Here is a 55,138-nt window from a genome sequence, read left to right on the forward strand (position 1 = left end):
AAATGAGCCGCGACGCCGGGGTTGGGCGGACGACTTGCCCATGCCCGCCCTTCGAGGCTATTTCCGCAGCAGTGAAGGAGCCTGACCATGACCGCAGCTGAAATGCCCAATGATGTCCTGGCCGAGATGGCCCGGGTGCTGAATGTCGAGGCCGGGGCGCTGACCCTGATGGCCGAGACCCTGGGCGCCCCGCATCGCGCGGCGATCGACATCCTGCGCGCCGTGACGGGGCGGGTGATCGTCTCGGGGGTCGGCAAGTCGGGCCACGTGGGCCGCAAGATCGCCGCCACCTTCGCCTCGACCGGCACGCCGGCGCAGTTCGTCCATCCGACCGAGGCCAGCCATGGCGACCTCGGCATGATCACCGCCAGCGACGCCTGCCTGGCGATCTCGAATTCCGGTGAGACCACCGAGCTGGCCGACCTGGTCACCTATACCCGCCGCTTCTCGATCCCGCTGATTGCCATCACCCGCCGGGCGGAAAGCACCCTGGCGCGCGAGGCCGACGTGGTGCTGCTGCTGCCCGATGCCGACGAGGCCTGCCCCATGGGCATGGCGCCGACCACCTCGACCACCGCCAGCCTGGCGCTTGGCGATGCCCTGGCGGTGGCGCTGATGATGGGGCGTGGCTTCGGGCGCGACGATTTCCGCGTCTTCCACCCCGGCGGCAAGCTGGGGGCGCAGCTGCTGCGCGTCGAGGCGGTCATGGTGCCCGCCGCCGAGCTGCCGCTGGTCACCGGCGATCTGCCGATGCGCGAGGGGCTGGTCAGCATGTCCGGCAAGGGCTTCGGCGTGCTCGGGGTGACCGCGGACGGCACCCCCGCCAGCCGGCTGAGCGGCATCATCACCGACGGCGACCTGCGCCGCCACCTCGACCGGCTGTTCGATGCGACGGTGGCCGAGGTCGCCACCGCCACGCCCAAGGTCATCGCCCCCGATGCACTGGCCTCGGAAGCGCTGAAGGTGATGAACGAGAAGAAGATCACCGCGCTCTTCGTCGTCGATGCGGCGGGCCACCCGCTTGGCCTGATCCGCCTGCACGACTGCCTGCGCGCCGGCGTCGCGTAAGTCCCCGTCGCGTAACCCTGGCTCGCTCGACCTTGGATTGTCCGGGAGCGGGCCCTAGAGGTCCGGCCTGGCGCGCCGGAACCGGTGCCCGGACGGCACGGCGATCCGGGCGATCCGGCGCAGCGCCAAGGCCAGCAGGATCATCGCGCCGACCCCGGCAATGTCGCTGACCCAGTCGGCCAGGTCTCCGTCCCGGCCGACATGGTCCTGCAGGATCTCGATCAGCCCGCCGCCGGCGATGACCGCGGGGGCCGCGACGATCAGCCAGCGGGGCCGCACAAGGGCGATCGGCAGGATGATCGCACCGAAGCCCAAGGCGTGCTGGACCTTGTCGCCGCCAAGCGCCTTGCCCGGGACCAGGCTGGGGCCCAGGGTCAGCACGGTGACGATGGCGGCAAGGATCAGGGTGGCCGCCAGGGCGGCAAGGGATGCAGGTCTCATGGCGGCAGGGTAGACAGGACAGCGCCGCCCCCTGCCAGCGGAAAGTGGGCGCGACCCCGGCCGGGGCCGGGTTTCGGCGCCGCGACGCTCATCTTTCCGCCGGGGGGGCGGATGTGGCATACCCTTGTGATCGCCGGGGCTCCGAGAGTAGACCCGACCTGCCGGTGCCGCAGCCGGCCGCCAATTTTGCTGAGAGGTCCATGGATACCGTCATCCTGATCCCCGCCCGCTACGCCTCGACCCGCTATCCGGGCAAGCCGCTGGTCACGCTGACCGGCCCCGACGGCGCCAAGACGCTGATCCGGCGAAGCTGGGAGGCCGCCATGTCGGTGCCCGAGGCCGATGCCGTCTATGTGGCCACCGATGACGAGCGCATCGCCGAGGCCGCCCGCGGTTTCGGCGCCGAGGTCATCATGACCTCGGAGGACTGCCGCAACGGCACCGAGCGCTGCGCCGATGCCCTGGCCAAGGGCGGGCTCGACCCGCAGCTGGTGGTGAACCTGCAGGGCGATGCGCCGCTGACCCCGGCCTGGTTCCTGTCGGACCTGATCGCCGCCATGCGCGCGGACGAGAGCCTGGACGCCGCCACCCCGGTGCTGCGCTGCGACCCGGAAACCCTGTCGATGTTCCTGGATGACCGCAAGAACGACCGCGTCGGCGGCACCACCGCCGTCTTCGACGTGGACCGCAACGCGCTCTACTTCTCGAAGGAAGTCCTGCCCTATACCGGCGGCAGGACCTTCGCGGAAGGCGCCGTGCCGGTGTTCCACCATGTCGGCGTCTATGCCTATCGCCCGCGCGCCCTGGCGGCCTATGGCCAATGGCCCGAGGGCCCGCTGGAGCGGCTGGAGGGGCTGGAGCAGCTGCGCTTCCTCGAGAACGGCGCGAAACTGAAATGCGTCGAGGTCGACGCCAAGGGCCGCCTGTTCTGGGAGCTGAACAACCCCGAGGACATCGCCCGCATCGAGAAGGTCCTGAACGCATGAGCATCGCGAAGACTGTCGAGATCCGCGACCTGGTGGTTGCCAACGACCGCCCCTTCACCCTGCTGGCCGGCCCCTGCCAGCTGGAAAGCCTGGAGCATGCGCGCATGCTGGCAGGCAGCCTGGCCGAGACCTGCGCCGAGCTGGAGATCCCCTTCGTCTTCAAGGCCAGCTACGACAAGGCCAACCGCTCGTCGCTGTCGGGCGTGCGCGGCCTCGGCATCGAGAAGGGGCTCGAGATCCTGAATGCCATCCGCGAGGAATTCGGCTGCCCCGTGGTCACCGACGTGCATGACGTGCCCCAGGTGCAGCGCGCGGCCGAGGTGGTCGACATCCTGCAGATCCCGGCCTTCCTCTGCCGCCAGACCGACCTGCTGCTGGCCGCCGGCGAGACCGGAAAGGCGCTCAACATCAAGAAGGGCCAGTTCCTGGCGCCCTGGGACATGAAGAACGTCGCCGACAAGGTGGTCTCGACCGGCAACGAGAAGATCCTGCTCTGCGACCGGGGCACCAGCTTCGGCTACAACATGCTGGTGTCGGACTTCCGCGCGCTGCCGATCATGGCCGAGACCGGCTTCCCGGTGGTCTTCGACGCCACCCATTCGGTGCAGCTGCCCGGCGGGCTTGGCACCTCTACCGGCGGGCAGCGCGAATTCGTGCCGCCCCTGGCCCGCGCCGCCGTGGCCGTCGGCACCGCCGCGCTGTTCATGGAGACCCATGAAGACCCCGAGCGTTCGCCCTCGGACGGGCCCAACATGGTGCCGCTGGCGGAGATGAAGGCCGTGCTGACCCGGCTGAAGGCCATCGACCGGCTGATGAAGGCGGGCTGAAAAGGCCGGATTGCGGGGCCTGACCGGAAGGGCTGGGCCCCGCCGCGACGGCGGGGTCAGGCGGTCAGGAAGTCGATGCTGCCGGCCTGGACCAGGACGGCGGTGAGCCGGCCCGTGGCATAGGCGCCGGTATCGACGGGGATGCGGCCGGCCTCGGGGCGGGGATCCTCGGTGATGGTATGGCCATGGACGACCCAGGTGCCATCGCTGCGGGGGGTCTCCATGAAGGCCGGATGTCCCCAGAGCATGTGCTCCAGCTCCTGCGCGTCGAGGGGCAGGTCGGGATCGGCGGCGGCATGCAGCACGGCGACATTGCCGGTCTGCCACCAGTCGGGCAGGGCGGCGAGCCAGGTCAGCAGCTCGGGGCCCATGGCTGCGCGCAGCCGGTCGCGGGCCTCGGCCCATTTCTCGGGCGGGGCGGTTTCGGGCGGCGGGGCGATGCCGTAGCTGGCCATGGTCTGCAGCCCGCCGTAGCGCAGCCAGCGCGGCCCGTGCCGGTCGGGGGCGGCGAGGAAGCGTTCCAGCATCTGCTCATGGTTGCCGCGCAGGCAGATCACCCGGTCGGGATCGTTCTGCTGGTATCCGTGCAGCCGCGCCAGGGTCTGGGCGCTGGCCTCGCCGCGGTCGATGTAGTCGCCGACGAAAACGCGGCGAATGTCGGGAGAGATTTCGTCCAGACGTTGAATCATCCGGGCCAGCAAGTCGTCGCATCCATGCAGGTCGCCGATGGCGAAAAACGGCTCGTCCGGGGCGAGATGAGCGGAAAATGTGGGTTTTGGGGCACGGAAACGAGTGAACAACTGCATGATCTGCAAATAGGGCGTTTATTCCCCCCTGTCACCTCTGGCACACCTTGTTCCAAGGTATCTACGGGATGGAACCCGGTCGCAGCCGCCCCTATAGGCGGCTTTCCGCGACCCTTCGTCCCGAACTGATGTGGGGTCGGGAATGCGGATAGCAGGGCAGGGGGTGTCGAACTCCGGCGGAGACGATTGCGTCCCGTGCATTGCCCGTGGCCATTGCCGCGCCGAGACCTCCCTTTTTTCCTCCCCCATCCCGGTTTCCGGGCGGCGCAGCCAGAAGGTCCTTTCCACATGCGTATCCTGAACTGCCTGATCCCCTCGCTGGTTCTGGCCCTTTCCGGCTGTGGCGTCGTCTATCACAGCTCGACCGTGCCCGGCTCCTCGGAGAATGTCTCGGTGGTGCCGATGACCGCGACCTCGGTGCTGGAGGCCAATGCCTCTGCCTACGAGCCGAAGGCGCTGCCGGCGATCTTCACCCAGACCGGGGGCACCGGTTCGGGGCTGCGCGGTGCCGGGGCGATCCCGGACCCGGTGCTGGATCCGCGCCAGAAGCCCGGCGCCATGGCCACCCGCCTGCCGCCCGCGCCCGCGCCTGCGCCCTATACGATCGGCGTCGGCGACGTGGTGCTGCTGGCCACCCCGCAGGTGGGATCCACCGTCGAGCAGCTGACCGGCCTGCTGGCGGCGCAGAATTCGCGCCAGGGCTACACGGTGCAGGATGACGGCGCGATCGCCATTCCCAACGTCGGCCGGGTGCAGATTTCCGGCATGACCCTGGAAGAGGCCGAGGCCGAGCTGTTCCAGCGCCTGGTGGAAAACCAGATCGACCCCTCCTTCAGCCTCGAGATTGCCGAGTTCAACTCGAAGAAGGTCTCCATCGGCGGGGCCGTGGCCAGCCCGGCGGTGGTGCCGATCACCCTGACGCCGCTCTACCTGGACGCCGCCCTGGCGGCCACCGGCGGCATCACCGTGACCGACATGGACTACGCCTCGGTGCGGATCTACCGCGAAGGCACGCTCTACCAGGTGCCGCTGAACGACCTCTATACCGATGGCAGCCTGCCGAAGATCCAGCTGGTCGACGGCGACAGCGTCTTCGTCGATACCGCCTATGACCTCGAGCTGGCGCAGGCCTATTTCAGCGAGCAGATCCAGCTGGCCCAGTTCAAGCAGAACTCGCGCATCGCGGCGCTGGACGAACTGAATGCCGAAGTGGCCTTGCGCCGCGGCGAGCTGAGCGAGGCCCGGGCCAACTACCAGACCCAGCTGGAGCTGGAGGCGATCGACCGCGACTATGTCTACCTGACCGGCGAGGTCGGCAAGCAGAGCCGCTACGCGCTGCCCTTCGGCAATACCGCCTCGCTGGCGGATGCGCTGTTCTCGACCGGCGGGATCAAGAGCAGCACCGGCAACGTGCGCCAGATCTACGTGCTGCGCGGCAGCGAGGTGCCCGGCGACGCCCGCGTCACCGCCTGGCAGCTGAATGCCAAGGATGCCACCAACCTGCTGCTGGCCACCCGCTTCGAGATGCGGCCCAACGACATCGTCTTCGTCGCCGAACAGCCGGTGACCAAGTGGAACCGCGTGATCCAGCAGATCACCCCCTCGCTGGTGCTGAGCGCCGCCAACGCCGCGGCCGATTAAGGCCCCCACCCGATCCGAAGGCCCGCTTCCGGTGAAGCGGGCCTTTGCCTTTTCTGGCCCGAGGACTTTCTGAGGAGGTCTCCTCAAGGTTGAGTCGGGCAAGCTGACGGGGCGCTGATCTTCCGGCCCCTTAATCAATCTTATGTTAATATTTTGGGGAAACGGCCTCCCAGCTCTGTACTGAGCGGTTGGCGGGATTGCCCCGGGGGAAAGTCTGCCCAATTTTTCTGCGCGGCAGCAAAAATGCGCCGCTGCAGCAAGATCGCCGGCCCCCGAGTTGTCATCATCGGAGGTAACCCATTAATTAGCTGTTAATAAATGCTTTGGGTCGCAGTGAATGTGCCAGGCTTGATCAGCGGAAGAATGGCTTTCCCGTCCGGGACCGTTCAAGAAACCGTTGCATTGGCCATGCACAAGGGCGTTGCTCCGTGGTTTTCCGCGGCTGCATCTCGACAGGTTCCCGAGGATGTGGGAAGAATGCAGCTGTGTGTGGGGCGATATGTTAGCGCTGATTTTAGCCGGAAAATTTCAAACTCCGCTCTGCCAATATTTGGAGGTGACCGCGTGAAGGCGTTCGATATTTCCTCGACCGAAAATTCCTTTACTCCCGCATCGATTGAACCCGAGGCCGGGAAGGAGCGCCGCTCTCCACCGGCCTCTCTTTATGCCCGTGGCGGCAAGCGCCTGCTCGACCTGATCCTGGTCAGCCTGCTGCTGCCGCTCTTCCTGCCGCTGATTGCCCTGCTCTGGATCCTGACCCGTCTCGACGGCGGCCCGGGCTTCTATGGCCAGAAGCGGGTCGGCCTGGATGGCCGGACCTTCAACTGCTGGAAGATCCGCACCATGGTGATGAATGCCGAGAAGGTGCTGCAGGATCTTTGCGACAGCGATCCCGAGATCGCCCGCGAATGGCACGAGAACCAGAAGCTGGCCGTGGACCCGCGCATCACGCCGATCGGCGGCTTCCTGCGGGCCACCAGCCTGGATGAGCTGCCGCAGATCTGGAACGTGATCCGCGGCGAGATGAGCTTTGTCGGCCCCCGCCCCTTCATGACCTCGCAGGAGCCCCTCTACCGGGCCGCCGGCGGCACCGCCTACTACGACCTGCGTCCGGGCATCACCGGCTCCTGGCAGGTGGACGGCCGCGGCGTGACCACCTTCGTGGAGCGGGTTGCTTACGACGAGGACTACCTGGCCTCGCTGTCGCTGCGCGAGGACCTGCGGCTGGTCTGGCAGACCGTCGTTGTGCTGCTCAAGCGCACGGGTCACTGACACCGGCCCCTGGGCGCGAAAACTGAAAACGACCTGACTGCGACGGGTCTCGGAAACAAGAAGCCCCGCGACTTGCGTCGCCGGGGCTTTTTTGTGGTCGCTTTTCAGGGGATTTGTTTCACCCCCTTCCCTGCGCAGCGCAGAGGATCAGTTGTTGTAATACTTGCGCGCGTAGCCGTAGCTGGAATAGGCGCCGTAGCCATACTGGCCGTAGCGCCGCATCCCGCGGGGATTGATCTGGTTCAGGACGATACCGCTTACCGGCGCGTTCACGCTCTCGAACATGCGCAATGCCTCGGCGACATGGGGCCGAGGCGTTCGGTTCCATTTGACCACGAAGAGGACACTGTCGCAGTTCTGCGCCAGAACCCGCGCATCGGGCACCACCAGCGCTGGAGGGGTATCGATGACGATGTGGTCGTATTGTTGGCGCATGGCGGCGATAAAGGTGGCAAAGCGCGTCGAGGCGAAGAGGTCAGCGGCATTAATCGCGGTCTTCTCGCCGATCAGGACATCTGATCCGATGGGTGGCTGTTCCGGCATCACCACATCCGAGAACTCCGCCTCGCCGGCAATCACCGAGACCAGTCCCCTGGTCTGCTCAGCCCCCAGGTACTGACTGAAGATGCGGCGTCGGATGTCGCCCTCGATCAGCAGCACGCGCTTACCCATGCCCGAGAGGTTCTGGGCCAGGGCCAGCGATACTGTCGTCTTACCGTCCCCAGGATAGGAGGATGTGACCATGGTCACCTGTGGTGGGTGGTCGACATCGGAAAGCAGGAGCGAAGTCCGCAGATTGCGGATTGCCTCGGCCGAGACCGAGGTCGGGCGCTCGGCCAGGTAGGCGATAGCGTCGCGCCGGCGCCGGGCTGGCAGAACCGGGATCTGTCCCATCACCTGGTACTGGGTCTCGACCTCGATTTCTCGGGCGGTGCGGAATGTATTGTTGCGTGCCTCGAAGAGCAGCAGACCGGCGGTTCCGATCAGCAGCCCGAAGATGCCGCTGATCGCCAAGATGAAGGACTTGCGGGGCTCGGAGGGATTGATCGGGATCTGAGCCTGGGACAGGATTCGGCTATCCGCCTGCTGCACACCCTGCTGGGCGGCGGTTTCTTTCAGACGAGACAGAAAATACTCGTAGAGCAGCCTGCTGGCCTCGGCCTCGCGGGAGAGCTGTTGCAGTTCGATCAGGTCCGAGCTCTGGCGTTCGAACTGTGCCGAGAGCGTTGTCTCGGACTCTTGGAGCGCCTCGAGCTGGGTTTCGGCGCGCTGGAGTTCCTGACGCGCCTGGGTAAGGATCTGTTGGAAGCGCTGGTCGAAGGCGCGGGCGCCCTCGGGTGTGCCGATCTGGTCGAGAAGTTGGGAAAGCTGCATCCGCGCGGGCACGGCGGCGGCCTTCTCAGTCGGCGTTTCGGCGGCATTCAGCCTCTCCAGCCGTAGGCGGATCTCGTCTCGGGTCAGCAGCGTCGACTGGATGCGGTCGCGCAGGTCCTTGATCTGCCGGTCCAGCGCTGCCAGGGCGTCCTCGCTTACCAGATCGGTGCTGGAGTTGAAGGCCTTGACTCGGGACTCGGCGCTTTCCAACTCTCCCTGAAGTTCGCTAACCCGGTTGGTCAACCAGGCAGTGGCCTGTTCAGTCGCTTCGAACTTTGCGTCCAGCTGGTCCTGTATGTAGAAGCGGGCGATGGCATCGGCGATGGTGGCGGATTTTTCCGGCGACTGGGTAGTGACCGCGATCTCGAAGACTAGGCTCTGCGGCATGTTGCGAATTTGGCTCTTGCTGAGCAGCGTGTTGATCAGGCGGTCCTGGGTCCGCCGGGCTTCGCTGGCTTCGATGACAGCATTCCCTGCGACCGTCTTGGCCTGATCCTGATCCTCGCCGATCAGGTTGCCGAGGCGAGTGGAGAGCTTGCTACGCAGAGAGGGTTCGCGCAGAGCTGAGTTGAACTCGGGATCTTCTATCAAGTTTAGGGCGTTAACCACCTTTCCCAGAAGGTTGCGGCTGCGCAGCACCTCAACCTCGGAATAGATGGTCGTGGAATCGGTACCCAAGCCAGCCATGACGCTGTCTAGGTCCAGCACCTGAGCCTCGCGGTTCTCGAGCATGACCACGGCCTTGGCGGTATAGAGCGGTACCGCGATGCGATAGACGTAGAAGGCGCCTAGGAAGAAGGCAACCAGAGTAGCAACCAACAGTAGCCATTTCCCACGCCAGGCTATGCCGAACAGGGAGCTGAGATCGATGACGCGCTCGTCTTCGGCGGGCAGGCTACGGCCGGGAGTGCCGAAGTGCGGGTTGGACTGGTTCATCACTGAAGGCACCTCATGCTGAATATTCCAAAGGGCAAAGTCACAATAGTTCTGTCGGTGCCAGGATCCTGCAGAGCTTTGACTGGAGAAAGGCTTTCCTGAAAGTCGATATCTTTCCGGTCAGTTGGGAACAAGCGCGCATGCGGACTTTGGCGGCTAGAACAGCTCCTGTTTCCTGATAGCGGGTCGGACTGCCTTGCCGAAAGCAGAATTCCCCCAGGGTGGCCGTTTCTTGCCACCCTTCTGGGCCTCACTCCGCCGGGCTGGGTGCCCTATGGGACGGTGGGGAGATTCCCGAGGGCGGAGCCTTCCAGACCAGCCGGTTTCGGCGGGAGAACATCATGACGGCATAGGCCAAGAAGCCCGAGGCGAACATCGGTGCCACGCCGTTCAGCGCGCCGCGCATGATGATCAGGATGAAGCCGGCGAGGATCGCGTAGAGGAAGAAGGCTGACATCTCGGTGTCGCGGCGGCTCAGCCGGGCGCCACGCAGTTCGATGCGGTTGACAGCGTAGCCGAGGATACAGAACAGCACCAGCGGCCCGAGCAGCCCGAAGGCCATGAGGGCCTCGGCCGGCAGCGGACTGGACACATTGGTGTACCAAGCGTTCATGCCGGTCGAGACGATGTCGCCGGTATCGATCGGCTTGCTAGGCCAGAGCGCGCGGGGAATGAAGAACAGCACCACCCCCAGGAAGTTGTTGCCCCATCTCAGTCCGCCAATACCGCGGTCGAGGAACTCGATGGTCTGGGCGATCCAGACGAAGCCGTCGAAATCCACCCGCAGCATATAGGCGACGAGGATGGTACGGTCGAAGCGACCGGTGATGTTCTGCAGGATCTGCGACAGGGGAACGTTCTCGTCCGCCAAAGCCTTGATGGCCGGGAAGACCAGCAGCAGGACGGCGACCCCGGCGAGGAAGACCAGCGCCTTGGTGCGAGGGCGGGTGAGGTCTAGGTAGCAGCAGCCGATGGCGATGAGGATGCCGAAGAGCACGAAACGCGGTAGCGCAGGGAGGTAGTTGATGACCAGAAAAAAGGGCAGGAAGACTAGCGCCGCCCACAGGTTCTGCCGACGCAGGGCAGGGCTCTGGGCGAAGCGGCTGATATAGATCATCATCACGAGGGCCAGCAGGCTGGTCGAGCGGCTGATGAATGTGAACTGTTCCCTCATGCCGCCGAAGTTGCGCTCCCCAAAACGGCTGGTCAGCAGCGCCGAGGGGCCGGCGGCGAGGGCGATCAGGATGGCGGCCAGGGCAATGCCCCAGGCCCATCGGGAATAGAAGCGCACCTCGGGGATGTTGTGCAGCGACGGCAGGGTCTTGCCCGGCCGCGCCGGCAGGCCCCGGGCCTGCGACAGGCTGATGCCGAGCATGTAGAAGAACTGCGAGGCCGCGCAGAGCCCGTAGGCCATGGCGGTGTAGTTGGCGTTGAGCGGGATGAACCAAGGGTAGATCCCGATCGTGTACTGCAGTCGGGTCGGCACCGCCATGAAGACGAAGAAGAAGAAGCAGACCAGGAAGTCGACCCCGCCGCGGCGCGGGCTGGAGATCGCCGCCAGCATCGCCAGTCCGGCCGACAGCACGTAGAAGGACGAGACGAAATCCGTATAGGCGGAGGAGCGCAGAAAGACCGAGGCCACCATGATGATGGCGGCGCAGAGCATCGCGATGCCGTGGAAGACTCTGGGCAAGACTGCAGCCATGATGCGGCACTTTCTCCGATATCAGAGCCTGCCCGGCTCTGATCCGGAAACTAGTCTCTCCGCGTCCCGGGGTCGAGGCGCTTCTGACCCCGGCAGCTCAGGCCGGGGTGGTTGCCGCATAGATTGGCAGCCAGTCGGTGCCAGAGACATTGCCATTGCCCGTGATCGCCCGCCGCCAGCCGGTCAGCAGCCGGCCGCTGCCGTCCGGGCTCATGGCAGTGCCCGAGGAGTTGCGGACGAACATCCCCTTCAACCAGTAGCCGCCGGTCGGCACCGAGGGCATGCTCTGCGGGACGCTCCGAACCTGGCCCCACGTGGCGCTGCCGGTGTCGGCATCGCAGTCGATCAGTTGCCAGTTCTCGCTGGCGGGCATGGGCACACCGATGCCCCGGTTCTCGGTCGAGAAGCCATCCGAGACGCATTGTCCGTACTGGTAGTTCGCCTCGGCGCTCCAGCGCAGCGCGCCGCCGCTGTTCTCGATCCGGCTGACGTTCATCACGTGGCAGCCGGCGATGGAATAGCCGAGGCATCCCGGCAGGTTGAAGGCCGTCATGGCCGATTCCGAACTCCAGCTGCCGTCGTTCGCATGGGCGGCATTGGCGTAGAAGCGGTCGCCGTCCAGCACCAGGTTACGGAACTGCACATCGAGGATCCGGTTGCCGCCGCTGCCGCCCAGATCGAAGATCGAGCCACCGCCGGACCAGATGAAGTGACTGTCGCTGATCTTGCATTGCCGGAAGCCGGCATCGCTGCTGGCACGGAAGAAGAAGCGGAAGCCGCGGAAGCCCATCAGGATGTTGTTGGACCAGGACAGAGTGCGGGTGCCCGAATAGAAGCGCACGTAGGGCATCAGCGACAGCTCGGTGACCGCAGGGTCGTGATAGCCGGTGTCGTCGAATAACAACCCCTCCCCCCAGTCACTGTAGTTGGCGACCGCCTGGCGGGTGCGCAGGAACTGATTGTCTGAGATGTTCAACCCCCAGGCACCGGCCTTGGGGGCATCTGCACCGATACCGAAGACATTGCCAGCCAGGGGTACGATACCGCCGGAGGGATCCGGTTCGCCGGGATTGGCGGGCAGGTCCGGGCCACCGCTCGGGGCGGCGTTGTTGACGTGGATCCAGTAGTTGTTGTCACCGTCGTTGTTGATCATCCGCACGTTGAGGCAGTCGTTGATCACGTTGCCGGTCACCGACAGGCCGAGGACGGTGCCATTGCCCTCCTCGAAGCTGGAATCGTAGCCGCTGCGCACGAAGTGGGTGCGGATCCGTTCGCCCGTGTTCTTGCTTACCAGCAGGTTGCGCACTCCCAGGGCATTGATGCCCTGGCAGTCGACGAAGTGGTTGCCCTGCACGATGTGCTCGCGCGAAACCGAGGTCGCCGACTCCGTCGTGTGCAGCGAGATCGCATCGTCTCCGAGGTGTTCGAAGACATTGCCCTCGAAACGGGTCTGCTGGGTGCCTGAGATGTTCACCCCGCCGCGGGCGCATTCGTGGATCGTCGTGCCGATCATTCGGAACGAGCGCGCGTTGCCAAACTTCACCGCGCCCTTCTGGGAGGAGCCGATGCGGCAGTCCTGGATCTCGACATCGCCGGCCGACGGGATGTGCAGCAGCCAGCGATCCTGTTCAGACTGCATGTTGTTGTCTTCCCAGGCGCCGGTGATCTGCAAATTTCGTATGGTGATGTTGAGCGCCTCCCCCGGCGTGCCGCCGATCACCGAGATGTCGTCAATGCTGGTCTTCAGGCCTGCCGTATTGCCGCGACCAAGTAGGGCGAAATCTCCCAACCAGCCGTCGGTCGAGAGCGTCGAGCCGACATAGGCGGTGCCCGACCAGATCAGCGAGCCGCCTCCGGCTGACTGGATGGCCTCAAGCGCGAGGGTCAGCACCTCGGCGTCATCAGTCACCCCGTCCAGGGCTGGATTGAAGGCCTCCAGGGCGAACTGTGGGAATTCCGCGCCGAAGCCGTTGATCGGCTGGACATAGAGCTTCACGCCGCTTGCCGTTGTCAAATGATGATCAGCGGCCAACTGTGGCGCCTCCAGGTAGGAGAAGTCGCCAGCCCGCCACAGGGTACCCTCGCCGAAGGCCGGAACACTGCTGTTGACCATGGACTGAACGGATTGGAATTCGCACAGGAACGCCCCATCCAACATGCGGGTGGAGGGTAGGTATTTGGTAAACCCGGCGGCAGGCGGATAAATGATCGGCATGTTCTGGATGTCCTGGTGTGGAATGGGCTTCCGGTGCGAAGTAGGGCCCCTGTTGATCGACGTGAAACCATAGTTTCATTTCTGTTAAGAGCCGTTCTAGGCAGCGTGCGCTGGCCCGTCGCTGCCGCATGCACGCGCAGCCCGAGACCAATTCCGCACAAAACTGGCGACAGACAGGAGGGTGTCTTGACGCTCGTCGCGGCAGATGGCTCAACTGCGTCTGTCAGCATGCCCCCTGCTGGGCAGCGACGTGTATTTCGAGTAGATCAACCGTATTTCAATCAAGGAGATAGCGCCGCATGCGGCTTGCCTATTCCCCTGCCGATCTGGATGTCGGCATCGTCCATGACTGGATGCCCGTCGTCGCCGGCGCTGAGCGTGTCGTTGAACAGATGGCTGCCGTTTTTCCCAGGTCGCGAATCTACACCCTCTTCGATTTCCTGTCCGAGGATGAGCGGCGTGCCCTGGTCGGGAATCGCCCGGTCGAGGTCAGCCGGCTCAATAGGTTGCCCGGCGTGCAGCGCTATTATCGCTACCTGCTGCTGCAATGCACCCGCGCGATCGAGGAATTCGACGTGACCGGACATGACGTGGTGCTCTCCTCCTCGGCGGCCCTGGCAAAGGGGGTGATTACCTCTCCCGACCAGTTGCACGTGGCCTATGTCCACAGTCCGGCGCGCTACGCTTGGGACTTGACCCACGAGTACATCAACGAGCTGGACGGCTTCGCGGCCGGGCTGAAACGCCGCGCAGCGCGGGCGATGATGCACCGCTTCCGCATGTGGGACATGCGCACTGTCGCCCAGGTCGACCAGTACGTGGCCAATTCCGAGTTCATCGCCCGCCGGATCTGGAAGACCTGGCGCCGCGAGGCGCAGGTGATCTATCCGCCGGTCGACACCTCGGCCTTCGACCTTGGCACGGCGCCAAAGGAAGACTTCTACTTCACCGCCTCGCGGATGGTGCCCTACAAGCGCATCCCGCTGATCGTCGAGGCCTTCAGCCAGCGCCCGCACCTGCGCCTGGTGGTCTCGGGCGATGGTCCCGAGATGGAGAAGGTGAAGGCCGCCGCCGGGCCCAATGTTACCCTGCTGGGCCATGCACCCTTCGACGTGATGCGCGATCACATGCAGCGCGCCCGAGGTTTCGTCTTCGCCGCCCGCGAGGATTTCGGCATCGTTCCGGTCGAGGCCCAGGCCTGCGGCACCCCGGTGATCGCGCTTGGCCATGCCGGCACCGCCGAGACCGTGCGCGACCTGTCGATGGACGATCCCACCGGAGTCTGGTTCCATGACCAGACCGTCGAGGAGCTGGGCGCCGCCATCGACCGGATGGAGAACAACCTCGACGCCTTCACCCTCGAAGCCTGCCGCGCAAATGCGATGCGCTTCACCGTCGAACGCTTCCGCAAGGAGCTGGCCGAACATGTCGGTGCCAGCCTGAACGGGCAGCGCCAGTCGGCGGTGCCCGAGCGCAGCTGGTCCCTGCCCGCCTCCGTCCGCGCCTGAATGCGGACTTGGGTGCGCGCCCTCCCCTCTCTCTGGTCATCGGAAGAGATGTCATGAAAGTCAAAACTTCCCGCATCCTCAAGCGCCTCATGGGGATCGCGGGCATGCGCCTGCTGGCCTTCGCACTCGCCTTCGTGCAGGCCGTGGTCGTCGCCCGGGTCTTCGGGGCAGAGGTCTTCGGGATCTATTCCTTCGCCATCTCGGTGATCACCCTGATCGGGCTGGTGGTCAGCTTCGGGCTGGACCAGTACATCATGCGCGAACTGGCGGCCCGGGGGCTGGACGTGGCGGCCCGGGATGCCGGCTTCCGGCGCATCCTGCGCCTGGCCCTGTCGCTGGTGGTGCCGCTCAGCCTGGCGACCACCCTGCTCGGCATCGCCGCCTTCTGGCTGCGCGGCGCGGGCGGGCTCTACAGCATCCCGCTCGGCATGGTCACGGCCACCTTCGGACTGCTGATGCTGCGCAAGTTCCTCGAGGCCCTGGCCCTGGGGTTGAAACAGCCGGTGCTGTCCTTCGTCGGCAGCAAGATCGTCTTTCCGCTGGCCATGATCGCCGGGGCCGGGCTGGTCTGGCTCACCGGCGGCGCGCGCAGCGATCTGGCAATCTCGCTGGTCTACGGCGCGGCGATGCTGTTGTCGCTCTGTGCCATCGCCCTGGTGCTGCGCCGCCCACTGGCGGCCCTGCTGCGCGGTGGCGACCCGGTGCCGCCCTCGCCCTTCGACCGCCGTGCCACCCTGGTGGCGGGCTATCACCTGGTGCTGGTGCTTTCGGGGACGATGATCGCCAACCACATGGATGCGATCATGATCGCCACCATGTCGACACCGGTCGAGGCCGCCTATGCCCGGATCGCCTGGCGCTTGGCCGAGGGGGTCACCACACTGCAGCTCATCGCCATGCTGCAATACAAGCCCCTGATCGCCGAGGCCCATGGCACCGGCGACCGCGACGCCCTGGGCCAGCACATCCGCACCCTGACCTGGATCCTCAGCCTGTCGGGCATCGCCCTTTTCATCTTCGTCGAGCTTACGGCGGACTGGCTGGTGCTGCTCTTCGGCAGCGATTTCGCCGGTGCGGCGATGACCCTGCGCGCCTATGCCGTCGGATGCCTGGCGGTGATGCTCTCGGGATCGGGGGTGGTGCTGCTGACCATGACCGGGAACGAGCGCGCGGCCTCGCGGATCCTGTGGATCTCGCTGGTGCTCAACATCGTGCTCAACCTGGCGCTGATTCCCTTCCTCGGCGCTCTCGGCGCGGGGATCGCCACCGCCCTCAGCCAGTGTCTGCTTGCTATTTTGACAACACGGGCCTGTCGCCGGTCCATCGGATTTGATCCCAGCTTTCTGACCTTGCTGCGCCAGAGGCGCAGTGGGACAAGCTGAGAGACGGTCTTTGTGCGCAATTCATAGAAAGAGAAACCATGTTCAAGAACGCCTCCAAGCCCAAGATGCGCAAGCCGATTCCGGCCTACAAGGCCCTGGCAGGCTACCTGAAGGGGGCCAGCTTCTCTGAGCTGGCCCATGTCGGCGCCAATGTGATCACCGGCAGCCTGGGCATGAAGAAGCCCAAGATATTCGCCGTCGGCATGAACAAGGCCGGCACCAGCTCACTGCACGAGATCTTCGTCGACAACGGCTATCTCAGCTATCACGGCATCCGCTGGCGCTCGGGACGCAACAAGATGCTGCTGAACGGGTTCGACTGCTTCAGCGACGGCCCGCCAGTGGACTTCAAGGCCCTCGACCGCGGCTTTCCCGGCTCGCGCTTCATCCTCAACGTGCGCGAGTTCGACGCCTGGGTGCTGAGCCGGCTGAAGCACATCACCCGCGACAAGAAGAAGCGCGTCGGCGAGATCTTCCCCCATGACTGGGACACCACCGAGGAGTCCATCGAGATCTGGCTGCAGGAGCGCGACCGCCACCATGCCGAGGTGATGACCTATTTCAAGGACCGTCCCGACGACCTGCTGATCGTCAATTTCATCCGTGACCCCGATGCCGCCCGCAAGGTGGCCCGCTTCCTGGGCAAGCCCGAGCCGGACAGCAAACCCTGGGCCAACCCCGCCTCGGGGCGGGGCGGCGCGCCGGAACACCAAATCATGCTGGATGCGGTGCTGCAGCGCAACGGCCTGGATGCCCGGGATGCCAAGCGCGACCTGATCATGCTGCGCAGTGACGCCAATGCCGGGCTGCCGATGGACACTTCGGAATTGGACGGGGCCCCCATCGTGGAGGATCCCGTGCCGGCGGCCCCGGCCAGCGCCTGACACGTCCGGCCGCCGGCCCCGGGCCTAGCCCCAGGTGATCACCTCGGGCGGGACGCAGCCGGCCAGCAGCTCGCGGTCCTCGTCGTAGATCTTCTGCAGCCGGGCGCGCAGCGCCGGGTCCAGGGTTTCGCGCTTCTGGCCCCGCCGCCGGGCCAGTTCCTCGGCGCCGCGGGTGATCGCCCCGCCGACCAGGCGCAGCGGCAGGGCCCGCGGGGCGCGGCGCAGGGTGCCGGGGATCCGCGCCGTCTTCAGCAGGCTGCCGATGCGGGCGATCTTCAGCATGTCGGGATCGTAGAGGCCGACATTGCTGCGCACCATGCCGGTCTCGGCATCGGTGGCGGGCATCCGCGCCGGGTCGAGGTCGAGATGGGCGGCGCAGAGCTCCAGCGCCCGCGCCGGCTGCTGCGCCACGAGGTCCTGCGACATCACCAGGAAGCGGTCGCGGCCATAGGCCTGTTGCCAGCGTTGCAGGTACTGCCCGTAAAGGCCGAAGCGGATCACCTGTTCGGCGCGGCTGCCGGTATCGCCCCGCTCATGGGCGGCCAGGCAGGCTTCCAGCCCCGGGTTCAGGGGAAGGGCCGGAAGATGGGCGTGGCGGACCATGTAGACATAGCTCGAGACCGCCCGGCTGACCGGCTCGCGCAGGACGACGATGAAGCGGGCCTTCGGCAGGGCGGCCGAGATCCGCGCGATGGCCTCGTCGGAACAGAGGTAATCCGGGCGCTTGATGCCGCGCAGCCGCACATCCTGGTCGGCGGCGAAATCTTCCCAGGGGCGGCGGGCATAATCGGGGGCCTCGAAAAAGGCGCTTTCGCCCGCCGGCATGTAGACATCCGGGTGATGGCGCAGGGTTTCCAGCAGCGCCGAGGTGGCGGCCTTCTGGGCGCCGATGATGAGGAAGTCGATCATGAATGCGGCCCTCCCGCAGCCTGCTCGATCACCGTTTGCCAGCTGGCACGGACCCGGGGAATGGCATAGTCGGCGGCCACCGGCACCTGGATGTCGCGCAGCTCGGCCAGGGCGGCGCGGTCGCCGGCCAGCCGGGTGATCTGCGCCGCGATCCCCGCGTGGTCGTCCTGGTCGAACAGCCCCGCCCCGCCGACCGGCGCCAGGATGCCGCGCGGGCCGACATGGGTGGTGGCCAGCACCGCCAGCCCGGCGGCCAGCGCCTCGACCACGACGATGCCGAACAGCTCTTCCCAGGTTTCGGTGCGCTGCGACAGCAGCACCAGCATGTCGTGCTCGGCCATGATCCCGGCCAGCTTTTCGCGGTCGCGCACCGGGCCGAGGAAGGCCACCGCCCCCCCGGTTGTCGCCGCCTCGACCTCGCCGCTCAGCGGGCCATTGCCGACCACGGTCAGGGAAACCCCCTGCCCCGCCAGGACCGGCATCATCTGCAGCAGCAGCCTCAGGCCCTTCTTCTCGGAGAGCTCACCGACATAGAGCAGCCGCAGCGGGCCCTCCCGCCCGGCCCGGCCCGCAGCAGAGGCGGTCCCGGCGGCAAAGAAGACATCGGGCACCGCATGGGGGATGACGGTGGCGCCGACCCCGGCCTCGGCCTGGACGGCCTCGGCCACAACCGGCGTCACGGCAACGGTGCTGACATTGGGATGGGCCAGGAACGAGAGCCAGCGGTCGCGCAGCCAGCGTTTGAAGGCGGCGGGCTTGGGTTGGCGCGGCGTGCGCTCCAGCCCCCAGTCATGCCAGGAGGTGTGGTAGATCACCCGGTTTCGCCGCGCCAGCCCGCGATAGATCAGGAGGCGCGGGTCCCAGGGGGCAAAGCCCATCACCACCACCTCGCCGCGCACCACGGGCAGCTTCAGGCGGAAGGCCAGGTCGCCGGCGGCATTGCTCAGCCGCTCGGCCAGCGGGGTGCGGTCGCGCAGGGCGGCGCGCAGGAATTCCTTGGCGACCGAGTAGCGATGCGCCCCGACCAGCTGCACCTGCCCAGCATCGGCCAGTTCGAAGAGCGCGGGGAAATACTTGCGCGGGTTGGTCTCATGCAGGATGCGCAGGCGGATCATCGCGCCGCCTCGCAGAGCGCCAGAAGCCCCTCGGCCTGGGCGCGCCAGCTGTAGGTGGCGGCCTGCGCGCGGCTGGCCTCGGATTTCGCCTCCCAGAGGCCGGGCTCGTCCATCAGCTGGCGGATCGCGGCCTGCACGCTCTCGGGATCGCCCGCCTCGCAGTAAAGCGCCGCCTCCCCGCAGCGTTCCTTCAGCGACGGGATGGTCGAGGAGATCACCGGGCAGCCGAAGGTCATCGCCTCGATCGGCGGCAGCGGCGAGGCCTCGTAGAACGACGGGAACAGCAGGAAGCGCGCGCCCGCGAAGGCCTCGTAAATCTTCTGCGCCTCGTTGATCTGGCCGCGGAACTCCAGCCGGTCTTTCACATCGTCGGGGATCTCGACCTCGACCCCGCCGAAGCTGGCCCCCGTAGAGCCGATGACCACGAAGCGCATCTTGGGATAGGCCTTGAGGAAGGCCACGGCGCCCTTCAGCACCCCTTCGGCGTTCTTCCGTTTGGTCAGCGAGCCGACGTAGATGCCATACCCCCGCGCCTCTTTCCCCGGACAGGGGGCGGCGAAGGCGGCCTGGGCCGCCGCATCGGGGATGCCACCGTTCTGCAGGAAGCTGAGCCGCACGCTGCCCTCAAGGAAGGGGTAGTGCTTGGCGATCGACAGCTCTTCGGCATGCGACACCGTCACCACCCGTTCCGAGCGTTTCAGGATGCGCGGCATCAGCGCGCCGTAGAAGGCGCGGAACTTCCAGTCATAGGCGGCGGGGAAATACTTGTAGGAGAGGTCATGCACCATGGTGACGACCGGACGCCCGCGCTGCATCAGCCGCGTGAGCGGCGCGGTATTGCCAAGACAGAGCAACGGCTCGGTGCCGCAATGGGCCGGCAGCTCCAGCTGTTCCCAGGCGTGACCGGTGCGCGTGCCGACGACCTCGGGGCGGATCGCCTGCAGATCGGGCGGCGCGACCAGCTCGCCCGCGGGCAGCAGCAAGCGGGGGGTGGGGATCTCTCCGGCGGCGGCCATCTGATCGAAGACCATCAGCGCCTCGCGGGCGACCCGCTGCACGCCGGTCACCGATTGCACCAGGAAGCGCCCATTCAGGGTGAAGGGGATATCGGCCATGCCTCAGTCCGCCCCGAAGAGATCGCGGGTAAAGACCTTCTCCGCCACGTCCTCAAGCTCCGCCGTGCGCCGGTTGGCGACGATCACGTCGGCCTCGGCCTTGAAGGCGTCAAGGTCGCGGATGACGCGCGAGTTGAAGAAGGTCTCCTCGGCCAGGGCGGGCTCGTAGACCACGACCTCGATCCCCTTGGCCTTGATCCGCTTCATGATCCCCTGGATCGAGGACTGGCGGAAATTGTCGCTGCCCGCCTTCATCACCAGCCGGTGGATGCCGACGACCTTGGGCTGCAGGGCGACGATGCGCTCGGCGATGAAATCCTTGCGGGTGGTATTGGCATCGACGATGGCGCGGATCAGGTTCTGCGGCACCTCAGAATAGTTCGCCAAGAGCTGCTTGGTATCCTTGGGCAGGCAATAGCCGCCGTAGCCGAAGCTGGGGTTGTTGTAGTGGCTGCCGATGCGGGGGTCATGGCCGATGCCCTCGACGATGGCGCGGGTGTCCATGCCGAAGGCCATGGCATAGCTGTCGAGTTCATTGAAATAGGCCACCCTCAGGGCAAGGTAGGTATTGGCGAAGAGCTTGATCGCCTCGGCCTCGTCGGAACCGCAGAAGATGACCGGGATGTCGTCCTTGATCGCCCCCTCGGCCAGCAGCCCGGCAAAGACCCGGGCGCGCTCGCTCTCTTCGCCGACCACGATCCGCGAGGGATGCAGGTTGTCGTAAAGCGCCTTCCCCTCGCGCAGGAACTCGGGGCTGAAGATCACGCTGGCGACCCCGAAGCGGCGGTTCACATCCGCCGTGTAGCCGACCGGGATGGTCGACTTGATGACGATCGTCGCGCCCGGATTGATGCGCAGCACATCGGCGATCACCGCCTCGACGCTCCGGGTGTCGAAATGGTTGGTGACCGGATCGTAGTTCGTCGGCGTCGAGACGATGACGTACTCGGCGCCCGCATAGGCGACCTCGGGATCGGTGGTGGCGGAAAGGCTCAGCGGCTTTTCGGCCAGGTAGGCCTCGATCTCGGCATCGACGATGGGGCTGCGGCGCTCATTGACCAGCGCCACCCGGGTCGCGTCCAGGTCCAGCGCCACGACATCATGGTTCTGGGCCAGCAGCACGGCATTGCTGAGGCCTACGTAACCGATACCGGCAACGGCAATTTTCTTTCGCATCATTGAAGCCTTAAACATGGGTTTCTTCAGGAAGGATTGCTGGAAAACACTCTGTTTGAGCACTCAAAACATCTGGTTCAAATTGAACCCGTTCACCAGGATGCGCGCCCCGGTTGTACTGATATGAGACATGTTGAAATACAGCACCTTGTCGTCATCATTCACGATGGGGCAAATCTGCTCCTTGCAGAGCAGGGGCACAGGGTCGAGCAGGTCCACTCCCTGTTCCGCAGCGATGCGATCCAGGGCGCCATTCCAAGCCGCAGAGGCGGAGAGAACCTCCTGCACATCACGCCCGATCTGTCCTGGCGGCACGTTGGAGGCGAAGGCATAGCCAGCGATCGACGGGGCATCCATGTTGATGTTGGGGATCTGCTTCACCAGAACGACGCGCTTGCCCGCCCCGACCAGCCGCGTCACCAGCGCCTCGTAGCTCGCCACCATGCGCTCGAACGGCAGGCTGGTCAGATAGTGCTCGGCATTGACCAAGAGGATGACGCTCCCAATGTCCGGATCTTGGACCACCTTCTCGAGCATCTGTGCGTTGATGGTGGCGCAGTTCCGGCGCCCCGGCATCTCGATGTCCAGCACCGGCGGGCAGGCACTGGCGGTGAGCACACGCAGAGACTGCCCCTGTTCCGCCAGGCTCTGCCCGAGGGAGAAGGCAAGTTCGGCGCCATGGCTGTCGCCCCAGACAAGCAGGTCGGGGCGGGCGCTGTCATCGCCCAGGACGCAGGTCTTCTCGTAAGGCAGCTGCTGTCCTGCATCCCGGTGACAGCGGCTGCGCACGGGGCTGTAGGCCTCCGCTGCCGCGAAGGCTTCCAGCGCCGGCGGCGAAAACCTCTGCGGCATCCCACCGGCATTCCAGATCAGGAGTGCGGCGAGGCTGACGATAGCCATCCCCCCGGCCCCCATCCTCAGGAGAGGGACCCGTCCGGGGTCCAGGGTCATGAAGCGGCGTTCGACGAGGTGGTAGCTGGCGATCGCCAGCAGGACCGACACCGCCATGGATGCAAGGTAGAGGCCCACCCCAACCTCCGGCTGCTGCCAGATGCGCAGGTAGGCCAGGACAGGCCAGTGCCAGAGGTAGAGCGAATAGGAGATATCGCCAATAAAGCGGAGCGGCCCGAGATCGAGTACCCGCGCCGCAGGCACGGGTCCCTCGCGACCCGCATAGAGGATCAGGCCGGCCCCGAGCGTCGGCCAGAGCGCCATCAGTCCCGGAAAGCGGTGGGTTTCCTGCAGCAAGGCGAAGGATCCGATGATCAGCACCAGCCCGCAAACGACCAGGAGATTGCGCGCGGTCATGCTCCGCAGCCTGAAGGGCAGCAGGGCGCAGAGACTGCCCAGGAGGAGCTCAAAGGCCCGGAAGGGCGACAGGAAGTAGGCCCCCAGGGGGCTCTTGGTGATGGCCCATTCCGACAGGCCGAGGCTCAGTGCGAAGGTGATCGCGAGAAGCCAGATCAACGCGCCGGGCAGGAAGCGCATGACCAAGAACATGAACAGCGGGAACACGATGTAGAACTGCTCTTCCACCGAAAGCGACCAGGTATGCAGTAGCGGCCTGAGGGTGGCGGCTTGGTCGAAATAGCCGCTGCTGAAGTAGAAGTTCACGTTCGAGACAAAGAAGACCGAAGACAGCGTGTTCTGCGCCACCTCGACCAGACCGGCGGGCGAGAGCAGAACCACTCCCACGGCCAGGGTCGCCAGCAGCACGACCATCAGGGCCGGGAAGATGCGCCGGACCCGCTTGCGGTAGAAATCGGCGAACGAGAACCGCCCCAGGGACATGTCGCGATACAGGATCCCCGTGATCAGGAAGCCGGAGATGACGAAGAAGATGTCGACGCCGACGAAGCCTCCGGGCAAGGCATGGGGAAAGGTGTGAAACAGGACCACGGAACCGACCGCTAGGGCGCGGAGCCCTTGGATATCGGTTCGCAGTCTGTGGTGTTTTCCCTCTGTCGACATCGAGATCAGGTCCCTGCAATAAGGTCTTGGCGAAATAAATTGTGGGTGTGGTGGCGCGCGACCACGGGGCTCATCCCCGCGGCGCCGCGGCGCCACCTTCGAAAAGACTGCCCTGCCAGAACGGCAGCATCGACATGACCGTCGTCCGGCTGAGATGATTGTCGTCGACATAGAGCGACAGCCCGCCGTCCCGCGTCGCCGGGCAGATGTCGGGACCGCAGAGCTGTTCCCCGACATCGACCACCGACAGCCTTGGATACTCGGCCGCTAGCCGGTCCAGCACGACGCGGGTATAGGCCTGGCGCTGCTCGAACTGGGCCCGGCTCACGCCGAAGTCGCGCTCGCGGTGCATCAGGGCGTTCACGCCGGTGGCCCGGGGGATGTTGGTTTCCTGCTCGGGGACATAGGCGACGACATGGATCCGTTTGTCCTGCAGACTGTCCAGCATACGGCGCAGGCCAGCCTCGGCGACGATGCGGTTGGTCTCGACCGACGGATCGGAATGGTCGGCGTCGGTCAGGAAGATGCTGCCCCGGTTGAGCCCGAAGCGGGAGGCCTCAAAGGCGCTGCTCCATCGGGCCACGAGGAAGACATCACGCACCTCCTCCCGGGAGGCGATCTGCTCGGCTGCGGCGGCGAAGAAATCGGCGCATACCCGTTCGCCCTGGGTCACCCCCAGGAGGGGATAGCAGCCGCCATAGGTCAGCACGTAGCCCGCCCTTCCGGCCGCGGCACCGGCGGCGGTGATCCCCGGCGCCATGGCATCGCCGAAGCTGTCGCCGATGATGGCGAAATCCGGGGGCACGCCCTCGGCGCCCTCGACGCAGTAGTCGCCGCCCCGGATGCGCTCGGGCGAGAGCCCGTTGCAGGCCCGGCGGCGCGGGTTGATGTCCAGCGCCACGTTGCTCAGCTCGGCCACCCGGTCGGGCAGGCGCGAGGGAATGCCGTCATAGACCCGCCCGGAGGCGCCGAAGAGGAAGGCCAGGCAGCAGATCGCGACGCCCCCCACCAGCACGCTGCGCTGCGTCAGGAAGCCCTTGCGACGGAACGGCTGCTCGATGAAATGGTAGGAGAGGACGGCCATCCCGATCGCACCTGCGACGGCGGTGATCTCCAGCCAGAGCGCAGGTTCGCCCTCGGAGAGGTAGCGCATGAAGACCAGCGGCGGCCAGTGCCAGAGGTAGAGCGAGTAGGAGATCCTGCCCACGTAGACCACCGGGCGCAGTCCCAGCAGGCCGGCGGCCAGGGTCTCTTCGCCGCCCTCGCCCAGCTTGATCAGCAGCGCCGCCCCCAGCACCGGGAACAGCGCGGCGAGCCCCGGGAAGGGCGTGTCTTCGCTGTAGAGCAGCACCGGCAGCAGGATCAGCCCCAGGCCGAGCACCGACAGCGCCTGGCGCAGCGGGGCGGCCAGAGCCGTCGCGCCGCCCCGCAGGGACAGGGCGATGAGACTGCCGCTCAATAGCTCCCAAGCGCGCAGCCAGGGCATGTAGAAGGCGCTTTGCATATCCGTCGCCACCCCCTGCACCGCGCCGGCGAAGGACAACAGCCAGAGCAGGACGAAGACCGGCAACGCGTGGCGGATCAGGCGCAGCCGGGCCATCAGCACCAGCAGCAGCGGGAACACAATGTAGAACTGCTCTTCGACGCCAAGCGACCAGGTGTGCAGCAGCGGGCGGAATTCCGAACTGGTGTCGAAATAGCCGCTCTTCATGTCGAAGTAGAAGTTCGACAGGAACAGCGCCACCGCGGCCAGGCTTTCGCCGAATTCCTTGAAGTCCACCGGCAGGAACAGCAGCCAGCAGGCCACCGAGACGACCAGCGCCATGGCATAGAGCGCCGGGAAGATCCGCCGCACCCGGCGCTCGTAAAAGGCGAAGATCGAGAACCGCCCCTCCTCGACCTCGCGCAGCAGAATGCCGGTGATCAAGTAGCCGGAGATGACGAAGAAGACATCCACCCCGACGAAGCCGCCAGAGAACAGCGCGATCTTGGCATGGGCAAGGAAGACCGAGACGACAGCCACGGCCCTCAGCCCGTCGATGTCGCGCCGGTAGCCTCCCCTGGAATGTGTCGATCCGGACATGCTCTTTCCCTTCCCGAAAGCGCGCCACCGGCCGGAGCTGATGGCGCGGGACCCGGCCCTCAGCTGCGGGCGTAGACGTCTTCGTAGCGCACGATATCGTCCTCGCCGACATAGGCACCGGTCTGCACCTCGATCAGCACCATGGGGATTTTCCCCGGGTTCTCCATCCGGTGGACGCAGCCGAGCGGCAGGTAGATCGACTGGTTCTCGGTGACCAGGCGGACCTCGTCGTCACAGGTGACCCGCGCCGTGCCCTCGACCACGATCCAGTGCTCGGAGCGGTGGAAGTGGCTCTGCAAGGAAAGCGAGCCGCCCGGATGCACCATGATCCGCTTCACCTGGAAGCGGTTGCCCACCACCAGGCTTTCGAACCAGCCCCAGGGGCGGTGATCCTTGGGGAAATGCGTCGCCTGGGCGGCGCCCTTCTTCTTCAGCGCCTCGACCGCCTTCTTGACGTCCTGGGCGCGCGACATGTCGGCGACCAGCACCGCGTCGTTCATCGCCACCGCCATGATGTTGTCGAGGCCAATGCCCACCACTTCCAGGTTCTCGCTCTCCGAGCGCAGAAGCGAGTTGGTGCAGTCGATGGCCGTGGCCGCGCCGCTGGTGGCAACGCCGTTGGCGTCGGGACCAGTCTCGCGCCAGACGGCGTCCCAGCCGCCAAGGTCGGACCAGCCGGCGGTGAAGGGCACCACGGAAAGGTTCGCCGCCTTCTCCATCACCGCGTAGTCGATCGAGATATCCTCGGCCCCCGCCCAGGCCTCGGGCGCCAGGCGCAGGAAGCCGAGATCGGGCTTGGCGTCTGACAGCGCGGCCTTCACCGGCGCCATCAGCTGCGGCGCGAAGCTTTCGAAGGCGGCAAGGATATCCTTGGCCTTGAACAGGAAGATCCCGGCGTTCCACAGGAAGTTGCCGGCGGCGAGCATCTCGGTCGCCTTGGCCTCGTCGGGCTTCTCGACGAAGCGCGACAGCTTCACCGGCTCGCCGGAGGTGGCGGCGGAGAGTTCCAGGTAGCCATAGCCGGTTTCCGGATGGGTCGGCGTGATGCCGAAGGTCACCAGGTCACCGGCCTCGATGGCGGCAAGGCCCTTCTCGACGGCGGCATGGAAGGCCTGTGCATCGGGCACCACGTGATCCGAGGGGGCGACGAGCATCACCGCCTCGGGGTCATTGTCGGCCAGCGCCAGGGCGGCGGCAAGGATCGCCGGGGCGGTATTGCGCCCCTCAGGTTCGATCAGAATGGCGCCCGGGTCGATGCCCACGCCCTGCAGCTGCTCGGTGACGATGAAGCGGAAATCGGAGTTGGTCAGCACCATGGGGGCGGCGAAGCGCAGCGCGGCGGTCTCGCCTGACAACCGCTTCGCCGAGGCCTGGAACAGAGTCTCTTCACCGACCAGCGGCACGAACTGTTTGGGATAGCTCTTGCGGGAAAGGGGCCAGAGGCGCGTCCCGGATCCGCCACAGAGCAGGACCGGGGTAATGGAGGTGAATGCCATCCTGTGGAAACCCAATTTTGGAAATGTCTGTCGCAACTGTTATCAGGCTTTCGGGGGGGCTCAACCCCCATGCCCGCCACTCCGCGTGACTTTGCCAAACTGTCACGGGACGGCCTGCCGCGACGCAGCATTATCAGGCAGACCCGGGCGCGCCTGCTACCCTTGCTTGGCCTTGCGGGCAACGAAGCCCAGAAAGGCGCGGTCGGCCGAGCGCAGGCGCGGCCGGCCCGAGATGGCCCAGAAGGCGCGCCATTCGGCCTCCAGCGCGTAGACGTCGGCGCCCGGCAGCATGTCGCGGGCCTGCTCCAGCGCCTCTGCCGAGAGCGGCGGCGCGGCGGGGCCCTCCTCGATCACCTGGGCGCGGCGGGAAAAGCGGATCAGGTCGCCCTCTTCCTCGGCCAGGTGGTAATCGGGCAGGTGGTCGCTTTCGATCATGTCGCGGATCATCTTGCGGAAGACCCGGCGGGGGCTGGCGCTGCCGGACTTCTTCAGCAGCACCTCGACCGAGACCCGCCATTCGGGCTGCTTGCCGCAATGCTTGCGGGCCAATTCGTAGATGCGCCGCTCCAGCGGTTTGCGCAGGCGGAAGTAATCGCGGCTGAGCGTCAGCACCGATTTCGACAGCACGGCGCGAAACAGCCAATCGCTGAGCGTCACGGTCACGCTGACCATGCGCCCGCCGCGGGTCTTCTTCACGATCTCCCATTTCTCGATCAGCCCGAAGCCGGTGGTCACCTCTTCCTCGCCGGTCACTATATTGGTGGTGATCCTTGTGCCGGCCAGCCGCTCGAAGGCCTCCTTCAGGCGGCGGTAGGCATCGCCGGAGGTCTCGCGGTTGGTCGCCACCAGCAGGTCATGGGCGCGCAGGGTCAGCGTGCGCCCGACGGCGCGACCGGCGTTGATCGCCGCCATCAGCTGGGAGATGCAGAAGATCAGGATATCTTTATCGTGGATCGTCGCCAGCCCCTTCACCGAGGGGATGACCTCGATCTGCGCGCCACGATGTTCGTAGGACAGGATGCGCCGGTCAGGCCGGGTCGAGAGGGTGAAGACCGGGTGCTCCATCGTCGCCATGTCATCCTTGGGGATGGCATCGAGGATGTCGCAGATGAAGAAGTCGATCTGCGGATGCCGCTCGGGCAGCAGGGCGCCCCCCTGGGTGCGGATCGCTGTCGTGGCCATGGCTGCCCATTCCTCTGCCGAGAACGCCACGCGGCCCCGGTCGGTTTCGCCCCTGCACGGAGATCCCGCGCCTGCTCGTTCGAACCTGGTCGGTGCCCCCGGCGGCAGCCATTCGCGGGAACCCGGCCTTTCGTGGTTTCATTGACGCTCACCCTAGGGATGTGCCCCCCCATGGTCCAGCCCTTCCTTCGGGGGTTCGGAGTCGCTTCAACGGGGGTTCGGAATCGCCCTATCGGGGGTTCAGAGTCGCCCTGCCCTTTTCCGTGGCAAGATTCTGATTTTTTTTCAGATGCTTAGCGCCCAGCTCCGGATCCCGTAACACTATAAATAACACATATCTAACAAGAGGCGGATTTTCGCAGGACCTCCGGGCTGCCGGTTTTCCAGACGGAAAAGTCCCGTATTTTCAAAGAAAAGGAGAATCGGGTACCGGTTTTCCTTACATGTGCGCAGTTTCGTGGTATCTTGATGGAAACGCGGCACATGAGGCGAGCATGACCAGCGACCAGCCCCCCTATTTCAACATCGACCCGGACCGGGCGCTGCGCGATCTCGGCGCGCCCTTTTCCACTACGCGCTTCCGTGAGGTAGCCGAGGCCTGTGCCCGCGGGCGCAGCGATCTCGCCTCTCGCGGGATGGACGCAGAGGGCCGCAAGTCGCTGCGGCTCTTCTCCACCTGGGAGATTACGCGCTACCTGATCCCGGTGGCCACCCCGCATTTCCGCCGCGTGCTGAAGGCCAATCCAGAGCTGCCGCAGGGGCGCTCGGAAAGCGATGGCGGGGCCAAGTGGTTCACCCTGGACGAGGTGCTGCGCCTGCGGGCCCATTTCGCCGCCGAAGGATCGAAGGCGAAGGAATACCTGCCCTACCGGCCCAAGGGCCAGCCCGCCAAGATGGTCGCCGTGGCCAACTTCAAGGGCGGCGTCGGCAAGACCTCGACCGCAGCGCACCTGGCGATGTCGGCGGCGCTGGATGGCTACAAGGTGCTGGTGGTGGACCTGGATTCCCAGGGGTCCATGACCTCGATCTTCGGCGGCCGCGTCGAGGATGAATGGCAGACCGTCTTCCCCCTGCTCGCCCGCCACTACGCCCGCCACCTGCGCGCCGACAACCAGCTGCGGCTGGATCGCGGCGAGGCCCCCCTGCCCCTCGACGACACGCTCTCGGAGGCGCTGGAGGTCAAGGCCGGAGACCTCGTCCAGAAGACCCACTGGCCCAATATCGACCTGATCGGCGCCCAGCTGAACCTCTACTGGTCCGAGTTCCAGGTTCCGGTCTGGCGGATCCAGTCGAGGGGCTGGAAGCTCTGGGATGCGCTGACCGAAAGCCTGGAGGCTGACGGGGTGCTGGACCAGTATGACGTGATCTTCCTCGATACCCCCCCTGCCCTCGGCTACCTGACGATCAACGGCCTGGCCGCGGCAGACATCCTGCTGGTCCCCCTCGGCGCCTCGTTCCTCGAGTTCGACTCCACGGGCCGCTTCTTCGACATGCTGCATTCCACCTTCGCCTCGATCGAAGAGGGAGAGAACATGGCCGCCCGCGCCCTTGGCCGCGAAGGCCTGGCCTTTGAGTGGGACGCCGTGCGCGCGGTGATCACCCGCTACGACGGCGCCCAGCAAGGCGAGCTGGCCTCGCTGATGCAGGCCTACCTCGGCCCGGTCCTGTCGCCCGAACGGCAGGATTTCACCGCCCTCATCGGCCAGGCTGGCGAACAGGTGAACGGCATCTACGAGGCCGACTACCGCGACTTCAACCGCGAGACCTATGTCCGCGGCCGCGCCACCTTCGACGAGACCTATGCCGGGTTCAAACGCCTGCTGCTGGCCACCTGGCGCCGCGACGAGCTGGCCGACCAGGAGGCGGCGGAGTGATCCGCCCGGCGCAGATGTTTCGCGCGCGAAACGCAGGTTGCAGGGGGGCTCTGCCCCCCTCTCCTTCGGAGAGTCCCCCGCAGTATTTTCAGCCGTCGGATGGAACAAGGACCTCTTGCTCCTATCCGATGGCCATAAATACTGCCGCCGGAGGCCATCGCCCGGCAGGGCGATATCTGCCTGACCGTTTCGCACGCGAAACAAATGCTCAGTGTTTCGCGCGCGAAACATTTGCCGGGCGCCCCGGCGCGAACCCCTTAACCTCTGCCGCCCAGGCTGCGGCGACATCCGTCCTGTGAAGGAGGCACCATGGCCAAGCGCAAACGTCTGACCCCCGCCAATCCCGACTTCCTCGGCGGCCCCGAGGAGAGGTCCCTGCCGAAGACCGGCCTGGCCGGCGGGCTGAGCCCGGACGAGGCCGAGGCCCTGCGCCGTCCCCGCGCCCCGATTGCCGAGGTGGCGGGCGAGGCCTCGGCGGCGGCGGCGCTGAAGGAGCTCTCGGATGAGATGACTCGGGCCCGCGACGAGGGGCGGCTGATCCAGTCGCTGGCGCTCGTCGAGATCGACACCGGCCACCTGGTGCGCGACCGCATGTTCACCGAAGAGGAAGACCTGGTCGCGCTGATCGAGAGCCTGCGCCGCCGTGGCCAGCAGACGCCGATTGAGGTGGTGGATCGGGGGCAGGGTGCCGCGCCGCGCTATGGTCTGATCTCGGGCTGGCGGCGGCTGGCGGCGCTGAGCCGCCTGGCCGCCGAGGACCCGAAGTTCGCCCGGGTTCTGGCGCTGGTGCGTCAGCCTGCCAGTTCCTCCGAGGCCTATGTGGCCATGGTCGAGGAGAACGAGATCCGCGTCGGGCTCAGCTACTACGAACGCGCCCGGGTTACGCTGAAGGCGGTGGAGGAGGGGGTCTACCCCGACCTCAAGACCGCGCTGAACACGCTCTTTGCAAATGTTTCGCGCGCGAAACGTTCGAAGATCAAGAGCTTCACCCGGCTGGTCGAGGCGCTGGACGGGGCGCTCTCCTTCCCGACCCAGATCGGCGAACGGCTGGGGCTTGAGCTGGCGAAGCGGCTGGACGAGGAGCCGGGCCTGGAAGACCGCCTGCGCGGGCGGCTGGCCGAGGCCGGTCCGGCCAATGCTCAGGAAGAGCAGGAGGTGCTGGCGCCCGTGGCGGCGGCCTCCTCTGCCGGTCGCGCCCCTGCTGCGGAGCCGGCACAGCCCGTTGCCCGCCGTGGCGCGGGGGTCGAGGTCAGCTATGACCCGGGCCGGGCACGGCTGGTGCTGAACGGGGTGGATGCCGATCTCTACGGCGCCCTGGTGGCCTGGCTGGGCAAGCACTGATCCGAGCAAATGTTTCGCGCGCGAAACGTCTGGATGCATCTCGGCTTTGCCTTGTCTGCTGCAGATCTGGACGGACATGGTGGCTCGGATACCCTTGCTGCAAAGGCTTCTGAGCGTGCGCTTTAGGACCTTCCCTCGGTGCTGGGAATGAGCTCAGCGCTATAGAGAACACTGTGATGACACACAGTAACTCAGAGGAAATCATGCCTAAGAAACCCTTCCAGAAAAGCCGCCTTGCAGACTTCGTGACTACGCGGGTCCTGGAGTTGAGGACCCGCAAGACGCAGGCTGAAATCGCCGCGGAAGCTGGCTTCACGAACCCCAACGTGATCTCGATGCTCAAGTCTGGTGCGACCAAGCTTGCGCTTGATCGGGTGCCGAGCCTGGCTCAGGCCCTCGACTGCGATCCGGCTTACCTGCTGCTGCTGGCGCTGGAGCAGGCTGAAGGCAATACCGCCGCGGTCGCGCTGATGGAGATCATGGGCACGCCGGTCACCGCCAACGAGCTTGGCTGGCTCAAGGAGATCCGGGATGCCTCGGAGAACACCGATCCCAGGCTGACGGGGCGCAGCCGGACTGCGCTTCGGGCCATCTTCGGCAAGTGAGCGATTGCCATGTGGCATGAGCTCTAGGCCTGTGCCTTTCGGGAAGGTGGCGTTCAGCCCCTTCCCACTCCGTGCTTGCGTGTTGTCCGTGGGGATGTCGCATGCTCTTGGATGGCGCGAGGCGTCAAGAGGCCGAGAGTGTAGTTCAAGACCTCAGAAGAGAAGTGGAATTCGCGTATTTGCCTCTTGTCCGCTCACCTGGGTATCGTGAGAGAGCAGCTTCACAGGAGGCCCAGCTTCTCCGCCCTCTCCAGCAGCATCTTTACCGAGGAGGGCTGCCAGCGCGTGCGCCCGCGAGGGGTGCGCTCGCGCATGGCTTCCAGCCGGTCGCAGATCGCTTGCAGGGTCATGTCTGGATCCGCGCCCCTGAGTGCGGCCACGATGGCCGGCAGGCGGTCATCTGTTTCGCGCCGCGCCGCCCGGCCCAGCACCTCGTCCGGCAGGAACCCGTCGCGGACATAGGCTTTCACCGCGCGCAGCAGGCGGCTTTGCGTCCAGTGACGGTCGCGGGGCAGGGGGGCGTTGATGATCCGCAGCACGTCTTCCCAGGCCATGTCGGGGCGCAGGCGGCGGACATGGGGCACCCAGTCCGGTGCCATCCTGTTCAGCCGCTCCATGTAGCCGTCCTGCTGCGCCAGCCGTAGCTTGCGCAGTGCAGCCGGATCGCGGGCCCTGAGGCCGGGGTTGCCGCCGATCCGCCCCTTGTCGCGCGCGCTGGCCAGCCCGGCCTTCGTGCGCTCGCGGATCAGCGCACGCTCGAATTCCGCCGCCGCGCCCAGGACCTGAAGGGTGAACTTGCCCTGCGGAGAGGCGGTGTCGATGGGATCCTGAAGAGAGCGGAAGAAGGCCCCCTTGGCCTCGAGCTGTTCTATCACGTCCAGCAGGTGCGACAGGGATCGCGCCAGCCGGTCGATCCGCACCACAACCAATGTGTCCCCTCTCTGCACGCGCTCCAACACAAGGGTGAGCTTGGGCCGCGCGCGGTCACCGCCCGAGGCGTGTTCTTCGAATATCTCGGTGCATCCCGCCGTGCGCAGGGCCTCGGACTGGGGCAGGGGGGTCTGTTCCTCCGTGGAGACGCGGGCATAGCCGATGAGGCGCATGGGACCTAGGATTTTCAATTTAATTTACCGTAAATAAATGATCGTTTGAAAACGATTGCAAGCCGGCTTCCGCTGTCGCGCTGAGCAGCAATAATCAACCTCGCAAGGGGCTGAGCACGGTCACAGAGTTGCTGTGCTGCGTCCCCTGCTGCTTTCTGTGCGACTTTTGAAGAGTGACGGGATAGATCTCCTTCAGTTGTGTGCATAACTTGCCTATTATGCACAGATGAGTGGTAAACGTACTGTTTCTGAAGATGATTTCGATCACCCGACCTTCGGCATGGAAGGGGCGGAGGCTATCGCAGAAGAGGAGCTTTGGTTCCTACCTGGACCTGCCGAGGCAGAGCCGGACTTTCTAGTCCCCGGTCCGCATGCGGAGCCCTCCGAAACCGAGGTGGTTCGCAACCGGGTCAGCGATTGGGTCGAGGCCGAGCGCGATCATGCCGCGCGTCTTGCGCGAGTGGCCGGACGCCTAGGGGCGCTTGACGACAGGCTTTGGCGTGGCCCCGCCGGCTGGCGACACCGGCTCGCGCTGATCGAGGCCGCCGACCTCAGCTGGTTCGCTGGGGACCGTGTTGGTCCGGATCGGCTGGCGCTCTGGCTGGCCATGCGGCTATCGGGGGTTCAGATGGATCAGGCGGCGCTGATACGTGTCGGCTGGGCCTTCCGGCGGCTGTCTGGTGGTCCTGGGCCGAGGGCAGATCTACCTGCCTTCCTTGACCGGCGCGACCCGGACCGCATCGCGCCAGATGCCGAACGGTTCGAGGATCGTTCTGCAAGCTGGCTGGCGATGATCCAGGCGGGCGCTGACCTGCATCCGATCACCTGCGCCTGCATGGGATATCATCTGTGGGCGATGGCTGGGCTGGGCGAACCAGGCGGCGGGCAGATCGACGCGGCAGTCACGGCGGCACGGGTCGCCACCGGCGAGGCGTGTGGTATGGTCTTCGCGCCGCTGGCCATGGGCGGGGCCGGGGGGATGCGCGTCGCCGGTACGCCCTCGGAGCGTCTTGGTCGTTGGCTGGACGGGATGACCAGCGCCATCATGACCGCGACACGCCACCTCGACGAAGTCGAAACCTGGGAGCACCGTGCCATCGACCAGATGGCCCGACTGTCCGGCCGCACTCCCGCAGCATTGCGCCGGGTGCTGACCGAATGGCCCCTGATCTCGGCCCCCATGGCCGAGGCCCTGACGGGCGCCAGCCGCGCCGCAGTCCAGCGCAACCTGCTGTGGATGCAGGATCGAGGCCTGATTCATGAGGTCACAGGCCAGGGACGCTACAGGATGTGGCGGATAGCAGGGTCGTCGGCTGCCTCCATGTCACAGTAGCCCCTACTGAAGCGCTCAAACCCGACTTGCAATTCGTCATTCGACAGCGCTGTCCATGGCCTCGTCCGGGTTGCTGCCTCTGAGGAGGAACGCCGTCCCGCCCTTGCGTGCGGCCTGTCCCGGGGCACCGGCTGACGCCATTCCGACTGGACTATGGGTACAGGGAATGTACTGATGCCGACGCTTGGGTCGGGAGGTCTGGCCAAGGCACAGAGATCACTACCCCGTGGGAGGAAACATGGATCGTCGTTCTTTCATTCGCCGTGGCGCCCTGGCCGGTGCCGGCGCCGGTGCAGCCGCCCTGGCCAGCCCCGCCGTCGCCCAGGACCGCATCACCTGGCGCATGGTCACCACCTGGCCGAAGAATTTCCCCGGCCTCGGTGTCGGCGCGCAGCGCCTGGCTGACCGGATCACCGCCGCCTCGGGCGGCCGGCTGACCGTGCAGGTCTATGCCGCCGGCGAGATGGTGCCGCCGCTGCAGTCGCTGGACGCCGTGATCGACGGCACCGCCGAGATGAGCCATGGCGCCGCCTACTACTGGCAGAACAAGTCCACCGCCCTGTCCTATTTCACCGGCGTGCCCTACGGCATGACCGCCGGCGAACTGGCGGCCTGGGTGCAGCACCTGGGCGGCCAGCAGCTCTGGGACGAGGTCTATGACCAGTTCGGCGTGCAGGGCTTCCTGTCGGGCAACACCGGCACCCAGGCGGGCGGCTGGTTCCGCGACGAGCTGACCGGGCTGGACAGCCTGAAGGGCCTGCGCTTCCGCACCCCCGGCCTGGGCGGCCGCGTGTGGGAGAAGCTGGGCGCCACCGTGACCAACATGGCGGCAGGCGAGATCTTCCAGGCGCTGCAGTCGGGCGCGCTGGACGCGGCCGAATTCGTCGGCCCCTACAACGACCTGGCGCTCGGCTTCTACCAGGTGGCGAAGAATTACTACTTCCCCTCCTTCGTGGAACCCGGCCTGGCGACCGAACTGGTGGTCGACAAGGCCAAGTACCAGGCCCTGCCCGACGACCTGCAGGCGATCGTGCGCGATGTCTGCCAGGCCGAGTACGACACCGTCTCGGCGGATTTCGTCGCCAACGACCCGCGCGCGCTCAAGACCCTGGTCGAAGAGCATGGCGTGCAGGTGCGCCAGTTCCCGGAAGAGATCCTGGAAGCCGGTGCCAAGGCCTCGATGGAGATCATCGCCGAGCTGCGTGACAGCAGCGACGAGATGACCCGCAAGGTCACCGAGCACTTCATCGAGTCGCTGAACCTGATGCGCTCGCGCACCGAGGGCAACGACATGAACTTCATCGAAGCGCGGGCCAAGTATTTCACGCTTTGATTTTCTTTTCTGAAAATCAAAAGGCCCGGACGCAAGTCCGGGCCTTTTTTGTTTCGCGCGCGAAACACTGAGCACCGGTTCGGGCGAAGCCCGACAAAAGGTCCGGGGGGCCTTTTGAGGTGCGAAGGGGCGGAGCCCGACCGGTTCAGGCCGGAGCCCCCGACAGGGGCAGTGCGCCTCAGCCGGCGATCACCGAGGGCAGCCAGGTGACCAGCTGCGGGAAGGCAAACAGCAGCGCGATGGCGAGGATCTGCAGCAGCACGAAGGGCAGGATGCCGCGGTAGATCGCCGAGGTCGGCAGGCTGTCCGGCGCCACGCCGCGCAGGTAGAACAGCGCGAAGCCGAAGGGCGGCGTCAGGAAGGAGGTCTGCAGGTTGACCCCCACCATGACCCCCAGCCAGACCGGGCTGATGTCCATGGCCAGCAGGATCGGCGCGGTGATCGGGATCACGATGAAGATGATCTCGAAGGTGTCCAGGATGAAGCCCAGCACGAACATGATCGCCATGACCACCGCGACCGCCATCAGCGGGCCGCCGGGCAGGCCGGTCAGGAACTCATGCACAAGGGCGTCGCCGCCCATCATGCGGAACACCACCGAGAAGACCGCGGCGCCGAACAGGATGATGAAGACCATGCTGGTGATGGTGGCGGTCTGCACCGCCGTCTCATGCAGGATCCGGCCCGACAGCTTCCAGCGGAAGGCGGCCAGCAGGGTGGCACCGACGGCGCCCACCGAGGCGGCCTCGGTGGGGGTGGCGATGCCGCCCAAGATCGAGCCGAGCACGGCCAGGATCAGCAGCAGCGGCGGCAGCAGCGCGGTCAGGATCTCGCGCTTCAGATGGGCCTTTTCCTCGGGCGGGACGGGGGTGGCGGGGCAGCTCTCGGGATCGGTGATCGCCTTGAAGATCACCCAGCCGATATAGAGCAGCACCAGCAGCACGCCGGGCAGCATGGCACCGGCAAACAGGTCGCCGACCGAGACCGGGGTGGGGGCGAAGTTGCCCTTGGCCATCTGCACCTGGGCGTTGATGCCCGAGAGCATGTCGCCCATGAAGATCAGCACCGTCGAGGGCGGGATGATCTGGCCGAGCGTTCCGCTGGCGCAGATCACGCCGGTGGCCAGGGTCGGCTTGTAGCCCGCCCGCATCATCGCCGGCAGCGAGATCAGCCCCATGGTGACCACCGTGGCGCCGACGACGCCGGTCGAGGCCGCCAGCATGGCCCCCACGATGACGACCGAGATCGCCAGGCCGCCGCGCATGTTGCCAAACAGCTTGCCCATGGTCAGCAGCAGCTGCTCGGCGATCTGCGAGCGTTCCAGCATCACCCCCATGAAGACGAAGAGCGGCACGGCCACCAGCACCTCGTTGGTCATGTAGCCGATGTAGCGGTTCGGCAGCGACCCGAAGTTCGAGGGATCGAAGACGCCGAAGTACATGCCGAGCGCGCCGAAGAGCAGCGAGGTGCCGGCCAGGGTGAAGGCCACCGGGAAGCCGAGCAGCAGGAAGCCGATGATGCCGAAGAACATCAGGCCGGAGAGGATTTCTCCGATGAGGACGGGATCCATCAGACGGCCTCCGTGGGATGGGTGGGATCTTCGGCGCGGCTGTAGCGCAGGCGCTCGGGCACCAGGTCTTCGCGCCCCGCCAGCATCAGGACCGAGCGCAGCACCATGGCCAGCCCCTGCAGGGCGATCAGCAGGGCGAAGGCCAGGATGAAGGTCTTCAGCACGTAGAGGGCGGGCATGCCGCCGACATTGGCCGAGCCCTCGCCGTAGCGCCAGGAGCGCTGCACGAAGGGCAGGGCATAGGCCCAGACCACGTACATCGAGGGCATCAGGAACAGCAGCACGCCCACCAGGTCGATCACCGCCTTCTTCCGCGGCGTGGCCGGGCGGTAGAAGATGTCGACGCGGACGTGGTTGTCGCGCAGCAGGGCAAAGCCCGCGACGCCGGTGAACATGGCCCCGTTGAGCCAGATATACAGATCCTGCATCCAGACATGGCTGACGGCGAAGACATAGCGCTGTACCACCACGGTGAAGCAGACGAGCACGATGCCGATCGAGAGCCAGGACAGGACTGTCCCGAGCACGGCGTTGATCGTGCAGATGACGGCGGCGAGCCGCCCGAGGATCTTCATGATGCTTCCTCCCTCTGCGGGCCGCTCCCGGCCCTGCGATTCCGTGTTCTATGCCTGCACTGGGCCGGGAGGAAAAGCATTACGGGGGCGGGATGCGCAGGAAACGCATGAAAAGAGGCGCATGGGGGCCGGGGAGAACGGTCGCAAGACTGGTGTCGCATGCGCGAAACAGGAGCGGACCTGCGCAGATGTCTCCTGGGCGGCTCTCTTCTCAACCACTTTCGCCTCTTTATCTTATTCGGGCACCCCGCGAAGTTGAGAAACTTCCAGCGGTATTTTTAGAATGGCCGCGTCGGGCTCTCCCAGGATAGCGCGTCCTTCCCGGCATGTGTCACATTGATTGAAGGGGATGCTCTCCGGCTGGGGGGCGTAGCCTGGCAATTTTGATCGTGGCTGGTTGCGACTTTCGAGCGAGACGGCCAGCTTTTCACACGCGAGATATGCGGAGGATCTCGGCTGAGAGGAAAAGAGGGCCGTTCCGCTCTGATGGGCTCGGAGACAGCGCAGATGTTGTCTGCGGCTTCACTGGATGTGGGGGTGAACATCTTAAAAGGGCGTGGCCTTGGAGTGTTTACCCCTAATGGTAGTTGCCCAGTGATCCTACTAGAGTGTGTACCCCTTGATCCAAGCAGGTATGGAAAATGGGGAGGCGCCGCGCGGCCCCGGCAGGTCCCGTCGTGTGGCTAGATGGCTAGGTAGCTCCTGAGAGCGCTAAGAGGCCGCCGCGGTGAGGATGTCGCCTTCCGACAGCATTTTTGAGTCGCTCAGCGCAATGAGGCCGCCAAACCGCTATATGGTAAGCGTCTACTTATTCTTAGGAGGGTGTCTAGCCTCATGACTACGGCAGAAGCTCAGACAGGCCAGAGTGGGATCGCTACTAAGGGCCCAGAAACGCGCAAGCGTCGTGCTATTGGCTATCTTCGTGTCTCGACCAGCAACCAAGCGGCTTCGGAACTTGGCTTCGAAGCGCAACAGATAGAAATCCAGGCGTGGGCAGATCGGGAGGGCGTAGAGATCATTCGGTTCGTGCGTGAGCAAGCCAGTGCACGCGGAGAACGAAATTTCGCGAAACGTCGTAAGCTGAGAGAAATTTTGCGTATTGCACAGGGTCTTCGTGTGCCCATTGTCGTGGCGACACCTTCTAGGGTTACGCGTCACGTTCGGGATTACGCGAAGATCACTGCTATTCTGCCCGGTGATCAGATCATTATCGCTCGTTCCAACCGGACGCTTGATGAGAGCTACCCTGAGCTGGTCAGAGCTGCACATGAGGGGGATGCGATAGCGCAGCGCAGTCGTGAGGGCACACAGAAGAAGAAGCGGGCCGGTCAAACGTTCGGATCTCCGGACCCTCAGGCGCTTCAGGAGGCGGGCCGTGCCGCGCGTATTGCAAAACGCGATGAGCGTGTTGAGTGGGTGCGGAAGGTGCTCGAAGATATTGGGGTGGAAGCGACCGCGCAGGAGGTCGCGGACGAACTGAACCGCAAGGGGTACGCGACTGCGCAAGGCAACGACTGGACCAAGGTGCGGATAAGACGCCTCCTCCGGAGAGCTCGAGAGCAATTGAATGCGCAACTCGACCAATCTTGTGATGAGCAGGGTACCCCGGAGGAGATTTACAAGGACAACGCTCTTTTTGGGCTCTTCTGAGATCAGGACAGTCTTCTGTGGCGGTTGAAGCTTGGGGAGCTGCTCGGTTGAGCGGAGCTTCAAGCTTCAAACGCTTCCGGTCGTGTCGATGACGATGATGCGCTGGCCGTGCTCAGGGCAGATCGCGACTATGGGTTGGAGACGCTCATCATGTTTGGGTTGTGATAGCTTGGCCCCTGTCGCTGTTCGCGATCCAAAACCTGATGGATGTGCCGTGACATGCTCATGCTTCGATCAGGATTCGAACCTTTTCTGGGTCGGTGCCGAGAGATTTGGCCAAGCGCCGTTTCGCCTCTGCGATAGTCAGTGGAGCATCATTTGCCAGATCTTCTGGATCGCCCTGTGGGGCAGAGGTCAACGGTTCTCGGCTGAGCGCGGTCCCTCTGCCAACAGTTGAGGAAGTGGTGGGGTCTTCTTCGACAAGCGTGGACACCCGGACGTCTCGATCGGTCCGGCCTGTGTGACCTGCATCGAGGCGTGCACGTTCAGTGCGACCTAACCACCGGCCCACACCGCTCATCTGCCACCCGTGGTGCTGAAACTGGAGTACGGCAAAGGCAATGCCTCCGATTGCCAGTGCCGCGAGGCCAAATTCGATTGCAGGATCCACCGGTCTCATCCTCCCTTCATGGTTTCTACGCATCGTGCACCAGATGGCCATTCTTGTCACCTCCGGCCCATGTCATCGGACGGGCGAGATGCGCCCAGGGAAGCTTACAAGTGCCTCGAGCCTCTCGTTGTCGATCGAAACCCCGGCCTCATCGCCACCTCCCGCAAAGCCCCTCGTCGATGAGCACACGGCCCAGGTTCCGTCCGTCAGCCAGGGAGCAGGTCCCCACTTCCCGGTCATAGGGTTGCCGGCCGCTCAGGCGCGCCATCTGCGCATCGCTCAGCCAGAAGAGATCAGACACATCACCGCTCAGTTTTCACACGGTGAAACACGCCTTTCTGCTGAAATCAGTGGGGCCAGACCCTAGGCTTTGGCTTCCTGCGCTCTGCAATTGTCGGATCAGGAGCTGAAGCTGCCGAAGTGTCAGTGAGAACACAGCTCAACGGTAAGGAGGGTGACCGAAGAGTTTCCCCGTGCGGAATGTAGTCCGTACAAGTACGGCAGCGTCCAGCGAAGATTCATTTCTTCAACCGAAATGTAATTATGAGGAGAGGTTACAGATGCGCGTCATTCTTAAAGGTGTTGCAGCCGGCTCGTTGCTTGCAGGTTTTGCCAGCATGTCCCATGCAGAAGTGAGCTATTCGGGCGGCCTGACGCTTGGCTATGCTTCGGCGGAGGGCAAGGGCAATCTTAGCGGCGCCCCTGATATCTCGGCGACCAGCTTTGATGCTGGCGGTTCTCTGGACTTCGGCAATGGCTTCAAGCTCGATCTCGGTTTGGGCCTGAGCCGGCTGGAAATCGATGGCGTGCCCATGGATCTGGACCTGAGCTATGCTACCGTGAAACCGACTTACGCGTTCGGCAACGGCTTCTTCGGCGGTCTATACCTCGAGCGCGGTCGTCTGGATTTGGGTGGCGGGGACGTCTCGCTGACTTCCTATGGCTTGATCGGCGGCTACGAACTGGGCGATCTGACCGTGACTGCCTACTACGGCAGCTCCGAAACCGATCCCGACCTGCCGAGCGGCGTCGATGTTACTGACTTCGGCATCGGTGCGACCTACATGGCCTCGGCCGATCTGAAGATTGGTGGCGGTCTGTCCCGCACTCGTATCGAGATGGGCGGATCGGACGCCGACCTGGATACTGTCAAGCTGGCAGCCGCTTATTCCATCAATGACGCGTTCACCGTCTTCGGCGGCGGCCTGTTTGGCTCGGTCGACAATATGATGGATGTGAACATCGTTGGCATTGGTGCCAGCTACGACTTCTCGACCATGTCGTCGGTACCGGTCATCGCCAGCATCGAATACGCCTCGGATGTGATTGAGGTCTCCGGCTCCGACGGAGGTCTCGACATCTGGAAGTTCGGCGTGACCATTCCGCTGGGCACTTCGTCCGGCCCGTCGGTCCCGTACAATAGTGTTGCCTCGAGCGTCTTCGCACCGAAAGCCAATGTGCTGACCGAGACCCTGCTGGGCCTCTACTGATCCGTCTCGAACCGGCAGTGCATGAGATATGAGAATGGCCCGCGTCTCGGCGCGGGCCATTCGGCGTTCTGCACCTAGGCTCCGGGACGCTGTTGGAAGGGGGACGCGCGCCATTTGCCGAGGATTTACAAATGGCCCCTGGGGTCTGGGGCGACAACTCAACTGAGAAGACAGATCGATCCTGACCAGTCCGTTTGCCGTTTCTTGTATGAGCGGGGTAGGAGCGCGCACTCTCGAGTTATGAGTGTGGAGGAAGGAACTGAGCTCATCCGGGACTAGGAATGGCTACTGTCTTCGCAAGGTGAAGTCCTAGGGGGAGGCGCAGAGTGGCCGGGGATGCCTTTTGGCGCGGCAGCAGTTTGGGGGCTTAAGGCTCCCATACCCTGTTGAGCGGCTGCTCTGATGCAACACGGCATGGGCGCTACCCTGAGAGGCAATCGTTTCTGCGGTATGAAGGCAGTTCGTGTGTTTGCCCCTGAGACCTTAGGACCCCCCTGGGTCAAACACCCGGCAACAGATCCGCCCCGCTGCAGGATGTGCTGGCCTGGGCCCCGGCACCGCAAGATCCGACGCATTGCCATGATAACGCTTGAGAAAATTCTAGCTGAAGAGGAACATCTCCGATGTGCTTCCTGATTGATGCGGTGATCCTGGCCACGCTGCGCCGTCACGCCGCTGCAGGGGCCGGGATGTGAGGCGGGCAACTGGCCAGACCTGACGACGGCTCAGGTGGGCATGGCGGCCGGGTCAGGGCCGGCGCAGCAGGTTGGGAACACCCCGAGGCCTCGACGGTGCCCCGAACGGCGCGGCAGTCCGATCCCGCGCCGTCAGGACGACGCGCCCGAGCCGTCATCCTTCGCGCCTTCCATCTGGGTATGATCGACCGTCTCGATCCGCGGCTTGTGCGGCGGGAACTTGGCCCGGTCCTCCTCGAGCAGACCGGCATCGGTGATGATGAGGTCGATCGAGGCAATGGGGACCGTGCGGTGCAGGGCGCATGACATGAAACGGCTGCTGTCGGCGATCAGCACAACCTCCCGAGCCGCGGCAGCCATCGCGCGCTTCAGCTGGCCCAGTTCGAGGTTCGTCTCAGAGGTTCCGGTCTCGTCAATCGCGGTCGCCGAGGTGAAGAAGATATCGCAGTGGATATTCTTCAGAAACCCAAGCCCGGGCTCTCCCAACAGGCTGAAAGAGCCGACGCGACAGGCTCCGCCGGGCACGATCAGGGTGATGTTGTCCCTGTAGGTGAGCTGCTTTGCCACGTAGAGGTCATTGGTGATGACGGTGAGCGGAAAGTCGATCTTGGAGATTTCATCGGCAAGGCGGTGGCAGATGACGGCGCCCGTATCGATCAGCAGCGACTGGTTCGGCTCAATCAGCTTGAGCGCCTCTTGGACGATGGCCTGCTTTTCCTCAACGGCGGTGCGTTGCGACAGATCGGTGGAGGGTTCGTAGCTCGAGCGCGAGCGGATCGCCACCGCGCCGCCATGGGTCCGCCGCACGAGCCCCTCGCCCGCCAGCACATCCAGATCGCGGCGGATGGTCGAGACCGAGATCCCGAGCATCCGTGCAAGATCCTGGCCCGAGCCGGCTTGGTTCTGCTTGAACCATTCGATGAGATGCTGCCGACGTTCTGCCGGCAACATCTCTTCGTTCACTGTGTCCTCTGACTTCCGCAAGGGGACCTCCTCAAATCGTGTCTGGTTCGCATGACAGGGTCATCGGTAACGCCCCGCGTCAAAGGTAGCTAGGAAGCCACAGCACAATCTGCGGGAATATGGCAAGAATGACCGTTCCAAGGCAGAGCAGCAGGAAGAACGGCATCGTCGCGCGGACGGTTTCCCCCATGGAACGCTGCGTAAGACCTTGCAGGACGAAGAGATTCAGGCCGACGGGCGGTGTCAGGGCGCTCATCTCGATCATGATGACCAGATAGATCCCGAACCACAACGGGTCGAAACCCGCCTGCACGATCAGCGGCACGGCGATCGGGACCGTCATCACGGTCATGGAGGTGCCGTCGAGGAACATGCCCAGCACGATGTAGAGCCCCGCGAGGATCAGAAGGACACCGTAGGGCGACAGGTCCAGCGCCGAGATGGTCTGCGTGATCTGGTTGGGCAACTGCATGAAGGCGATCGCCGCCGACAGGAAGGAAGACGCCGCGATCAGCATGAGGATCATCGCCGAAACGCGTATGGTCGCCGCCAGGCTGTCGCGCATCAGCTTGAGCGAGAACTGCCCCGTGACGCTGGTGATCACGATTGCCCCGAAAACCCCTACGGCGGCCGCTTCAGAGGGCGTGGCGATACCCGAATAGATCGAGCCGAGCACGACGAACATCAGCAGCATGATCGGCAGCAGCTCAATCAGGCCACGGCCGATGGCTCGCGCGGTCACGGTGCCGTCGTAGCGCGGGGCGCGCTCGGGATGCAGGATCGCCATGAGCGCAATGTAGCCCGCATAGAGGCTGGCCATCATCAGGCCCGGAAGGACGCCGCCGGCGAAGAGCTTGGCGATGGAGACCTCGGCCAGCACGCCGTAGACGATCATCGCGATCGAGGGCGGGATCAGCAGTCCGAAAGAGCCCGCCCCGGCGAGGGATCCCGCGGCGAGGCGCAGGTCATAGCCGCGCGCCTGCAGTTCGGGGATGGTGATCTTGCCCACCGTCGCGGTGGTGGCGGTGGATGACCCCGAGATCGCCGCAAAAACGGTGCAGCCGAAGACGTTGGTGTGCAGCAGGCCTCCGGGGATGCGTGCGACCAGCGGCGCAAGACCGCGGAAGAGGCGTTGCGAGATATCGGTACGGAAGATGATGTCCCCCATCCACATGAAGATCGGGATGGCGGCCAGCTCCCACGAGATGGCCGAGGAGGAGATCACCTTGGTGGCGATGGTGCCGATGCGGGCGTCGCTGAAATCGAGAACGAAGTACATCGCCGAAGCGCCGACCAGCATCAGGCCGGAAAAGATCCACGTGCCCGAGCCTAGGAAGACGACGAGAAGCAGAAGGAGGACCGTGGCGGAAAACGTGATGGTCATGAGGTCTCTCCGGTCAGAGGGTCAGGGCGCGTTCGTCGGCATGGCCGACCACGACGAGACGGATCGCGCGCACGACCATCTGCAGCAGAAGCAGGACGAGGCCGGTGAAGAAGAGGCTTTCGGGGATCCAGAGAGGGATCGGGATCAGGTGTTCGCTGACCGAGCCGCGCGCGAAGAGCTTCGTGACCGCAGCCCATTGGTGCATCGCGAGGAAGGCCATGATGCCGGCGGAGGTCGATATGGCGAAGGCTTCGACGATCCAGCGCGGCACGCCCGACAGCTGGTCGGTAAGCGCGGTCACCCGGATCATGGCGCCCTCCTCGAGGGCCCAGGGGGCCGCGAGAAAGGTGATGGCCGCCACGCCGTAACCGACCAGGACATCGGCCATGTAGGTCGAGGTAGAGAACATCCGCATGCAGATCTCGAGCAGGATGAGCAGTGTCATCGCCACCAGAAGAGTGGCCGAGACAACGGCTGCGGTCCGGTTGAGGATCGTCGAAACGCGGGCAATGGCGCCAAGCCAGACCGGATCGTCGTTGACGTCGGGGTGATGGTGCTCTTCGATCTCGGGGAGTTCAGGGCTCACTGCGTGCTCCATGGTTCAACATTGGCAAGAGCCGCGCCCCGGCAAGGGGCGCGGCGGGGCAGGAGCGGCTCAACCCTGCTGGGACTTCAGCTCCTCGAAGCGGGCGAGGATCGCCGCACCGCGCTCGCCGGTCTCGGCCAGCCAGCCCTCACGCACCTGTTCACCGGCGGCCCGCAGGTGCTCGAAGACCTCTGCCGGAACATCGGCGTTGCGGGTGACCGTCATGCCGTTCTCCGCCATCTTGGTATAGGCGGTATCGATGGAGGCACGGATGGTCTCCCAGTTGAAGGCGTCGCAGGCATCGACGCTCTCAAGCATCGCAGTGCGGACCTCCTCGGGCAGGGCGTCGAACTCGTCCTTGTTCACATGGCACATGAAGAGGCCCATGGCATAGCTCAACTCGGTGAAATCGCTGAGGTAGTCCCAGATCGAGAGCTGGATCGCGCCATCCGCAGAGGTCAGCACGGCGTCGAGACCGCCGGTAGACAGCTGCGGGATCAGGTCGGACCATGCCACCTGCAACGGTGCGGCGCCGGCGTTCTTAAGGGTCTGCGTGCCGTTCACGTCATAGGTGCGGATGCGCAGGCCCGAGAGGGCCTCGGTCGAGGTGATGGGCATCTTGGCGTGGATGCCCGACGGCGCATTGGGCATGGCCCAGAGCAGCACCATGTCGTTCTCCTCGAACACCTTCGCGTATTCCTCGCGCGCGGCCTGCCAGAGCAGATAGGCCTCGTCGAGGTTGGCGGCGATGAAGGGAAGCGAGGACAGGTTGAACAGCGGGTCGATGCCACCGAGCTGCGTCATCAGGGTGACTGCCGCCTGAACACCACCGTCCTGCACGGCATCGAAGTGGTCGATCGATTTGTAGCCGAGCGCGCCACCGCCCTGGTAGTTGATGGTCAGCTGGTCGCCGACCCGCTTGTTCATCTCTTCGATGAAGAAGCTGCACGCCTGACCGGTGAGGGACGTCGCACCGTACTCGTCCGACATGTCCCAGCGGACATTTGCGAGGACGGGACCGGAGAACGCGACGAGTGCGCCGGTCGCGGTTGCGGTGCGCATGAACGCGCGACGGGTGAAAGTCATGATTAAGCTCCCTGCGATTGCTATCGTTACGGGCGGGTACGTTCTGCCGCACCGATCATTGAGGCATGCCCATTGATGTCGCCATGCAGGCACAGATGATAGGTTTGCGTCAAGAAAGTTTCATTTTCTTTCAGGGTGCAGCGATCTGGCTGCGCGTATTTGCGGTATTTTCGCGTATTCGCCCACCTATTGGGCGATCATGCGCACTCATGGAAGTTATTGAGAGATTTTCATTCACACTTGCCCGCAAATGAGCAAGTCTGGGACCGCAGTGGAGATACGTGTCGATTCTCCCGTACGAGACAGGACCAGGCAGCAATTCATGCCGTCACAGACGAGATCCCATCCGATTCTTCTGATCTTTCGCCCGGAAGGTGCAAAGAGCGGGCTCAACGCGTGGCATCGCAGTGTCGTCCAGCTTGGGCGAGACGGGATCCGCGACGGGTTCCCCTGCCAGAGTCCGGGTCTTGAGGTGACGTTTTCTGCGTGCTTTGCGGAAGGTCCACCTCAGAACTTGCAAGTCGAGCATCTTCGAAGACAAGCTGACGCCGATCCGGCACCGGCACCCGAGGCGCGCGCCCGTGCGACCCTCTCTTTTATCCCCGCGTCCTGTCAGGTGGCGCGGCACATCCCGCAAACGGCCGCCCGCGCGGCCTGAACCAAAGGTAGGAAGGCAGCAATGGCCTGGAGAATTGGCGTAGATTCCGGAGGCACGTTCACCGATGTGTGCCTCTTTGACGAGGACAGCGGCAAGGTGGAGATCTGGAAAGTCTCCTCGACCCCGGATGACCCCTCGCGCGGCATCACCACGGGCGTGGTCGAGGGCCTCGACCAGGTTGGCAAGACCGCCAAGGACCTGTCGTTCCTCGGTCACGGCACCACCGTCGCCACCAATGCGCTGATCGAGCTGCGGGGCGTGAAGACCGGCCTCATCGTATCGGACGGTTTCCGCGACCTGCTGGAGATCGGCCGGCAGAAGCGCCCGAACCTCTACGACATGAACGCGGACAAGCCCGAGCAACTCGTGTCCCGCGACCTTCGCCGCGAAGTGCCGGAGCGGATGAGATACGATGGCACGGTCGATGTGCCGCTCGACGAGGCCGCGCTGCGCGCCGAGCTGCGCGCGCTGGCCGGGCAGGACATCAAGTCGCTCGCGGTCTGCTTCCTCTACGGTTTCCTCAACACCGAGCACGAGGAACTGGCCAAGCGCGTGATCGCTGAAGAGCTTCCCGAGGTCTTCGTCTCGACCTCGCATGATGTCGCGCCGGAGTTCCGCGAATTCGAGCGGCTGTCGACCACCGTGGTCAACGCCTATCTCGGTCCGGTCATGCAGCGCTACATCCGCCGCCTGAAGGAGAACCTCGCAGAGATCGGCCTGGAGATCGCGCCACAGCTCACCCAGTCCAACGGCGGCGTGATCGGGTTCGACACCGCGGCGAACCTTCCCGTGCGTACCGTGCTTTCCGGCCCTTCGACCGGGGTGGTAGCGGCGCAGGCCATCGGGAAGATGTCCGGCTTCGACAATATCATCACCTTCGATGTCGGCGGCACCTCTTCCGACGTGGCCCTGCTGCAGAACGGCGTTTGCCAGCTCACCGGCGAGGCCGATGTCCATGGCTACCCGATCAAGGCCCCCATGCTCGACATCCACACCGTGGGCGCGGGCGGCGGCTCCATCGCCAATGTCGACAGCGGTGGCCTGCTCAAGGTCGGGCCGCGTTCGGCCGGGGCCCATCCGGGGCCGGTCTGCTACGGCCTCGGCTCGACCGAACCCACGGTGACCGACGCCAATATCGTGCTGCAGACCCTCAACCCCGTCGAAATCCTCGGCGGCCGCATGAAGGTGCGCCGCGATCTGGCCGTCGAGAGCGTGCAGCGCCTCGCCGACAAGCTCGGCCTCGACGTCATGGAGACCGCTCAGGGCATCATCTCGGTCGTGACCGCCAACATGGCGAAGGCGATCCGCGTGATCTCCGTGCAGCGCGGCCATGACCCGCGGGACTATGCGCTGATGGCCTTCGGCGGCGCAGGACCGCTGCACGCGGCGCGCCTCGCCCGAGAGCTCGACATGGGGCAGGTTATCGTGCCGCTGACGCCGGGAACGCTTTGCGCTCTGGGCCTGCTGCTCACCGACCTGCGCGCGGATTTCGCCATCTCGCGCCTGCTGCCGCTCGACGACAGCGCGCTGACCTCGATCGACGCCGGCTTCGCCGACCTCATGGGGCAGGCCGCCGCCTGGTTCGATGCCGAGGACATCGCCGGGGACCGCCGCGTGATGACGCGCACCGCGGACATGCGCTACATGGGCCAGAACTACGAGCTTTCGGTTGCCGTGCCTGCCGGTCCGATCACCTCCGAGACCTTCAAGGCGCTCGAGGAAGGTTTCGAGGCCGCCCACCGTCAACGCTTCGGCTTCGTCGCGGAAGGCGAGCAGATCCAGCTTGTCACCCTGCGCCTGGAGGCGGCCGGCGTCGTCAACAAGGCCCAGTTCAAGCCACAGCCCGATGAGGGCCCCGATGCCTCGGCGGCGCAGATCGGCACCCGCGATGTCTACATGGCAGAGGCGGCGGACTTCCTGCCCTGCGCGGTCTACGCCCGTGACAAGCTGCGCCCTGGAAACGTGATCCAGGGCCCCGCCATCGTCGAGCAGATGGACACGACCACGGTCATCCTGCCCGACATGACGGGCTCGGTGGACAGCTATCTCAATCTGATCCTGGAGGTGAAGGCATGACCGCACCCGAGAAAATGGCCATCGATCCGATCACGGTCGAGGTGATCGGCTCTGCGCTGCAGTCCATCGTCGAGGAAATGGGCGAGGCGCTGGTGCGTGCGTCCTATTCGACCAACATCAAGGAGCGGCGCGACTGCTCTACCGCGCTCTTCGATCATCGCGGCAACACCCTGTGCCAGGCGGAACACATTCCGATGCACCTTGGCTCTTTCCTGGGGGTGATCCCCGCGATCCGCGCGCGCTTCGAGATGGCGGACATCCGGCCGGGCGACGTGTTCATGGCCAACGACGCCTATGCCGGCGGTGCGACGCACCTGCCCGACATCGTCCTGGCCGAACCGATCTTCGTCGATGGCGGGCTTGTGGCCTGGGCGGTCAACACCGCGCACCATTCGGATTTCGCCGACCGCGGCCATGAGCACATCTATCAGGAAGGCATCCGCATTCCGCCGGTGCGCCTCTACCGCGAGGGCGTCCTGAACCAGGACCTGCAAGAGATGTTCCTGCTCAACTGCCAGGTGCCGCGCGAACGCATTTCGGACCTGCGCGCCCAGATGTCGGCCAACCGGCTCTGCGTGCAGCGGCTGCGCGACCTCTGCACCAAGTACGGTGCCGCGAAGGTCCTTGCCGCCGGTGACGCCCTGCAGGACTACGCCGAGCGCAAGATGCGGGCGGCGATCGAGGCGATCCCCGACGGAACCTACAGCTTCGAGGACCAGTTCGACAGCAACCAGTGGTCCGGCGCGATGACGTTCAAGGTGGATGTCACCGTGACGGGCGACGAGATGCTGCTGGCCTTTGACGGGCCGCCGCAGGTCCGTGGCGGGTTGAACCTGATCTATACCTCGCTTCTGGCCGCGGCCTATTTCACCGTGAAATCCGTGCTGGATCCGACCGTGCTGCCGAACGCGGGCCTGGCACGTCCGCTGACGGTGACCGCCCCCAAGGGCTCGATCCTGAACTGTGCCCACCCGGCGGCGGTCGAGGGGCGGATCGCCGCCTCGCAGCGCGTGACCGATCTGGTCTACGGGGCCCTCGCCAAGGCGCTGCCCGGCAAGGTCATGGCGGCCGGCAACGGGTGCTGCACCGGCGCGATCTTCAACGGCGCGGACGAGGACGGCAACATGTGGGTCTACCTCGAGACCATCGGCGGCGGCGGTGGCGCGCGTCCCGGCGCCGACGGCCTTTCGGGCATCCACGTCGGCCTGACCAATACCTCGAACCTGCCGGTCGAAGCGCTGGAGCTGGAATATCCGCTCACCCTGCTGCGCTACGAACTTGTGGACGACAGTGCGGGCCTCGGCGAGTTCCGCGGCGGCATGGGGGTGCGACGCGTCTACCGTGCCGAGAAAGCCTGCCGCTTCACCGTCGAAAGCTCCCGCGTGGCCTCGCAGCCCTGGGGCCTGGACGGCGGGCTGAGCGCCAGGGGCACCACGCTCGATTTCGGCGACGAACGCACGAGCTTCGCGGGCATGGTCGACCTGAAGCCCGGGCAGATCGTCTCGATCACCACGCCGGGTGGCGGCGGCTACGGCGACCCCGCGAAGCGCCCCGAAGCGGCCATCCGGCGCGACATCGCGGAAGGTCGTGTCAGCGCCGAGCTCGCCCGTGCGACCTACGGCCTGGACGCCTGAACGGTCTGACCTGCCGTCGCGGGGCGCGCAGAACGCGCCCCGCCCCGCCCGATCCATCTCCTCCTGAGCAAAGAAAGCCTCATGATTAACAGTGAAACCAGAGGGTTCGTCCCCTCGCTTAACACGGTCGCGAGCGAGTCCGATCTTCCGGCGGAAACTGATGTCGTCGTCATCGGCGGCGGCACGGCGGGCGTGTCGACCGCGCTTTTCCTCGCCGAGAAGGGCGTGCGCGTGACCCTGTGCGAAAAGGGCGAGATTGCCGCCGAACAGTCGTCGCGCAACTGGGGCTGGACACGACAGATGGGCCGTGACCCGCTTGAGATGCCGCTCACCATCCAGAGCCTCAACCTCTGGCGGACGCTCAAGGACCGTTTCGGCATCGAGACGGGCTACAAGGAAACCGGCATCGTCTATGTCTGCGAGAAGAACTGGGAGATCGAGCAGGCGCAGGGCTGGGCCCGGACCGGCAAAGACCACGGCCTGCCCCTGCGAGAGCTGACCTCGCGCGAGATCGCCGAGATGGTGCCGGGCATCGCCACTAGTCAGACCTACGGCCTGCACACCGCGACAGACGGACGTGCGGAACCTGCGCTGGCCGTTCCCGCCTTCGCCGAAGCGGCCATCCGCCTGGGTGCAAAGATCGTCACCCGATGCGCGGTGCGTGGCTTCGAGAAATCGGGCGGCGCCATTTCCGCGGTCGTCACCGAGAGGGGCACGATCAGATGCAATTCGGTGGTGGTCGCTGGCGGCGTCTGGACGCGTCCGTTCCTGCGCAACATGGGTGTGCATCTGCCGCAGCTCAACATCATTGCCGCCGCTGCGCGGGTGGAGGTCCCGGGCAACCAGCACAACGGACCCGATTTCCCCATGGGCGGCGCGGCCTTCGGTCTGCGCAAACGCTCTGACGGCGGCTATACCGTGGGTCCGCGCAACATCAACATCGCCCCGATCACGCCCGACAGTTTCCGGCTGTTCTCGGACTACCTGCCGGTCTTCCTGAAAAGCTGGCGCGAACTGCGGCTGCGGTTCGGCAAGGATTTCTTTGACGAGCTGATGTCGCGCAAGCGCTGGTCGCTCGATCAGGTCACCCCCTTCGAGGCGGTGCGGGTGCTCAACCCCGATCCTTCCGACTGGATGCTCGAACGTGCGCTGAAGGGCATGCGCGAAACGCTCCCCGCGTTCAGGGACGCGAAGGTCACCCACGCCTGGGGGGGCGCGATCGATGCCACGGCCGACGGTGTTCCGGTAATCGACGGTGTCGCGCAGGTGCCGGGCCTCTATATCGCCGCGGGGCTTTCGGGCCACGGCTTCGGCGCCGGCCCGGCGGTAGGCCAGCTGATGTCGGAGCTGGTGACGGGAACAGATACGACGGTCGATCCGACCCCCTTCAAGTACAACCGCTTCCGTTCCACTAGGCGCTTCGCCCCATGGGAGCCACGGCAGGCCTCGGCCTGACCGGTCCCGATGTGGGGCCGCCCCCGCATGCCACCACAAGACCCGAGAGGGAAGGAATACCCATGACCTACGTCCCAAGCGACACCCGCTACGACAGCATGATCTACAACACCTGCGGCACGAGCGGCCTCAAACTTCCAGCGATCTCGCTGGGCCTCTGGCACAACTTCGGCCATGATACGGCCCATGAGACGAAGCGCGCGATCTGCCAGACCGCCTTCGACCTCGGGATCACCCACTTCGACCTAGCCAACAACTACGGCCCGCCGGCCGGCTCGGCCGAGGAAGCCTTCGGGGAAATCCTGCGCACCGACTTCAGGGGCTATCGCGACGAGCTGCTGATTTCCTCCAAGGCCGGCTGGGACATGTGGCCCGGCCCCTACGGCGACGGCGGTTCGCGCAAGTACCTGATGTCGTCCTGCGACCAGTCCCTGAAACGCCTGGGCGTGGACTACGTGGATATCTTCTACTCGCACCGCTTCGATCCGAACACGCCCCTGGAAGAGACCATGGGGGCGCTCGACAGCATCGTGCGCCAGGGCAAGGCGCTCTACGTCGGGATCTCGAGCTACAATTCGGAGATGACCCGCAAGGCCGCGGCCATCCTCAAGGATCTCGGTACGCCCTGCCTCATCCACCAGCCAAGCTACAACATGCTCAACCGCTGGCTCGAGCGGGACGGCCTGAAGGAAACGCTCGCAGAGCTTGGCATGGGGTCAATCGTCTTCACGCCGCTGGCGCAGGGAATGCTGACCAACAAGTACCTCAAGGGCATGCCCGAAGGCAGCCGCGGTTCGCGTGGCGCGACCCTGAGCGAGGACTTCCTGTCCGAAGAGAACATCGAGAACATCCGCCAGCTCAACCGGATCGCCGAAGGCCGGGGCCAGTCTCTGGCGCAGATGGCGATTGCATGGTGCCTGCGGGGCGGGGCCATCACCTCGGCGCTGATCGGAGCATCGAAGCCGCAGCAGGTCATCGACTGCGTCGGTGCGCTCGGCAACGTCGAATTCACGGCCGAGGAACTGGCCGAGATCGACCGCTACGCCGTGGAAGGCGATATCAACCTCTGGGCTGGCGCGACGAACTCCTGATCCGCTGCCGCCGGCGTCGCAAGGCCGACCCCCGGCCCGTGAGAGCCCCGTTCCCGACCTGGGACGGGGCTCTTTCGCACAGCACCCAACGGATCGAACCATGGTCAGCCTTGCGCTGCCAACCGGTTCGGGCAGTGGATCGCGGCGCGGTTTGTGGGCCCCTTCGCTCAGCGAGCCACCGCCGAAAACATCGTCGGCCTTCCCCCGGTCGTGCCAGTCCCCCCCCCGCTCTTTTGCACTACATACCGAGCGGCCCTGCGACCCGTCAGGGCACCAAGGGGGGGTGCGTAGGGGTTGCATAGGGGGTTGCATAGGGGGTGCGTACCCCCTCTCAGAGGCCCGAAAACGGCCCAAAAAGGGTTGCATAAGCGAGAAGTCGTGTAATCCACATTACACGAATGCAACCCCCAAGCCGCTCTCAAACCCCTTATTTTCATGAGACGAGGGGTTGCATGCGCGGCCCGATTCCGACTTTTTCCGAGATCGGGGTGTATTGACCGGCAGACACTCGCCGCAAAGTTGCACACACCGAGACACCAGACAGAGCAAGGATCGCACCTGACGACCGGCACAGCGCGAACCAGACGCACCCCAACCACAGACCTCAACCGGGAAGCAAACCGACCAAGACACGGCACTGCAGCGCGGACCAGGGAACGACAACACCCCAACCACCAAGAGACCAAGCAAAGGGCTCAACACGGCAAGAAACAGGCGCCGGACTGGACAGAGGGTGCACATACACAGGGCACAGCGTGGGCGGAGGGAGCAGAGCGCGCGCTCAGGCAAGAGAGGGCGGCATAGAGGTGCGAGAGCGCAGGGCGTGTAGGAGAGGAGAGCAGATGAGGGGCTCTGTGGATGAGAGAGGATAGATGGCGTGTCAGGTGAGCGATCAGAGGCGTGTACAAGAAGCGCAAGGAGGCGGCGGAGAGGAACATGGTAGAGGAGCTGGGTGGCCGGCGCCGCGTCCTTCCCTCTCCCGATCCTGCCCCAACCCACTCCCTCGCGAACCCCCACCCAAGCCCTCAACCAGCGCACCAGGCCCAGAGTCATCAAGTTCGCGTGTCACCTGACAGCACCTACACTCATCTCAACAGCGATGCTCAAACGCTGTCACGCATCTGCCCGGAGGTGCAGCTGGTCGAGAGACCAGCCTTTCTTGTGTTTTAGCAGCACCGGGCCCCTGCTGCTCACCTTGGGGCGGTTCTCTCAGAGGATCGCCTCTTCTTTTGCCCGGAGCAGAGGATGCGGACCGGACGCTTCCCTCGAGGGATAGAGGAGCCTTTCGCTCTCTGTATCTGTATTTGTTAAGTATATATCTTATAGGTCTATTACATAGAGAGTGCGCGGACTTTGCTTTCCCTCGAGGACATGCAGACCTCCCGGGCACCAAAATCGAGGCCACCTATAGCAGGGTTTTCTGGATTTCTCCGGTCAAAACAAGGGCTTGCGGGAATGGGTGGACCTCCCCGGGCGTCTATGCGGCGGCACGGCGCGGCAGGTCCGCCTTGGCCTGACCTCGAAAAACGGCCCGTACAGCGCGATCTTGGGGTCAAGATGACCCGGTACACCAGAAAACCCGAGATGACCACTCAGGCGCGAGCACAGCGGCTTCTCGGTGCATTTGGGGGTGTGTCGGTGGGTGCGGTTTCGGTCGGCGGCAAGGAATGGGTCGATCCGGGCAGGGTGGCAGTCAGGTTGTGCTGTCTGGCCGGGTTCCCTCTGACGGCCTGCGCTCCTGCCCCTCTGTCAGCCAGAGCGCGCCCGACTGCATCCGCCGGATCACGCCGCCCTGGCCGCGCACCTCCATCCGGGCGAAGACCTGTTTCGAGGCGCTGCGGGTGCTTTCCAGGGTCCAGCCCAGGGTGGCGGCGGCCTCGGCCAGGCTGTGCCCGTCGCAGATCAGCTGCGCCAGCCGGGCCTCTGCCGGGGCC

42 protein-coding genes are annotated in these 55,138 nt (G+C 65.1%); 20 read left to right on the forward strand and 22 right to left on the reverse strand.

Annotated features, from left to right (window positions below; translation table 11 throughout):
• The first annotated feature begins 87 nt into the window (after positions 1 to 87).
• Positions 88 to 1,068, forward strand: a complete 981-nt coding sequence (locus OS124_RS0103880; RefSeq protein ID WP_010138028.1) for a KpsF/GutQ family sugar-phosphate isomerase — start codon at positions 88 to 90, stop codon at positions 1,066 to 1,068.
• Positions 1,069 to 1,122: 54 nt separating this feature from the next.
• Here the strand turns inward: OS124_RS0103880 and OS124_RS0103885 are convergent, their stop codons facing one another.
• Positions 1,123 to 1,509 (reverse strand): hypothetical protein, encoded by a 387-nt coding sequence (locus OS124_RS0103885; RefSeq protein ID WP_010138029.1) that lies wholly within the window; start codon positions 1,507 to 1,509, stop codon positions 1,123 to 1,125.
• Between the two features lie 200 nt (positions 1,510 to 1,709).
• On the opposite strand from OS124_RS0103885, the gene OS124_RS0103890 reads away from it, so the two are divergent.
• On the forward strand, positions 1,710 to 2,495 hold the full coding sequence (locus OS124_RS0103890) for a 3-deoxy-manno-octulosonate cytidylyltransferase (RefSeq protein ID WP_010138030.1): 786 nt from the start codon (positions 1,710 to 1,712) through the stop codon (positions 2,493 to 2,495).
• Positions 2,492 to 3,322: a 3-deoxy-8-phosphooctulonate synthase gene (gene kdsA, locus OS124_RS0103895; RefSeq protein WP_010138031.1), complete on the forward strand. Its 831-nt coding sequence runs from the start codon at positions 2,492 to 2,494 to the stop codon at positions 3,320 to 3,322. The genes OS124_RS0103890 and kdsA overlap by 4 nt, the downstream gene beginning before the upstream one ends.
• A gap of 56 nt (positions 3,323 to 3,378) precedes the next feature.
• Here the strand turns inward: kdsA and OS124_RS0103900 are convergent, their stop codons facing one another.
• Positions 3,379 to 4,128: a metallophosphoesterase family protein gene (locus OS124_RS0103900; protein ID WP_040606631.1), complete on the reverse strand. Its 750-nt coding sequence runs from the start codon at positions 4,126 to 4,128 to the stop codon at positions 3,379 to 3,381.
• 288 nt (positions 4,129 to 4,416) lie between these two features.
• On the opposite strand from OS124_RS0103900, the gene OS124_RS0103905 reads away from it, so the two are divergent.
• Together OS124_RS0103905 and OS124_RS0103910 are read left to right on the forward strand one after the other, a co-directional pair.
• Positions 4,417 to 5,769: a polysaccharide biosynthesis/export family protein gene (locus OS124_RS0103905; RefSeq protein WP_010138033.1), complete on the forward strand. Its 1,353-nt coding sequence runs from the start codon at positions 4,417 to 4,419 to the stop codon at positions 5,767 to 5,769.
• A 564-nt stretch (positions 5,770 to 6,333) separates the two neighbouring features.
• Entirely contained in the window at positions 6,334 to 7,041 is a 708-nt protein-coding gene (locus OS124_RS0103910) for a sugar transferase (protein WP_010138034.1), read from the forward strand.
• Positions 7,042 to 7,188: 147 nt separating this feature from the next.
• Here the strand turns inward: OS124_RS0103910 and OS124_RS0103915 are convergent, their stop codons facing one another.
• From OS124_RS0103915 to OS124_RS0103925, 3 genes are all read right to left on the reverse strand, one after another.
• Positions 7,189 to 9,351: a polysaccharide biosynthesis tyrosine autokinase gene (locus OS124_RS0103915; RefSeq protein ID WP_010138035.1), complete on the reverse strand. Its 2,163-nt coding sequence runs from the start codon at positions 9,349 to 9,351 to the stop codon at positions 7,189 to 7,191.
• Positions 9,352 to 9,601: 250 nt separating this feature from the next.
• The gene (locus tag OS124_RS0103920) at positions 9,602 to 11,056 is read right to left on the reverse strand and encodes an oligosaccharide repeat unit polymerase (protein WP_010138036.1); all 1,455 of its coding nucleotides are present in this window, start codon (positions 11,054 to 11,056) and stop codon (positions 9,602 to 9,604) included.
• Positions 11,057 to 11,153: 97 nt separating this feature from the next.
• On the reverse strand, positions 11,154 to 13,070 hold the full coding sequence (locus OS124_RS0103925) for a right-handed parallel beta-helix repeat-containing protein (RefSeq protein WP_168161430.1): 1,917 nt from the start codon (positions 13,068 to 13,070) through the stop codon (positions 11,154 to 11,156).
• Between the two features lie 500 nt (positions 13,071 to 13,570).
• Here OS124_RS0103925 and OS124_RS0103930 point away from each other — a divergent pair, with 500 nt between their 5' ends.
• From OS124_RS0103930 to OS124_RS25920, 3 genes are read left to right on the forward strand one after another with little or no spacing between them, the layout of a single operon-like run.
• Positions 13,571 to 14,779: a glycosyltransferase gene (locus OS124_RS0103930; RefSeq protein ID WP_010138038.1), complete on the forward strand. Its 1,209-nt coding sequence runs from the start codon at positions 13,571 to 13,573 to the stop codon at positions 14,777 to 14,779.
• A 53-nt stretch (positions 14,780 to 14,832) separates the two neighbouring features.
• Positions 14,833 to 16,161, forward strand: coding sequence for an oligosaccharide flippase family protein (locus OS124_RS0103935; RefSeq protein ID WP_010138039.1), 1,329 nt, complete (start codon positions 14,833 to 14,835; stop codon positions 16,159 to 16,161).
• A 38-nt stretch (positions 16,162 to 16,199) separates the two neighbouring features.
• Positions 16,200 to 17,045, forward strand: a complete 846-nt coding sequence (locus OS124_RS25920; RefSeq protein WP_010138040.1) for a sulfotransferase — start codon at positions 16,200 to 16,202, stop codon at positions 17,043 to 17,045.
• Positions 17,046 to 17,069: 24 nt separating this feature from the next.
• On the opposite strand, the gene OS124_RS25925 is transcribed toward OS124_RS25920, so the two are convergent.
• The 8 genes from OS124_RS25925 to OS124_RS0103980 form a co-directional block, all read right to left on the reverse strand.
• Positions 17,070 to 17,954: a sulfotransferase family protein gene (locus OS124_RS25925; protein ID WP_010138041.1), complete on the reverse strand. Its 885-nt coding sequence runs from the start codon at positions 17,952 to 17,954 to the stop codon at positions 17,070 to 17,072.
• Positions 17,951 to 19,069: a glycosyltransferase family 4 protein gene (locus OS124_RS0103950; RefSeq protein WP_010138042.1), complete on the reverse strand. Its 1,119-nt coding sequence runs from the start codon at positions 19,067 to 19,069 to the stop codon at positions 17,951 to 17,953. Before OS124_RS0103950 ends, OS124_RS25925 begins: the two co-directional genes overlap by 4 nt.
• Positions 19,066 to 20,184, reverse strand: coding sequence for a glycosyltransferase family 4 protein (locus OS124_RS23595; protein WP_010138044.1), 1,119 nt, complete (start codon positions 20,182 to 20,184; stop codon positions 19,066 to 19,068). The genes OS124_RS0103950 and OS124_RS23595 overlap by 4 nt, the downstream gene beginning before the upstream one ends.
• Positions 20,185 to 20,187: 3 nt before the next feature.
• A complete protein-coding gene (locus tag OS124_RS0103960; protein ID WP_010138045.1) occupies positions 20,188 to 21,363 on the reverse strand; it encodes a nucleotide sugar dehydrogenase in 1,176 nt (391 codons plus the stop codon).
• A gap of 60 nt (positions 21,364 to 21,423) precedes the next feature.
• Positions 21,424 to 23,502, reverse strand: coding sequence for an acyltransferase family protein (locus tag OS124_RS0103965; protein ID WP_337459412.1), 2,079 nt, complete (start codon positions 23,500 to 23,502; stop codon positions 21,424 to 21,426).
• On the reverse strand, positions 23,402 to 25,414 hold the full coding sequence (locus OS124_RS23600; protein ID WP_010138047.1) for an acyltransferase family protein: 2,013 nt from the start codon (positions 25,412 to 25,414) through the stop codon (positions 23,402 to 23,404). Before OS124_RS23600 ends, OS124_RS0103965 begins: the two co-directional genes overlap by 101 nt.
• Before the next feature lie 59 nt (positions 25,415 to 25,473).
• On the reverse strand, positions 25,474 to 26,910 hold the full coding sequence (locus OS124_RS0103975) for a mannose-1-phosphate guanylyltransferase/mannose-6-phosphate isomerase (RefSeq protein ID WP_010138048.1): 1,437 nt from the start codon (positions 26,908 to 26,910) through the stop codon (positions 25,474 to 25,476).
• A 156-nt stretch (positions 26,911 to 27,066) separates the two neighbouring features.
• A complete protein-coding gene (locus OS124_RS0103980; protein WP_010138049.1) occupies positions 27,067 to 28,092 on the reverse strand; it encodes a replication initiator protein A in 1,026 nt (341 codons plus the stop codon).
• A gap of 494 nt (positions 28,093 to 28,586) precedes the next feature.
• Between OS124_RS0103980 and OS124_RS0103985 the strand changes: the two genes are divergently transcribed.
• The 3 genes from OS124_RS0103985 (at position 28,587) to OS124_RS0103995 (ending at position 31,912) form a co-directional block, all read left to right on the forward strand.
• Positions 28,587 to 29,966 (forward strand): AAA family ATPase, encoded by a 1,380-nt coding sequence (locus OS124_RS0103985; RefSeq protein WP_010138050.1) that lies wholly within the window; start codon positions 28,587 to 28,589, stop codon positions 29,964 to 29,966.
• Between the two features lie 309 nt (positions 29,967 to 30,275).
• Positions 30,276 to 31,307 carry a ParB N-terminal domain-containing protein gene (locus OS124_RS0103990; protein WP_010138051.1) on the forward strand — a complete coding sequence of 344 codons (1,032 nt, stop codon included), beginning with the start codon at positions 30,276 to 30,278 and terminating at the stop codon, positions 31,305 to 31,307.
• A 203-nt stretch (positions 31,308 to 31,510) separates the two neighbouring features.
• Positions 31,511 to 31,912 carry a helix-turn-helix domain-containing protein gene (locus tag OS124_RS0103995; protein WP_010138052.1) on the forward strand — a complete coding sequence of 134 codons (402 nt, stop codon included), beginning with the start codon at positions 31,511 to 31,513 and terminating at the stop codon, positions 31,910 to 31,912.
• 221 nt (positions 31,913 to 32,133) lie between these two features.
• Here OS124_RS0103995 and OS124_RS0104000 read toward each other — a convergent pair whose 3' ends face one another.
• Positions 32,134 to 33,015 carry a recombinase family protein gene (locus OS124_RS0104000; protein WP_010138053.1) on the reverse strand — a complete coding sequence of 294 codons (882 nt, stop codon included), beginning with the start codon at positions 33,013 to 33,015 and terminating at the stop codon, positions 32,134 to 32,136.
• A gap of 226 nt (positions 33,016 to 33,241) precedes the next feature.
• On the opposite strand from OS124_RS0104000, the gene OS124_RS0104005 reads away from it, so the two are divergent.
• Together OS124_RS0104005 and OS124_RS0104010 are read left to right on the forward strand one after the other, a co-directional pair.
• The gene (locus OS124_RS0104005; RefSeq protein WP_029375146.1) at positions 33,242 to 34,348 is read left to right on the forward strand and encodes a hypothetical protein; all 1,107 of its coding nucleotides are present in this window, start codon (positions 33,242 to 33,244) and stop codon (positions 34,346 to 34,348) included.
• Between the two features lie 238 nt (positions 34,349 to 34,586).
• The gene (locus tag OS124_RS0104010; RefSeq protein WP_010138055.1) at positions 34,587 to 35,681 is read left to right on the forward strand and encodes a TRAP transporter substrate-binding protein; all 1,095 of its coding nucleotides are present in this window, start codon (positions 34,587 to 34,589) and stop codon (positions 35,679 to 35,681) included.
• Positions 35,682 to 35,859: 178 nt separating this feature from the next.
• On the opposite strand, the gene OS124_RS0104015 is transcribed toward OS124_RS0104010, so the two are convergent.
• Positions 35,860 to 37,251 (reverse strand): TRAP transporter large permease, encoded by a 1,392-nt coding sequence (locus tag OS124_RS0104015; RefSeq protein WP_010138056.1) that lies wholly within the window; start codon positions 37,249 to 37,251, stop codon positions 35,860 to 35,862.
• The gene (locus OS124_RS0104020) at positions 37,251 to 37,826 is read right to left on the reverse strand and encodes a TRAP transporter small permease subunit (protein WP_010138057.1); all 576 of its coding nucleotides are present in this window, start codon (positions 37,824 to 37,826) and stop codon (positions 37,251 to 37,253) included. The genes OS124_RS0104015 and OS124_RS0104020 overlap by 1 nt, the downstream gene beginning before the upstream one ends.
• Before the next feature lie 834 nt (positions 37,827 to 38,660).
• On the opposite strand from OS124_RS0104020, the gene OS124_RS0104025 reads away from it, so the two are divergent.
• Positions 38,661 to 39,476: a recombinase family protein gene (locus tag OS124_RS0104025; protein WP_083834529.1), complete on the forward strand. Its 816-nt coding sequence runs from the start codon at positions 38,661 to 38,663 to the stop codon at positions 39,474 to 39,476.
• Between the two features lie 223 nt (positions 39,477 to 39,699).
• Here OS124_RS0104025 and OS124_RS26905 read toward each other — a convergent pair whose 3' ends face one another.
• On the reverse strand, positions 39,700 to 40,086 hold the full coding sequence (locus OS124_RS26905; RefSeq protein ID WP_138919419.1) for a hypothetical protein: 387 nt from the start codon (positions 40,084 to 40,086) through the stop codon (positions 39,700 to 39,702).
• 560 nt (positions 40,087 to 40,646) lie between these two features.
• On the opposite strand from OS124_RS26905, the gene OS124_RS0104030 reads away from it, so the two are divergent.
• Positions 40,647 to 41,576, forward strand: a complete 930-nt coding sequence (locus OS124_RS0104030; protein ID WP_138919420.1) for a porin — start codon at positions 40,647 to 40,649, stop codon at positions 41,574 to 41,576.
• 827 nt (positions 41,577 to 42,403) lie between these two features.
• Here OS124_RS0104030 and OS124_RS0104035 read toward each other — a convergent pair.
• From OS124_RS0104035 to OS124_RS0104050, 4 genes are all read right to left on the reverse strand, one after another.
• The gene (locus OS124_RS0104035) at positions 42,404 to 43,234 is read right to left on the reverse strand and encodes a DeoR/GlpR family DNA-binding transcription regulator (RefSeq protein WP_010138061.1); all 831 of its coding nucleotides are present in this window, start codon (positions 43,232 to 43,234) and stop codon (positions 42,404 to 42,406) included.
• Positions 43,235 to 43,313: 79 nt separating this feature from the next.
• The gene (locus OS124_RS0104040) at positions 43,314 to 44,618 is read right to left on the reverse strand and encodes a TRAP transporter large permease (protein ID WP_010138062.1); all 1,305 of its coding nucleotides are present in this window, start codon (positions 44,616 to 44,618) and stop codon (positions 43,314 to 43,316) included.
• A gap of 13 nt (positions 44,619 to 44,631) precedes the next feature.
• Complete coding sequence (locus OS124_RS0104045; protein ID WP_010138063.1) at positions 44,632 to 45,204, reverse strand: TRAP transporter small permease; 573 nt, start codon at positions 45,202 to 45,204, stop codon at positions 44,632 to 44,634.
• Between the two features lie 69 nt (positions 45,205 to 45,273).
• Positions 45,274 to 46,290, reverse strand: a complete 1,017-nt coding sequence (locus OS124_RS0104050; protein ID WP_010138064.1) for a TRAP transporter substrate-binding protein — start codon at positions 46,288 to 46,290, stop codon at positions 45,274 to 45,276.
• A gap of 65 nt (positions 46,291 to 46,355) precedes the next feature.
• Here OS124_RS0104050 and OS124_RS26910 point away from each other — a divergent pair, with 65 nt between their 5' ends.
• The 5 genes from OS124_RS26910 to mgrA all read left to right on the forward strand — a co-directional run bounded on the left by OS124_RS26910 (position 46,356) and on the right by mgrA (position 53,204).
• The gene (locus OS124_RS26910) at positions 46,356 to 46,544 is read left to right on the forward strand and encodes a hypothetical protein (protein WP_138919422.1); all 189 of its coding nucleotides are present in this window, start codon (positions 46,356 to 46,358) and stop codon (positions 46,542 to 46,544) included.
• A gap of 425 nt (positions 46,545 to 46,969) precedes the next feature.
• Positions 46,970 to 49,024: a hydantoinase/oxoprolinase family protein gene (locus OS124_RS0104055; protein ID WP_029375147.1), complete on the forward strand. Its 2,055-nt coding sequence runs from the start codon at positions 46,970 to 46,972 to the stop codon at positions 49,022 to 49,024.
• The gene (locus OS124_RS0104060; protein WP_010138066.1) at positions 49,021 to 50,658 is read left to right on the forward strand and encodes a hydantoinase B/oxoprolinase family protein; all 1,638 of its coding nucleotides are present in this window, start codon (positions 49,021 to 49,023) and stop codon (positions 50,656 to 50,658) included. The genes OS124_RS0104055 and OS124_RS0104060 overlap by 4 nt, the downstream gene beginning before the upstream one ends.
• An 81-nt stretch (positions 50,659 to 50,739) precedes the next feature.
• A complete protein-coding gene (locus tag OS124_RS23605) occupies positions 50,740 to 52,113 on the forward strand; it encodes an NAD(P)/FAD-dependent oxidoreductase (protein WP_010138067.1) in 1,374 nt (457 codons plus the stop codon).
• A 62-nt stretch (positions 52,114 to 52,175) separates the two neighbouring features.
• Positions 52,176 to 53,204: an L-glyceraldehyde 3-phosphate reductase gene (gene mgrA / locus OS124_RS0104070; RefSeq protein WP_010138068.1), complete on the forward strand. Its 1,029-nt coding sequence runs from the start codon at positions 52,176 to 52,178 to the stop codon at positions 53,202 to 53,204.
• Positions 53,205 to 54,897: 1,693 nt separating this feature from the next.
• On the opposite strand, the gene OS124_RS27270 is transcribed toward mgrA, so the two are convergent.
• A partial coding sequence (locus tag OS124_RS27270; protein WP_010138070.1) for a hypothetical protein occupies positions 54,898 to 55,138 on the reverse strand: 241 nt, incomplete at its 5' end.

This window comes from Oceanicola sp. S124, assembly GCF_000220565.1.
Lineage (GTDB): Bacteria > Pseudomonadota > Alphaproteobacteria > Rhodobacterales > Rhodobacteraceae > Pseudooceanicola.

Excerpts from the sequence above, each read along its gene's own strand:
- OS124_RS23595 (WP_010138044.1), bottom strand. The coding sequence starts at position 20,184 with ATGGCCGATATCCCCTTCACCCTGAATGGGCGCTTCCTGGTGCAATCG.
- OS124_RS0103985 (WP_010138050.1), top strand. The coding sequence starts at position 28,587 with ATGACCAGCGACCAGCCCCCCTATTTCAACATCGACCCGGACCGGGCG.
- OS124_RS25920 (WP_010138040.1), top strand. The coding sequence starts at position 16,200 with ATGTTCAAGAACGCCTCCAAGCCCAAGATGCGCAAGCCGATTCCGGCC.
- kdsA (WP_010138031.1), top strand. The coding sequence starts at position 2,492 with ATGAGCATCGCGAAGACTGTCGAGATCCGCGACCTGGTGGTTGCCAAC.
- OS124_RS0103990 (WP_010138051.1), top strand. The coding sequence starts at position 30,276 with ATGGCCAAGCGCAAACGTCTGACCCCCGCCAATCCCGACTTCCTCGGC.
- OS124_RS0103960 (WP_010138045.1), bottom strand. The coding sequence starts at position 21,363 with ATGATGCGAAAGAAAATTGCCGTTGCCGGTATCGGTTACGTAGGCCTC.
- OS124_RS0103995 (WP_010138052.1), top strand. The coding sequence starts at position 31,511 with ATGCCTAAGAAACCCTTCCAGAAAAGCCGCCTTGCAGACTTCGTGACT.
- OS124_RS0104015 (WP_010138056.1), bottom strand. The coding sequence starts at position 37,251 with ATGGATCCCGTCCTCATCGGAGAAATCCTCTCCGGCCTGATGTTCTTC.
- OS124_RS0104005 (WP_029375146.1), top strand. The coding sequence starts at position 33,242 with ATGAGTGGTAAACGTACTGTTTCTGAAGATGATTTCGATCACCCGACC.
- OS124_RS0103880 (WP_010138028.1), top strand. The coding sequence starts at position 88 with ATGACCGCAGCTGAAATGCCCAATGATGTCCTGGCCGAGATGGCCCGG.
- OS124_RS0103965 (WP_337459412.1), bottom strand. The coding sequence starts at position 23,502 with ATGTCGACGACAATCATCTCAGCCGGACGACGGTCATGTCGATGCTGC.
- OS124_RS0103975 (WP_010138048.1), bottom strand. The coding sequence starts at position 26,910 with ATGGCATTCACCTCCATTACCCCGGTCCTGCTCTGTGGCGGATCCGGG.
- OS124_RS0104020 (WP_010138057.1), bottom strand. The coding sequence starts at position 37,826 with ATGAAGATCCTCGGGCGGCTCGCCGCCGTCATCTGCACGATCAACGCC.
- OS124_RS0103890 (WP_010138030.1), top strand. The coding sequence starts at position 1,710 with ATGGATACCGTCATCCTGATCCCCGCCCGCTACGCCTCGACCCGCTAT.
- OS124_RS0103980 (WP_010138049.1), bottom strand. The coding sequence starts at position 28,092 with ATGGCCACGACAGCGATCCGCACCCAGGGGGGCGCCCTGCTGCCCGAG.
- OS124_RS0103935 (WP_010138039.1), top strand. The coding sequence starts at position 14,833 with ATGAAAGTCAAAACTTCCCGCATCCTCAAGCGCCTCATGGGGATCGCG.
- OS124_RS0103915 (WP_010138035.1), bottom strand. The coding sequence starts at position 9,351 with ATGAACCAGTCCAACCCGCACTTCGGCACTCCCGGCCGTAGCCTGCCC.
- OS124_RS0103900 (WP_040606631.1), bottom strand. The coding sequence starts at position 4,128 with ATGCAGTTGTTCACTCGTTTCCGTGCCCCAAAACCCACATTTTCCGCT.
- OS124_RS0103920 (WP_010138036.1), bottom strand. The coding sequence starts at position 11,056 with ATGGCTGCAGTCTTGCCCAGAGTCTTCCACGGCATCGCGATGCTCTGC.
- OS124_RS0104055 (WP_029375147.1), top strand. The coding sequence starts at position 46,970 with ATGGCCTGGAGAATTGGCGTAGATTCCGGAGGCACGTTCACCGATGTG.
- OS124_RS0103905 (WP_010138033.1), top strand. The coding sequence starts at position 4,417 with ATGCGTATCCTGAACTGCCTGATCCCCTCGCTGGTTCTGGCCCTTTCC.
- OS124_RS0104040 (WP_010138062.1), bottom strand. The coding sequence starts at position 44,618 with ATGACCATCACGTTTTCCGCCACGGTCCTCCTTCTGCTTCTCGTCGTC.
- mgrA (WP_010138068.1), top strand. The coding sequence starts at position 52,176 with ATGACCTACGTCCCAAGCGACACCCGCTACGACAGCATGATCTACAAC.
- OS124_RS0104000 (WP_010138053.1), bottom strand. The coding sequence starts at position 33,015 with ATGCGCCTCATCGGCTATGCCCGCGTCTCCACGGAGGAACAGACCCCC.
- OS124_RS0104010 (WP_010138055.1), top strand. The coding sequence starts at position 34,587 with ATGGATCGTCGTTCTTTCATTCGCCGTGGCGCCCTGGCCGGTGCCGGC.
- OS124_RS0104025 (WP_083834529.1), top strand. The coding sequence starts at position 38,661 with ATGACTACGGCAGAAGCTCAGACAGGCCAGAGTGGGATCGCTACTAAG.
- OS124_RS0103930 (WP_010138038.1), top strand. The coding sequence starts at position 13,571 with ATGCGGCTTGCCTATTCCCCTGCCGATCTGGATGTCGGCATCGTCCAT.
- OS124_RS0104050 (WP_010138064.1), bottom strand. The coding sequence starts at position 46,290 with ATGACTTTCACCCGTCGCGCGTTCATGCGCACCGCAACCGCGACCGGC.
- OS124_RS0104060 (WP_010138066.1), top strand. The coding sequence starts at position 49,021 with ATGACCGCACCCGAGAAAATGGCCATCGATCCGATCACGGTCGAGGTG.
- OS124_RS25925 (WP_010138041.1), bottom strand. The coding sequence starts at position 17,954 with ATGATCGACTTCCTCATCATCGGCGCCCAGAAGGCCGCCACCTCGGCG.
- OS124_RS0104030 (WP_138919420.1), top strand. The coding sequence starts at position 40,647 with ATGCGCGTCATTCTTAAAGGTGTTGCAGCCGGCTCGTTGCTTGCAGGT.
- OS124_RS23600 (WP_010138047.1), bottom strand. The coding sequence starts at position 25,414 with ATGTCCGGATCGACACATTCCAGGGGAGGCTACCGGCGCGACATCGAC.
- OS124_RS26910 (WP_138919422.1), top strand. The coding sequence starts at position 46,356 with ATGCCCATTGATGTCGCCATGCAGGCACAGATGATAGGTTTGCGTCAA.
- OS124_RS0103950 (WP_010138042.1), bottom strand. The coding sequence starts at position 19,069 with ATGATCCGCCTGCGCATCCTGCATGAGACCAACCCGCGCAAGTATTTC.
- OS124_RS0103885 (WP_010138029.1), bottom strand. The coding sequence starts at position 1,509 with ATGAGACCTGCATCCCTTGCCGCCCTGGCGGCCACCCTGATCCTTGCC.
- OS124_RS23605 (WP_010138067.1), top strand. The coding sequence starts at position 50,740 with ATGATTAACAGTGAAACCAGAGGGTTCGTCCCCTCGCTTAACACGGTC.